General features: G+C 51.0%; 57 protein-coding genes and 2 pseudogenes (2 of these 59 cut by a window edge). 41 read left to right on the forward strand and 18 right to left on the reverse strand.

Annotated elements, in window-relative coordinates:
• The 13 genes from AC0B60_RS16990 to AC0B60_RS17050 form a co-directional block, all read left to right on the forward strand.
• A protein-coding gene (locus AC0B60_RS16990; protein WP_465087124.1) for a vWA domain-containing protein crosses the window boundary here: on the forward strand, positions 1-994 show its 3' portion. The gene continues 779 nt to the left of window position 1, outside the view; only the last 994 of its 1,773 coding nucleotides appear in the window; its start codon lies off the left edge, out of view; it ends in the stop codon at positions 992-994.
• A gap of 75 nt (positions 995-1,069) precedes the next feature.
• Positions 1,070-1,363, forward strand: a complete 294-nt coding sequence (locus AC0B60_RS16995) for a hypothetical protein (protein ID WP_041335755.1) — start codon at positions 1,070-1,072, stop codon at positions 1,361-1,363.
• 81 nt (positions 1,364-1,444) lie between these two features.
• The gene (locus AC0B60_RS17000; protein ID WP_157807854.1) at positions 1,445-1,612 is read left to right on the forward strand and encodes a hypothetical protein; all 168 of its coding nucleotides are present in this window, start codon (positions 1,445-1,447) and stop codon (positions 1,610-1,612) included.
• Between the two features lie 78 nt (positions 1,613-1,690).
• Positions 1,691-2,770 carry a DUF7146 domain-containing protein gene (locus tag AC0B60_RS17005; RefSeq protein WP_465087125.1) on the forward strand — a complete coding sequence of 360 codons (1,080 nt, stop codon included), beginning with the start codon at positions 1,691-1,693 and terminating at the stop codon, positions 2,768-2,770.
• Between the two features lie 93 nt (positions 2,771-2,863).
• Positions 2,864-3,226, forward strand: coding sequence for a hypothetical protein (locus AC0B60_RS17010; protein WP_465087126.1), 363 nt, complete (start codon positions 2,864-2,866; stop codon positions 3,224-3,226).
• A gap of 260 nt (positions 3,227-3,486) precedes the next feature.
• Entirely contained in the window at positions 3,487-4,038 is a 552-nt protein-coding gene (locus AC0B60_RS17015) for a hypothetical protein (RefSeq protein ID WP_230708275.1), read from the forward strand.
• An 83-nt stretch (positions 4,039-4,121) separates the two neighbouring features.
• Positions 4,122-4,283 (forward strand): hypothetical protein, encoded by a 162-nt coding sequence (locus tag AC0B60_RS17020; protein ID WP_164732159.1) that lies wholly within the window; start codon positions 4,122-4,124, stop codon positions 4,281-4,283.
• 12 nt (positions 4,284-4,295) lie between these two features.
• The gene (locus AC0B60_RS17025) at positions 4,296-4,571 is read left to right on the forward strand and encodes a hypothetical protein (protein ID WP_041335744.1); all 276 of its coding nucleotides are present in this window, start codon (positions 4,296-4,298) and stop codon (positions 4,569-4,571) included.
• A 3-nt stretch (positions 4,572-4,574) separates the two neighbouring features.
• Positions 4,575-4,877 (forward strand): hypothetical protein, encoded by a 303-nt coding sequence (locus tag AC0B60_RS17030; RefSeq protein ID WP_100689822.1) that lies wholly within the window; start codon positions 4,575-4,577, stop codon positions 4,875-4,877.
• 11 nt (positions 4,878-4,888) lie between these two features.
• Positions 4,889-5,308 (forward strand): hypothetical protein, encoded by a 420-nt coding sequence (locus tag AC0B60_RS17035; protein ID WP_100689823.1) that lies wholly within the window; start codon positions 4,889-4,891, stop codon positions 5,306-5,308.
• Positions 5,309-5,317: 9 nt separating this feature from the next.
• On the forward strand, positions 5,318-5,911 hold the full coding sequence (locus tag AC0B60_RS17040; RefSeq protein ID WP_053115194.1) for a hypothetical protein: 594 nt from the start codon (positions 5,318-5,320) through the stop codon (positions 5,909-5,911).
• A 2-nt stretch (positions 5,912-5,913) separates the two neighbouring features.
• Positions 5,914-6,405, forward strand: coding sequence for a hypothetical protein (locus tag AC0B60_RS17045; RefSeq protein ID WP_465087127.1), 492 nt, complete (start codon positions 5,914-5,916; stop codon positions 6,403-6,405).
• Positions 6,402-7,238 carry a hypothetical protein gene (locus AC0B60_RS17050; RefSeq protein ID WP_465087128.1) on the forward strand — a complete coding sequence of 279 codons (837 nt, stop codon included), beginning with the start codon at positions 6,402-6,404 and terminating at the stop codon, positions 7,236-7,238. The genes AC0B60_RS17045 and AC0B60_RS17050 overlap by 4 nt, the downstream gene beginning before the upstream one ends.
• Before the next feature lie 401 nt (positions 7,239-7,639).
• On the opposite strand, the gene AC0B60_RS17055 is transcribed toward AC0B60_RS17050, so the two are convergent.
• Both AC0B60_RS17055 and parS read right to left on the reverse strand, forming a co-directional pair.
• A complete protein-coding gene (locus AC0B60_RS17055) occupies positions 7,640-8,158 on the reverse strand; it encodes an RES family NAD+ phosphorylase (protein WP_465087129.1) in 519 nt (172 codons plus the stop codon).
• Positions 8,155-8,688, reverse strand: coding sequence for a type II RES/Xre toxin-antitoxin system antitoxin (parS, locus tag AC0B60_RS17060; protein ID WP_069183816.1), 534 nt, complete (start codon positions 8,686-8,688; stop codon positions 8,155-8,157). The genes AC0B60_RS17055 and parS overlap by 4 nt, the downstream gene beginning before the upstream one ends.
• 359 nt (positions 8,689-9,047) lie before the next feature.
• On the opposite strand from parS, the gene AC0B60_RS17065 reads away from it, so the two are divergent.
• From AC0B60_RS17065 to AC0B60_RS17075, 3 genes are all read left to right on the forward strand, one after another.
• Positions 9,048-9,611 carry a recombinase family protein gene (locus AC0B60_RS17065; protein ID WP_465087130.1) on the forward strand — a complete coding sequence of 188 codons (564 nt, stop codon included), beginning with the start codon at positions 9,048-9,050 and terminating at the stop codon, positions 9,609-9,611.
• 93 nt (positions 9,612-9,704) lie between these two features.
• Positions 9,705-14,675, forward strand: a complete 4,971-nt coding sequence (locus AC0B60_RS17070) for a DEAD/DEAH box helicase (protein WP_465087169.1) — start codon at positions 9,705-9,707, stop codon at positions 14,673-14,675.
• Positions 14,676-14,794: 119 nt separating this feature from the next.
• Positions 14,795-16,504 (forward strand): competence protein CoiA family protein, encoded by a 1,710-nt coding sequence (locus tag AC0B60_RS17075; protein WP_465087131.1) that lies wholly within the window; start codon positions 14,795-14,797, stop codon positions 16,502-16,504.
• 384 nt (positions 16,505-16,888) lie between these two features.
• Here AC0B60_RS17075 and AC0B60_RS17080 read toward each other — a convergent pair whose 3' ends face one another.
• A complete protein-coding gene (locus AC0B60_RS17080; RefSeq protein ID WP_465087132.1) occupies positions 16,889-17,695 on the reverse strand; it encodes a DsbA family protein in 807 nt (268 codons plus the stop codon).
• 454 nt (positions 17,696-18,149) lie between these two features.
• On the opposite strand from AC0B60_RS17080, the gene AC0B60_RS17085 reads away from it, so the two are divergent.
• The 3 genes from AC0B60_RS17085 to AC0B60_RS17095 all read left to right on the forward strand — a co-directional run bounded on the left by AC0B60_RS17085 (position 18,150) and on the right by AC0B60_RS17095 (position 20,266).
• Positions 18,150-18,446 (forward strand): hypothetical protein, encoded by a 297-nt coding sequence (locus tag AC0B60_RS17085; protein ID WP_465087133.1) that lies wholly within the window; start codon positions 18,150-18,152, stop codon positions 18,444-18,446.
• 723 nt (positions 18,447-19,169) lie between these two features.
• Positions 19,170-19,487 carry a hypothetical protein gene (locus tag AC0B60_RS17090; protein WP_206855528.1) on the forward strand — a complete coding sequence of 106 codons (318 nt, stop codon included), beginning with the start codon at positions 19,170-19,172 and terminating at the stop codon, positions 19,485-19,487.
• 53 nt (positions 19,488-19,540) lie between these two features.
• Positions 19,541-20,266, forward strand: a complete 726-nt coding sequence (locus AC0B60_RS17095; protein ID WP_465087134.1) for an HNH endonuclease family protein — start codon at positions 19,541-19,543, stop codon at positions 20,264-20,266.
• A gap of 50 nt (positions 20,267-20,316) precedes the next feature.
• Here AC0B60_RS17095 and AC0B60_RS17100 read toward each other — a convergent pair whose 3' ends face one another.
• The 3 genes from AC0B60_RS17100 to AC0B60_RS17110 form a co-directional block, all read right to left on the reverse strand.
• Positions 20,317-21,384 (reverse strand): hypothetical protein, encoded by a 1,068-nt coding sequence (locus AC0B60_RS17100; RefSeq protein WP_465087135.1) that lies wholly within the window; start codon positions 21,382-21,384, stop codon positions 20,317-20,319.
• Positions 21,385-21,709: 325 nt separating this feature from the next.
• Positions 21,710-22,174, reverse strand: coding sequence for a hypothetical protein (locus tag AC0B60_RS17105; RefSeq protein ID WP_465087170.1), 465 nt, complete (start codon positions 22,172-22,174; stop codon positions 21,710-21,712).
• Entirely contained in the window at positions 22,167-23,066 is a 900-nt protein-coding gene (locus tag AC0B60_RS17110) for a DNA replication terminus site-binding protein (RefSeq protein WP_465087136.1), read from the reverse strand. Before AC0B60_RS17110 ends, AC0B60_RS17105 begins: the two co-directional genes overlap by 8 nt.
• Positions 23,067-23,130: 64 nt before the next feature.
• Here AC0B60_RS17110 and AC0B60_RS17115 point away from each other — a divergent pair, with 64 nt between their 5' ends.
• From AC0B60_RS17115 to umuC, 6 genes are all read left to right on the forward strand, one after another.
• A complete protein-coding gene (locus tag AC0B60_RS17115) occupies positions 23,131-25,140 on the forward strand; it encodes an AAA family ATPase (RefSeq protein WP_465087137.1) in 2,010 nt (669 codons plus the stop codon).
• Positions 25,137-25,670 carry a hypothetical protein gene (locus tag AC0B60_RS17120; RefSeq protein WP_465087138.1) on the forward strand — a complete coding sequence of 178 codons (534 nt, stop codon included), beginning with the start codon at positions 25,137-25,139 and terminating at the stop codon, positions 25,668-25,670. Before AC0B60_RS17115 ends, AC0B60_RS17120 begins: the two co-directional genes overlap by 4 nt.
• Positions 25,671-25,828: 158 nt before the next feature.
• Positions 25,829-26,605, forward strand: coding sequence for a hypothetical protein (locus AC0B60_RS17125; RefSeq protein ID WP_230708253.1), 777 nt, complete (start codon positions 25,829-25,831; stop codon positions 26,603-26,605).
• Between the two features lie 28 nt (positions 26,606-26,633).
• Positions 26,634-27,866, forward strand: a complete 1,233-nt coding sequence (locus AC0B60_RS17130; protein ID WP_465087139.1) for a competence protein CoiA family protein — start codon at positions 26,634-26,636, stop codon at positions 27,864-27,866.
• A gap of 371 nt (positions 27,867-28,237) precedes the next feature.
• Positions 28,238-28,666: a translesion error-prone DNA polymerase V autoproteolytic subunit gene (gene umuD, locus AC0B60_RS17135; RefSeq protein WP_230708251.1), complete on the forward strand. Its 429-nt coding sequence runs from the start codon at positions 28,238-28,240 to the stop codon at positions 28,664-28,666.
• 1 nt (position 28,667) lies between these two features.
• Positions 28,668-29,948 carry a translesion error-prone DNA polymerase V subunit UmuC gene (umuC, locus tag AC0B60_RS17140; RefSeq protein WP_465087140.1) on the forward strand — a complete coding sequence of 427 codons (1,281 nt, stop codon included), beginning with the start codon at positions 28,668-28,670 and terminating at the stop codon, positions 29,946-29,948.
• A 106-nt stretch (positions 29,949-30,054) separates the two neighbouring features.
• Here the strand turns inward: umuC and AC0B60_RS17145 are convergent, their stop codons facing one another.
• Together AC0B60_RS17145 and AC0B60_RS17150 are read right to left on the reverse strand one after the other, a co-directional pair.
• Positions 30,055-31,539, reverse strand: a complete 1,485-nt coding sequence (locus AC0B60_RS17145; RefSeq protein WP_465087141.1) for a hybrid sensor histidine kinase/response regulator — start codon at positions 31,537-31,539, stop codon at positions 30,055-30,057.
• 260 nt (positions 31,540-31,799) lie between these two features.
• A complete protein-coding gene (locus AC0B60_RS17150; protein ID WP_465087142.1) occupies positions 31,800-32,648 on the reverse strand; it encodes a PAS domain-containing protein in 849 nt (282 codons plus the stop codon).
• Between the two features lie 476 nt (positions 32,649-33,124).
• Here AC0B60_RS17150 and AC0B60_RS17155 point away from each other — a divergent pair, with 476 nt between their 5' ends.
• From AC0B60_RS17155 to AC0B60_RS17175, 5 genes are read left to right on the forward strand one after another with little or no spacing between them, the layout of a single operon-like run.
• Entirely contained in the window at positions 33,125-33,724 is a 600-nt protein-coding gene (locus AC0B60_RS17155; RefSeq protein ID WP_083231803.1) for a hypothetical protein, read from the forward strand.
• A gap of 25 nt (positions 33,725-33,749) precedes the next feature.
• Positions 33,750-34,145, forward strand: a complete 396-nt coding sequence (locus AC0B60_RS17160) for a hypothetical protein (protein WP_069183729.1) — start codon at positions 33,750-33,752, stop codon at positions 34,143-34,145.
• A 1-nt stretch (position 34,146) separates the two neighbouring features.
• Positions 34,147-35,337, forward strand: a complete 1,191-nt coding sequence (locus AC0B60_RS17165) for a DUF1173 family protein (protein WP_465087143.1) — start codon at positions 34,147-34,149, stop codon at positions 35,335-35,337.
• 13 nt (positions 35,338-35,350) lie between these two features.
• On the forward strand, positions 35,351-35,851 hold the full coding sequence (locus AC0B60_RS17170; RefSeq protein ID WP_465087144.1) for a hypothetical protein: 501 nt from the start codon (positions 35,351-35,353) through the stop codon (positions 35,849-35,851).
• A gap of 26 nt (positions 35,852-35,877) precedes the next feature.
• The gene (locus tag AC0B60_RS17175; protein WP_342632581.1) at positions 35,878-36,132 is read left to right on the forward strand and encodes a carbon storage regulator; all 255 of its coding nucleotides are present in this window, start codon (positions 35,878-35,880) and stop codon (positions 36,130-36,132) included.
• Between the two features lie 104 nt (positions 36,133-36,236).
• Here the strand turns inward: AC0B60_RS17175 and AC0B60_RS17180 are convergent, their stop codons facing one another.
• Genes AC0B60_RS17180 through AC0B60_RS17190 form a run of 3 tightly spaced genes read right to left on the reverse strand, consistent with a single transcriptional unit; the run spans position 36,237 to position 38,284 of the window.
• Complete coding sequence (locus AC0B60_RS17180; RefSeq protein ID WP_342632580.1) at positions 36,237-37,412, reverse strand: tyrosine-type recombinase/integrase; 1,176 nt, start codon at positions 37,410-37,412, stop codon at positions 36,237-36,239.
• Positions 37,390-37,905: a hypothetical protein gene (locus tag AC0B60_RS17185; protein ID WP_465087145.1), complete on the reverse strand. Its 516-nt coding sequence runs from the start codon at positions 37,903-37,905 to the stop codon at positions 37,390-37,392. The genes AC0B60_RS17180 and AC0B60_RS17185 overlap by 23 nt, the downstream gene beginning before the upstream one ends.
• Entirely contained in the window at positions 37,898-38,284 is a 387-nt protein-coding gene (locus AC0B60_RS17190; protein ID WP_465087146.1) for a DUF4262 domain-containing protein, read from the reverse strand. The genes AC0B60_RS17185 and AC0B60_RS17190 overlap by 8 nt, the downstream gene beginning before the upstream one ends.
• A gap of 482 nt (positions 38,285-38,766) precedes the next feature.
• Here AC0B60_RS17190 and AC0B60_RS17195 point away from each other — a divergent pair, with 482 nt between their 5' ends.
• Positions 38,767-39,864 carry a DNA-binding protein gene (locus tag AC0B60_RS17195; protein ID WP_465087147.1) on the forward strand — a complete coding sequence of 366 codons (1,098 nt, stop codon included), beginning with the start codon at positions 38,767-38,769 and terminating at the stop codon, positions 39,862-39,864.
• Between the two features lie 56 nt (positions 39,865-39,920).
• On the opposite strand, the gene AC0B60_RS17200 is transcribed toward AC0B60_RS17195, so the two are convergent.
• Both AC0B60_RS17200 and mobH read right to left on the reverse strand, forming a co-directional pair.
• The gene (locus AC0B60_RS17200; protein WP_465087148.1) at positions 39,921-40,502 is read right to left on the reverse strand and encodes a hypothetical protein; all 582 of its coding nucleotides are present in this window, start codon (positions 40,500-40,502) and stop codon (positions 39,921-39,923) included.
• Positions 40,503-40,783: 281 nt separating this feature from the next.
• Entirely contained in the window at positions 40,784-42,667 is a 1,884-nt protein-coding gene (gene mobH, locus AC0B60_RS17205; RefSeq protein WP_465087149.1) for a MobH family relaxase, read from the reverse strand.
• A gap of 108 nt (positions 42,668-42,775) precedes the next feature.
• Between mobH and AC0B60_RS17210 the strand changes: the two genes are divergently transcribed.
• The 3 genes from AC0B60_RS17210 (at position 42,776) to istB (ending at position 45,742) form a co-directional block, all read left to right on the forward strand.
• Positions 42,776-43,174 carry a hypothetical protein gene (locus AC0B60_RS17210; RefSeq protein ID WP_465087150.1) on the forward strand — a complete coding sequence of 133 codons (399 nt, stop codon included), beginning with the start codon at positions 42,776-42,778 and terminating at the stop codon, positions 43,172-43,174.
• A 274-nt stretch (positions 43,175-43,448) separates the two neighbouring features.
• Positions 43,449-44,990, forward strand: a complete 1,542-nt coding sequence (gene istA / locus AC0B60_RS17215) for an IS21 family transposase (RefSeq protein WP_465087151.1) — start codon at positions 43,449-43,451, stop codon at positions 44,988-44,990.
• An 11-nt stretch (positions 44,991-45,001) separates the two neighbouring features.
• Entirely contained in the window at positions 45,002-45,742 is a 741-nt protein-coding gene (gene istB, locus AC0B60_RS17220; RefSeq protein WP_465087152.1) for an IS21-like element helper ATPase IstB, read from the forward strand.
• Positions 45,743-46,111: 369 nt separating this feature from the next.
• On the opposite strand, the pseudogene AC0B60_RS17225 reads toward istB, so the two are convergent.
• The 3 genes and pseudogenes from AC0B60_RS17225 to AC0B60_RS17235 form a co-directional block, all read right to left on the reverse strand.
• Positions 46,112-46,315 (reverse strand): annotated as a pseudogene (locus tag AC0B60_RS17225) (integrase core domain-containing protein); the annotation flags it as partial.
• 12 nt (positions 46,316-46,327) lie between these two features.
• Complete coding sequence (locus AC0B60_RS17230; RefSeq protein ID WP_417522024.1) at positions 46,328-47,386, reverse strand: IS110 family RNA-guided transposase; 1,059 nt, start codon at positions 47,384-47,386, stop codon at positions 46,328-46,330.
• A gap of 212 nt (positions 47,387-47,598) precedes the next feature.
• A pseudogene (locus AC0B60_RS17235) lies at positions 47,599-48,557 on the reverse strand (IS3 family transposase); the annotation flags it as partial.
• Positions 48,558-48,571: 14 nt separating this feature from the next.
• On the opposite strand from AC0B60_RS17235, the gene AC0B60_RS17240 reads away from it, so the two are divergent.
• Together AC0B60_RS17240 and AC0B60_RS17245 are read left to right on the forward strand one after the other, a co-directional pair.
• The gene (locus AC0B60_RS17240) at positions 48,572-49,000 is read left to right on the forward strand and encodes a hypothetical protein (protein WP_465087153.1); all 429 of its coding nucleotides are present in this window, start codon (positions 48,572-48,574) and stop codon (positions 48,998-49,000) included.
• Between the two features lie 12 nt (positions 49,001-49,012).
• Complete coding sequence (locus tag AC0B60_RS17245) at positions 49,013-49,645, forward strand: hypothetical protein (protein ID WP_465087154.1); 633 nt, start codon at positions 49,013-49,015, stop codon at positions 49,643-49,645.
• A 1,087-nt stretch (positions 49,646-50,732) separates the two neighbouring features.
• Here the strand turns inward: AC0B60_RS17245 and repC are convergent.
• Positions 50,733-51,836 carry a replication protein C, IncQ-type gene (gene repC, locus AC0B60_RS17250; protein ID WP_465087155.1) on the reverse strand — a complete coding sequence of 368 codons (1,104 nt, stop codon included), beginning with the start codon at positions 51,834-51,836 and terminating at the stop codon, positions 50,733-50,735.
• A gap of 240 nt (positions 51,837-52,076) precedes the next feature.
• Here repC and AC0B60_RS17255 point away from each other — a divergent pair, with 240 nt between their 5' ends.
• A complete protein-coding gene (locus AC0B60_RS17255; protein WP_227514524.1) occupies positions 52,077-53,456 on the forward strand; it encodes an AAA family ATPase in 1,380 nt (459 codons plus the stop codon).
• Positions 53,457-53,466: 10 nt separating this feature from the next.
• Complete coding sequence (locus AC0B60_RS17260) at positions 53,467-54,588, forward strand: ParB/RepB/Spo0J family partition protein (RefSeq protein ID WP_465087156.1); 1,122 nt, start codon at positions 53,467-53,469, stop codon at positions 54,586-54,588.
• Between the two features lie 355 nt (positions 54,589-54,943).
• Here the strand turns inward: AC0B60_RS17260 and AC0B60_RS17265 are convergent, their stop codons facing one another.
• On the reverse strand, positions 54,944-55,501 hold the full coding sequence (locus AC0B60_RS17265) for a transcriptional regulator (RefSeq protein WP_465087157.1): 558 nt from the start codon (positions 55,499-55,501) through the stop codon (positions 54,944-54,946).
• 346 nt (positions 55,502-55,847) lie between these two features.
• On the opposite strand from AC0B60_RS17265, the gene AC0B60_RS17270 reads away from it, so the two are divergent.
• The 3 genes from AC0B60_RS17270 to AC0B60_RS17280 all read left to right on the forward strand — a co-directional run.
• Entirely contained in the window at positions 55,848-56,480 is a 633-nt protein-coding gene (locus tag AC0B60_RS17270; RefSeq protein ID WP_465087158.1) for an STY4526/YPO1902 family pathogenicity island replication protein, read from the forward strand.
• A 10-nt stretch (positions 56,481-56,490) separates the two neighbouring features.
• Positions 56,491-57,294, forward strand: coding sequence for a PFL_4669 family integrating conjugative element protein (locus tag AC0B60_RS17275; protein WP_465087159.1), 804 nt, complete (start codon positions 56,491-56,493; stop codon positions 57,292-57,294).
• Between the two features lie 223 nt (positions 57,295-57,517).
• Positions 57,518-57,671: the start of a hypothetical protein gene (locus AC0B60_RS17280; RefSeq protein ID WP_465087160.1), read on the forward strand. 215 nt of this gene lie beyond the right edge of the window; the window shows 154 of its 369 coding nt (coding positions 1-154); the start codon lies at positions 57,518-57,520; the stop codon falls past the right edge of the window.

Below are 57,671 nucleotides of genomic sequence, written 5' to 3' on the forward strand. Positions count from 1 at the left end.
TCCTGAAGCCGCTGATCAGACGGATGGCCCATCGGATGCTTCCGGTGAGCAATCTATGCCTGATCAGGACTCAGCGGGTGACCAGGCAGAATCGGACTCGTCTTCGGATGATTCCAGTGACGCCGGCGCAGGAGGCACCTATGAACGGGTTATGTCGGAGCAGGATATGCCGACCAATCCCGGTCAACAGCTAAAAGAAGACTTGTGTTCACAGGCCCGGGAAGACCAATCCGGTAAATCTTTTGAGATTGATACCGGTGTGGGCCAGGACATGAGGAATGGTAACGGTGATACGAGTGAACTGCAGGCGGGCATTTTGACATCTTCAAGCATTCGTAGCCGATTGCTGGGACTTTTACAGGCTGAAACCCGACAGCGCCAGTGGTTGCATGACCGCGGGCGCCGCGTTGATGGTCGTCGTCTAAGCCGTTTGGCTGCGGGCGACACTCGAGTGTTCATCCAGCGAGACGAACACAAGAGGCCTGAAACCTCGGTTCATGTACTGCTCGATACGAGTGGTTCCATGAGCCAAAGACAGGAAATTGCCAATCAGGCCACTGTGTCGTTGGCGCTGGCTATTTCCACCATCCCGAAATGTGACATTGCAGTATCGATGTTTCCGGGTTGTGGGGGGAATGTCAGTCCAATGATCCATCGTGGACAGCCGGTGAGACCCAATCTTGGGCGCTTCCTGGTCAGTTCCGGCGGTGGCACACCTCTGGCTGAAGCAATGCTCTACGCGGCACGGGAACTCAGTGCCAGTCATAAACCACGTCAGGTCCTGATTGTGATTACCGACGGTTCTCCGAACAACGGTCACGCAGTCAACTACCTGCTAGATCTGATGAAACAGCAGATCGACACCTATGCCATCGGTATAGGCTCAAACGCTGTGAAGTCGTATTTCGGGAATTGGACAGTCATCAACGATGTGAGGGAGCTGCAATCAGCTTTGTTTCGCATCGCCGGCAACGTCCTCGATCTCGATCCTTGACTCCACAATCTTCCAACAGCCCAGGCGGGAACACATCTTCCCGTTGGGTTGGTGTGTTCTTCGCAAGGAGGACACATGGAAACCTCTCGGAAACCGGACTTCTGTGAGCCTTCTGGCCCACTGCAGGAGATCCCCGAGTCAGCCTTCGCGGATATTCGTGAACGGCTTCTTATCGAGTCAGTGAAAAGCGCCTTTGGCATCCGTCAGCACGGTGGTGTTCGAAAACCGTGTGACGAAGCCTGGGAGTGGATCCTGTCCGAAAATCGGGAAATGCCCTTTTCCTTTGCAACTTGCTGCAGGGAGTGGGGCGTAGATCCGGAAACAATGGTCGAGTGGTTACGGTATTACCGCAAGAAGATGCTCGGCTAATAAAAGACCTCAACCCTCTGAGGGACACACTTTGTCCCTTGGGGCTGGTGTGTTCCCTCAATACTCAAAAGGAAACGCACCATGTCTCAACAACCTCAACTCTCGATTGAGCAGGGCCTAACCACGCGGAACGGCAAGCCAATCCGACTCATGACGATCTATGAGCCCCGGAAAACCACCGAATTGTTTTTCCAGCAGTTCGGGAATACCTGGGTGCAATACAAAAGAGTCGTTCTGACGCTTCACTGATGAATGAAAGGGCTCCGGCCCTTTCTTACTCACTGCTCGGCAGTGTCCCTTGAAAAGTTCACTGCTTGGAGGAGAACCATGGAAAAACGAAACTCAACTGCTTTGAAACGTCGCATGGAAGGACGTTGGCTCAGTGCTTTTCTTGCACTGGCGCCAGCCCTCGAAACTGCGGTCAATAAGCTTGGCAAAAACGTGCCTTGTCCCATTGACGGTGGTACCGATGGCTTCCGGCTGTTTCGTGACGCCAACACCACCGGTGGCGGCGTAAAACAGGCTTGGCGAGTGATTCCTGAAGGCATCGATATGCTGATGTGGGTGAACGATTGGTCATTCACCAAGACCTACGACGAACTTGAAGCCTTTTTGGGCGGAAGGATCGTGGACACCAAACCCATCAGGACGCCCAAGACTCAGATCCAGGACGATTCAAAGCTTCGGCTTTGGCTTAACCAGATCTGGGGGGATGCTCTGCCACTGAACGACCTGCGCTCGTATCCGGCGAGAGCCTATTTCGAACGCAGAAGGCTAAGAACAGCAGCCATGCTCGCCGATGACCTGCGGTTCCATCCGTCGCTCAACTACGTTGGTGCCGACGGTAAAACGCTGGGCCAGTACGGCGCGATTCTTGGTCTGGTCCGCAATAACGCTGGTGAACCAGTCTCGATTCATCGGACGTTCATTACCAAAAGTGGGCTAAAGGTGGAGTTTTCCGACAGCAAGAACAAGTCGCGAAAACTTACCCCCGCGGTCAACAGAGAAAGCCGGGGTCGCCAGATTCGCGTGAATCCGGTGAAAGGAACCATTATGGGTGTCGCAGAAGGGCTGGAGACAGCTCTTGCGGTAACCCTTATGACGCAGCTGCCAGTGTGGCCAACGCTGTCGACGACCATGATGCAATCCTTTCTGCCGCCCGAATGGGTAGAAAAGGTTCTGATTTTCGTCGACAAAGACCGTAACCAAGCGGGTGAAGTCGCTGCAAACACGCTGGCCGAGAAGCTCAGCCTTCTGGGCCTCGATGTTCAGTTGATGTTGCCATCAATTCCGATGCTCGAATCGGATTCAAAAGGTGTGGACTGGGCGGACCAGTTGATGCGTGCCCCCTCTGGTTTTGGCCAGATCGGAAACGTCTTGAGGGACCGTCTACGACAGACTGCTTAAACCACAAAATGCCGACCCCGGAGAGCAAGCCAACCCTCTCCGGGGTCTGGCTTGTTTTCTCTGAGCGAGGTCTTGCCCGGAGAGAGCATACGTATGAAATTGCTGTACCAGAAACTCAACAAACTACGGACGCAGGATCTGATCATTCAGAAAATGCGCTACCGGCGAAGCACCAGGTTGGTGGGTAGTCTGAAAACGATGACCTACGCCGCCTCCGCTTTAATGGCCGGGCACCTGTTCCAAACCTTTGCCGATGGACTGGAACTCACCAGTTTTGACGCAATCGCCATGGTTCTAGTGACGTGGTTGCTCGCCATCATTCTCGTGTTAGAAGTGGAGATGGCTCGCGATCTCGCAGGGCATGAGCTGATCCAGGATCTTCTGGTGCTGCGAAGTCAGCGCCTGAACTTGACTGTCAGTAAGCGTTCCGCTCCAATGACAAGAGGTAAACAATGATGGGCAATGCCATGTCAGTTTTTCTCATGTTTGGAATCGTCCTTACCCTGGTAGGCACAGCCGGTACCGGCTTTGTGATCTATCAGCGCCGACTTCAGTGGCAAGAGATTTGTCGCCTGGCGGATCAACAAGACTGTCGAAATTCAAACTAGACCCTCAAAACCCGCTTCGGCGGGTTTTTTTGCTTCCTGCTAGTCACCTTGTCCGTGAAAAATTCCGTGAGAGAGTAAAAGCAACACACAAACAGGGACATCACGGACATGGGTTTTACATCAGAGCTGCTCAAGACAGTTACTTTTCAGGGTCTGTCCAGCACACCGGCTCGCCTGATCGCGGCTGGAGCGTCACTAGTCATCTGGGTCTTGTCAGTGCTTCTTCTGGTTGGACTGAGCTTTCGATTCGAGGCGGCCGGCATCGCGGATCAAATCGGGTTGGCAGCGGTCTCAATCATCCTCGTACACTACTCACTGTCAGGGCGATTCTTGCTGGCGGATATTGCTATCTGGCTGGCTCTGCGCACACCGGTGGGTGTTTTGTACCGGAATGATCGCAAGATCCTGGGTAGAGCACGCAGAGTGATCCTTAGACTGGCCCGGCAGCATTCTTTTGCCAGTTTCCTGCCCTACAGCAACATCAATCCCGCGGTTGCGCGCGCTGACAGTTTTGAAGTCTTCAAGCAGCAGGAAGCTGGAACACTCCAGTCGTGGTTGGATGACACGAAGAATCTCAATACAGCGGCACACCTGGTATTTCAGATCGCGCTTGTTGAGCAGGCTCTGGCTGCCGGGGACTACCCGAGACCCGAATTTTAAAAGGTCACACTCCGCTGACCTTTTGATCCCCAATTCGCCGAGTGCCCTCAATAAACTGGCCAGAAGCTCAGGAGGGCGCCTTCATGTTCATCACCACACCGTTAATACGATGGGTCGTTAACCGGCTCTTTCAGTCTGGGAAGATAGACGGCCAACAGCGTGACCAGCTTCTGTCTCAGGATCGGCAGATCAATGTGGTCATCACCGGCGCCGCGCTGGTTCTCTTCGCTTCACTTTTCTTCTAATGGGGTGACCCTTTGACCAATATCGTTCACGCGAATTTCGGCGGCCGGCTTTGTGATGGGCAATTTTTCAATGCCGACGTGTACACGGAAAACCGGACCAAATACCAGTTTGAGGCAACGGCCGAATCCGCCACTGCGGCATATTTCCGAATTATCGCTCTCGCAGTAAAAGAGGGGATCTCAGTGATTCGGCTGGTGGCGATGTTTGATGGGGTTTTGGCAGACAGGAAAGCTGATCACCCGCCCATCAAAGTGTGGTCACGTCCGAAAATCGCGTCTGGGTTGTAAAAGATGTTTTCTCGCTGGCTTCGCTCGCCCCGGTCATACCCGATCCTCGTCGTCGTGGCTGCTGCGATTGCAATGTTTGTCATCATTCAGATGGGTGACCCCGTCAGCATGACGTTTCCGTTGCTGCTCTTCATCTCCGCCAAAATGGGAATTCTCTTTGCCTGCGTAGAAATCGGGCTCTCTGTGACGGGGCTTTATAAGGAAAAAGAGCGGGTGTATCGCAGCATGAGTCGGGCGATAACCGCACTGGGCATGTCGATCAGCTTCATGCTGTTGCTTGGTGCGTTTGAGCAGGCCTTAAGGTGAGGGCGGGAACAATGAACGTCATGCGAGTTACCGAATTCCGTTCTGCCGACGCGGCCATCGACCGTAGTTTATTCCAGTTGCTCGAACACTTTTCTACGTTTTGTCTGATTGAGTGCAGGCGGCAGAACGTGATTCAGATTCCCTCAGAATGCCCGGTCCTGGTTTTGAACAATCTGGACCTGGCAAGAGACCCGGAAACCATATTGGGAAGCGTGATCGCCCAATCACGCCCGCAAGATGTTCTGATCGTTGTGGACCATCAGCCAGACAATTGGCTTTTGGCCTCCGCCGGACTTAGACCAGTGGTTCACCTCGTTCTGGGCTCATCAGACCACCTCCACCACAAACTCAGCAAACACCAGCCCCACGTTCCGGCAACTGCTTCGATTTCGACGGCACTGGCTTGCCTGGAACATGCTCGAGCTGCATAGGACGAAATCATGAGCGAGACCAATAAAATCGAGGCTGAAGCAAATCCGAAAACGGATCCTTTGGACGCCAGCACCCCCGTCTCTTACGACAACGAAGAAGTTGTTTGGGAGGGCAGTCCATCGCAGATAGTAAATCTTGGTGGCTTTATCTTTTGGGGCCTCGTTTTCGCGGCGGCCGGCGTTGGCCTGGTGTTATGGAACGCAGGGCTGAAAGAGCAATACACACCACTGATCGATCAAGTGGTCCGGTATTCAATCTACGGGCTTCTCATTGTTGGCGTCCTGAACGTTCTCATGTCCTATCTCACGGTGAAGTGTGAGCGGACCGTTATCACCCGCAACAAGATCAAAGAAGCGAAGGGCATCACCTCAATCTTCCGCCAGGAATTGTTCTGCGAAATGTCAGAGGTCTCGGACATCAAGAGTCCGCCGGCAGGACTCATGGGGTTGTTCGGTCTGTCCACACTGGTTCTTGAAACAAAAGATGCGGATCAACCGATCATTCGAATTCGAGCTATTAGAAATCGCGATGAGCTGGTGCAGAAGATTCTGCCGATCTGGCGGAAGCTCAAAATGGACCGCAAAGGCTACTTTGGAGATTAGCGATGAAAACACTGACCCTGTTGCTGCTTTCGGCTGCCCTGAGCACATTGGCGCTCGCCGATCCCCCTGAGTACGACCGAAAATCTTTGCGTTTGGCAACGGAAGCGAACGCCAGAGAATTGGTTGAAATCTATTACGACAAGGCTGCTGTCGGTTTGTCTGATCGAGATTTGAATGTCTTCTACAGCCAAAAATACCGCCGCTTTCTGAGCGAATTGGTCGCCCAATTGGCCCAAACAACCGGCCAGGGTACAGACATTGAGCAGCATCGCGTTCTCGAACTCGAGCGAATGAATGCAAAGTGTGAGAGCCTCACGTTCCAGAACGCCAAAACCTATGGCTCTCAGCCCCGGCAATCTGAACTGCATTACCTCGTGACCAATAGCTGTGTCGATTACCTTCCGACAATTGCACGCACCATCGAGCTTCGCTACTCAACCGACATCGACAGCTGGCAGATCGATGAAGTGAGGGACCGGGAGCTCGTAGAATGAACCGGTTAGTCGGATCTCTCTGTCTGGTGGGTGCCTTGATAACCGCTGCATCGGTCTCGGCCTCCACTGACGCCCACTCTGGAAAGCCGTTTCCAGAGGTTACCTTTGATCGGGTCTCCAAGATTTTCGGGCACAACCTCGACACCAGCGAAGAGCGCCTGCAAACGCTGCTGTTGGCAATCGGCATGGACCACACAACGCCAACGTCGCCGCATTTTCAGGAAGAGGTTGGTATCCCTTTCATTGTTCATTACGGACCGAATCACTGGGTCAACCGGCTGACCAGCGGAGACATGAGTGTCGATGTCCTGGTTAACAATGCTCTTCTCTTGCTTTTCGCCGAGGCGGATATTCCCAACCGGGAGCAAGCCGCCTTCGATCTCATGAAATTGGCGTCGGACAAAGGATACTGGCCTGCTGATTACTTCGTGGCGGAAACCAATCTGCTGAACCATCTGGTTCGCGGGCCAGAGGTTGCCATTCCTATGGCACCAACTATTGAGGCCAGTGGACTCAAACAGCTGGCCCGAGACACGATGGATGCATTTAGCCGCTGTGCTGAAATTGGTTTCGCACCTTGTCGATATCGGATCGGCTTCTGGCTTTCGAACTCCCAGCAAACCCTGCAAGACGGGCTGAAGGTCCTGCAGGCCGCCATTGATGTAAATTTAAAAGACACCCGTTACGAAGACAAACTGGATGGCGCTTTGGTTGCTGCAGCTCAGGAGCTTGCAGAGCGGGGTGGGGCAATTGGCTTAGACTCTGACACGGTCGATCAGTACAGCAAATTGATTGACCAATACAGCAGGAGTGCAGGCCGCCCAGTGAACTGAGGTGGCAATACCAAGGCAGGTAGCAGATGAAAGAATCAGAATTTTACTGTGGTTATTTTACGGCTGATAGGGCCGATCAACACGGATTTGCATCATTGCATGATGCTGAACAAAAGGCGAGGGCGCTTGCCGCAGAATCGGAAGACCCCGCGATTGCTGTGTGGGATCGCTCAGGCAAGCCCTGTGTCCTGATCTGGGGATCCCAGGAAATTCGGCGGGTGGGCGATGCACCCTAAGCGAGCTAGGCGATTGTCCTTAATGGCTGAGGGCCAGATGGGATGGTGGGATAATGATGGTTGCAGTATCCGTATATGGCTCAAAGTCGCCGGTTTCCATTTCAACTTCTTGAGAATCTGCCCCAGTCTTCAGGAGCACGTAAAAGCTGACTTGGATGGCTGAGTTCAGTCGTTTTCTTCATCATCGACAACCGATGATAAGCGCTTTTTCATAAGTCCCGTAAGCCGAGTGTCATAACGAAAATCTTCAATCTCGCCCGCCCGCACTTTGTCAAAATCGGGGTGATCCCGAAGCAGCATTACGTTTCGTTCTCCAGGAATTAGGGCGCTGGGTACTGACAGGCCCAGAGACTGTTCGCTGGCAATCCAGTCATCACCGATCGCTACCAAGTCAGGGTGGCCGGGTTCTTGCCAATCATCTGGAAGCACAGAATCATCCAGAGTCATGATTAGCTTCTCCGGCACCTCAACCTTGATCCGTTTGTAGGGAGCAATAACCTGGTCAGGAACATGCACGAGCAACTCATAGGCAGCCAGCGACAGGGATTCCGCTAAATAGACAACTCGACTCCCAGGAGTATTCCAACGCCCCCCATATCGAAAAGCCCCCTCTCCAGAAAGCATCTGATCAGGCGTCTCGGCGTATTGTGGGTCGCATATCCTGAATAATTTCAACTCACTCATGAAGGAATTCCATGTCGAATCCGTCCGATCAGATTCTCCACCTCACGAGCACCGTATTCAGTTTGAGCATGTTCCAGCGGCGTTTCACCTTTGAATGCGTAAGCAGGACTCTTGAGCCAGTGCCGGGCTGCCTCTCCATCCCCATGAAACATATCCGTTGCTAATGCAGCCAAACGCGTATACCGATAGACCCTATCGGACTCGACAGACTCGAGCTTACCGTCTTTCCTGCGCCGACTGAAAGTTGCCGATGTAATATGCAGAAGCTTTAGCATCTCATTCTGACGGATGTTGAGGTACTCAACGAGCCGAGATACTGCGGCCGCGGGAAACCCTTCCATGATGGAATGAACGATGTCCGAATTTCCCTTTCGGTAAGTAGAATTTCTGTTAAAGATGATCTTCACAACCAGCTCTTTTTGGGCGCGTAGCTCATCATCGGTAAGCGTCCGCTTTTCAAGCTGAGGCTTAAACACCTTCATGGCTTCGCTGCGGGATTTGTCTTTTCCGCCGGACTCAATAGTTATCATTTGATAACCTCCAAAATTCCATATGATAATAGTATAGGGCCGAACATGGTCGGAAACAACAACCCTCCCTTGTCTCTCCAACGAAGGTGGCCCCATTTAATCCCTTTATCTCCTAGCATTTTGCCAATGAAATCTAGGCGCCGAGTGCATTGTATTTTCCGGCCGTTACGGGGACCACGCTGCAGCGGTGCTAAACTCCTCTAAATCTCGAATACATCCAAATCCAGCATGCACTTCGTGATAGCTGGAAAACGGTCGTTTGTTGGACGCTCCTACTTTCTCCTCAAAGCCCCCATTTTTACCTTGTTTTGTGTTCAACAATCACGTACAACAATCTATGACAAGAAAAGGCTCCTTTTATGATCATAGGTTATGCGCGCGTCAGCACCCAAGACCAAAATCCAGAACTCCAAGTGGACGCCCTGGAGATGGCTGGGGCCGAACAGGTCTTTCAGGAAAAGTTTACCGGAACCCTACGTGAGCGACCCGAGTTGTCGCAGTGTCTCCGTATGCTTCGGCAAGGCGATGTTCTGGTTGTGTGGAAATTGGACCGCCTCGCTCGATCTCTGAAGGACCTGGTGGCGATTGTTCATGACCTCAATGATCGGGGGGTTGGCTTTAAGTCTCTGACGGAATCCATCGACACCACCAGTTCCGGAGGTCGTCTAGTGTTCCATATCTTCGGCGCTCTGGCTGAATTTGAGCATGACCTGATCCGGGAGAGGACAATCGCAGGGTTACAAGCGGCCCGGGCCCGTGGCCGAAAAGGGGGACGAAAACCAGCCATGTCTGCATCGGATGTAAAAAAGGCCGCTGCAATGCTTTCTGACCCGACAATGACCAAGATGGAAGTGGCCGAACATTTTTCTGTTAGCCGGACGACCCTCAACGCTTCACTTCGGCGTAATGGGCATTCTATTTAGGTTGAGAGCTAACTAACTGGTAGTTTTACCGAAACGATTAAATCAACAGGTAGTCCTGGACTGCTCATGAGAACAATGGACCAAGGAATGATGATGACAGCCCTCCAAAGAATACTGTCGCAGTTCAGAGAAATGACGCTGACAGAGCGTGACAAGGGAACCAGCTTCGAGAACCTGATGGTTCAATTCTTCAAAACGGAGCCCTTCTATAAAGAGCAATATTCTGAGGTGCTGTCCTACTCCGACTGGGTTGACCGATACGGCGCAGACCTTAGCATCAGCACAAAGAAAGATACCGGCATCGATCTAGTAGCCATCACCGCAGATGGCGAGTTCCATGCGATCCAGTGCAAGAACTATTCGCCAGACCACACGATCGGCAAAAGCGACATCGACAGCTTCTTTACCGCATCCGGGAAAAGCTACTTTAGTCACCGGATTATTGTCACAACGACGGATAAGTGGACTGGAAATGCCCAGGACTCCCTGGAGAATCAGCATCCCCCCGTATCCCGAATTGACCTTCATAACCTGGAAAACAGCGTCATAGATTGGTCGCAGTATCATGACGATATAAAGCCAGTCCTAAAGGCTCAGAAGCAACTCCGTGAACACCAGATTGATGCTCTCAACGCTACGGTGAATGGACTCAAGACAGCCGACCGCGGCAAGCTGATTATGGCCTGTGGCACAGGCAAGACGTTCACTTCGTTGAAGATAGCCGAAACAATGGCTGGCAAAGGTAAACGGGTACTTTTCCTTGTCCCCAGCCTCTCTCTACTTGGCCAGACACTCACCGAGTGGACTCAGGAATCTGCGATCCCCCTGAAAAGCTTTGCGGTCTGCTCAGATAGCGATGTCGGGAAGCGGCGCGGTAAAGATGATGACCGAGTGATTGCCGGAATCAGTGACCTGCAATATCCAGCCACCACCAACGCGGCCTCCCTGCAGAAACACATGGCAGATCACCACAGCGGTGACGCTATGACTGTTGTGTTCTCCACCTATCACTCCATTGGGGTTCTGAACGAGGCTCAGACCACTGGAGCCAACCCGATCCCGGCCTTTGACCTAATCGTCTGCGACGAGGCGCACCGAACCACCGGTGCAACTTTTGATGGTGAGGAGGAGTCAGCTTTTGTTCGAGTCCATGACAACAGCTACATCCAAGGCAACAAACGCCTCTACATGACAGCAACCCCCCGCATCTATGGAGATGATGCCAAGAGTACCGAGAACGTCACACTATGCTCAATGGATGACAAGTCGCTATACGGAGAGGAACTGTATGTCATCACATTCTCCGAGGCCGTGGCCCGCAAGCTGCTTGTCGATTACAAGGTGATTGTCCTCGCTGTTGAGGAAACCCACGTCAACCGGCGCCTGCAGAGCCTTCTGAAAGACGCCGACAACTCACTAAAAGTGGATGATGCCGCAAAGATCGTGGGTTGCTGGAAAGCCTTGTCGAAACAGGGCTTGGTTGAAACCATGGGGCAAGAGCCCGATCCTATGAAGCGAGCGGTCGCTTTTTGCCAGGTCATCGAAAAGGAGTACAAGGGCAAAAACCACAAGGTCAGCTCGAAGCTGATCTCTGAGATGTTTGGTGCGGTAGTGTCGCAGTACCAGGAAGCCGAAATAGCAGCGCTCCGCGACAAAGATCCTGATGCCACGCTTGATCAGGCTCTGACCATGACCTGCGATGCCGAACATGTCGACGGTGGCATGAACGCCAGTGAAAAGGAAGCCAAGCTGGAGTGGTTGAAGGCCACTACGGAGGACAATACCTGCCGTATTCTCTCGAATGTGCGCTGCTTGTCTGAAGGGGTTGATGTCCCCGCACTGGATGCCGTGCTGTTCCTGACACCACGATCTTCTCAAGTGGATGTGGTGCAGTCCGTTGGCCGGGTGATGCGCCTGGCTCCGGAAAAAGACCTGGGGTACGTCATTCTACCCGTCGTTATTCCCGCGGGCGTTGAGCCCGAAGAAGCCCTCAATAATAACGACACCTACCGCGTGGTTTGGCAGGTCCTAAACGCCCTTCGGTCACACGATGACCGCTTTGACGCGATGATCAACAAGCTGGAATTCAACGGCAGTATGCCCAGCAAGATGGAGGTCGTGGCGGTCGCAGACAAGGTGACGCCAAAAGCCACTAAAAAATCGGCCAAAGAGCGTAAAGCCAGTCGTGCCAGGGGTGGACGTTCGATTGGGTCTAACGACCCGAACCCAAATCATCAGCAGGCAGAGCTGGTGTTCGAGGTCGGCGATATTGAGCGTGCGCTTTATGCCAAAATCGTTAAGAAATGTGGCAACCGGCACCACTGGGAAGACTGGGCAAATGATATTGCCAAGATCGCCAACACCCACATCGACCGGATCAGAGCGATATTGGAGGATGCGAGCCACGTTGAGGAAATTGCAGCGTTCAATGCATTCGCAAATGAGCTACGCGACGATCTGAACAACAGCATTCCAGATGAGGAAATCATCGAAATGCTGGCTCAGCACCTGATCACCAAGCCGGTTTTTGATGCGTTGTTCGAAGAATATAGTTTTGCCAAAAATAACCCCATGTCCCAGGCGATGCAGCAGGTGTTGGATAAGCTGCATGAACATAGCCTGGACAAGGAGCGCAGTACACTGGAGTCTTTCTACGAATCCGTAAAGCTTAGGGCCGAAGGCATCAACAGCGCTGAAGGCAAGCAACGAATCATCGTGGAGCTCTACGATAAGTTCTTCCGAAACGCCTTTCCTCGGATGACGGATCGCCTGGGTATCGTGTACACCCCCATCGAGGTTGTGGACTTTATCCTCTACTCAGTGGAAGACGTTCTGAAAAACGAGTTCAACACCAGTATGGCCGACAAGAATGTCCACATTCTGGACCCGTTCACCGGCACCGGTACGTTTATCACTCGTTTGCTGCAAAGCAGAATCATCCCGGCCGATCGCCTGCCTGAAAAATACAAGAACGAGATCCATGCCAACGAGCTGGTTCTGCTGGCCTACTACATTGCGGCAATCAACATTGAGGCAACCTACCACGGCATTCTGACGGGCAACCTGAGTGGCGAAAATGATGACCTGATCTTCGAGCCAGAGTATGAGCCATTCACTGGGATCTGTCTGACCGACACATTCCAGATGGGGGAAAAAGCTGACCTGGTTGATGAGCTTCTGGAAGAGAACAGCGCTCGGCGTAAACGCCAACAGGAACTTGATATTCGCGTGATCATTGGCAATCCACCCTATTCATCAGGGCAAGAGTCAGCCAACGATAACAATGCCAATGTTCAGTATCCAAAACTCGATGAACGAATTCGCAGCACCTATGCCGCCAGATCATCCGCCACGAACAAGAATGCGCTATATGACTCGTACATTCGGGCTATCAGATGGTCATCTGACCGCATCAAAGATCGTGGCGTGATCGGGTTTGTGACCAATGCTGGGTTCATCGAGGCCAACACGGCTGCTGGGCTCCGTAAGTGTCTGGTAGAAGAGTTTAGTAACCTTTATGTCTTCCATTTGCGAGGCAATCAGCGCACCTCTGGTGAGCGCTCACGCAGAGAAGGGGGCAAAATATTTGGTTCCGGTAGTCGCGCCCCAATTGCTATTTCGATTCTCGTGAAGAATCCGCAATCTGAAGAACACGGCAAGATCTACTTCCATGATATTGGTGATTACCTGACCCGCGAACAGAAACTAGAAACCGTTGCTGAGCTGAACAGCATTAATGGTATCAGCAAGCAAGTAGGTTGGCAGGCGATTGAGCCTGACACGTTTGGGGACTGGTTGAATCAGCGTGATCCGTTCTTTGATACCTACATCAAAATGGGTGATAAAAAAGACAAAACATCCTCAGCACTTTTCGATACATTTTCCAGTGGCCTTCAAGCCAGAGGCGATGCTTGGTACTACAATTCAAGCAAATCCATTCTGGAAAAGAATATAAAAAAATCAGTCAGTTTCTTTAACTCTGAGGTGGATAGGTATGCTTCAGAATACGATGGAAGCATACCACTCAAGGACTTTGTAAAAGTCGATACTTCGAGATTCTCGTGGTACGGCGACAACTACAAAGATGTTGCCAAAGGTATTCGTTTTAGTTTTTCTGACCAGTACCTACGAAAGTCGCTATATAGACCGTTTACTAAAATGATGGTGTATTTCGACCCGAAGATGATGCACAGGCCGGGGAAGTTCGCTCAAATTAAACCAGAAGAAAATACGGAAAACCGAGTGATCTGTCTATCGCTTGCGGGGTCAAAAGATTTCTCAATCCTGATTAGTGATGTAATTCCAGATCTTCACTTAATTGGTGATTCTCAGTGCTTTCCGCTTTATATCTATGATTTTTCGGAGGAGAAGGCAGATCTTCTCAATCAAGAAGAGGAGGCATGTGGCCAACAGAGAGATGCCATAACAAATTACGCACTGGACCATTTCCAATCCGCTTACCCTGGCTCCAGCATCACCAAGGAAGACATCTTCTATTATATATACGGCTTGCTGCACAGCGAGGAGTACCGCGAACGCTATGCCGACAACCTCATAAAGCAGCTGCCACACATTCCGCGCATGAAGCAGTACGCAGACTTCATTTCCTTTGCCCAAGCAGGACGGGACCTGGCGGATCTACATCTGAACTACGAAAGCGTAGACCTGAACACCCGGGTCAAACTTTCTGGTCCGCTGGGGTTGCGAGTAACGGCTCAAGGCGTCAACGGTGGCCAGGATGCCGACTTCACTGTGACCAAAATGAAATTCGCCAAGCGAGGTGACAAATCCAAGGTCATCTACAACGGCAACATCACCGTCGAGAACATTCCGAAAGAAGCCTACGACTATGTCGTAAACGGCAAGCCAGCCCTGGAATGGGTAATAGAGCGCCAGGCGCTCACCACCGACAAGAAGTCGGGCATCGTCAATGATGCAAACGACTGGGCGATCGAAACCATGGGAAATCCACGGTATCCGCTTGAGCTGTTCCTGCGCGTGATTACGGTCAGCCTCAGAACCCAAGAGATCGTCAGGAATCTGCCTAAGCTGGATATCCTGTAGAAGCCATTTTCAATCAGATTGGGGTGCTCCTTGAGGCGTTCATGGAAGATCATGAATGCTTGGAACATCGCCTAGCGAAAAAAAGGCTAGACTCATTTATTGCGGAATTTGTCTGTCACGTGAGTTCAGAAACCAATAATAGCTCTGCCCTGAGCAAGCTTCGGGTACCATTCGGTGAAAAGGATGGCCGCTTGTACCGTCCCGAGACTGTGGACCGGGGAAAGAAGTGTGACTGTCACTGCCCCGAGTGCAAGGTCTCCCTGATTGCCAAATGCAGTGTCGCTGGTCGCTTCTATTTTGCCCATCATCGAGGCGGCGAGTGCCCTGGTGGGTACGAAACCGCTCTGCACAAGATGGCCAAGCAGATCCTGCTGGATGCTGGCCGAGTGTGGCTGCCGGAGCGGGATGTGTTGCTTTCTTTCCCCTTGGTGTTCGGTGAAACACTATCCAAAACACTGCACTTCGAAACGCGGGAGGTCCATTTTGTATCGGTCGTATCTGAGAGGCGGTTGGAGAATGGTCTGACGCCTGACGTGACTGCCCTTCTGAAGAACGATGCCGAGTTGCATATTGAGATCCTGGTTACGCACGCCGTCGAGGAAAACAAAAGCCTGGCGATTGATAACGTCATGGAGATTGACTTGAGTTGGTTGTCGGAGGAAACCGTGCTGGATCCGGTCGCGCTGGAAGCTGAGGTGCTGAAGTCAGCCCCTCGTTGGTGGCACCGGTGCTCTTTGATCGATGAGCTTCCGAAGGTGCATGCCGCACGGCAAGCGTTGGAAGCCAGAGTGCCGGGCGAGATTAAACGCTTCGAAAGGCAGCGGGAACGGGAGGAAGCGGCCAAACGTAAGAAGGAGCGTGCGGCGCAGCAGAAGGAGGAGCGCAGACAGGCCCAGATTCGCAAGAAAGCAGAAGCTAGGGAGCCGTTTGAGGTTGCGTTACGGAGACTGGAGCATATGGAGTCTATGGGCTGGTTGACTCTGGGAGATCGGTTAGCCGAACGTGCAAAGCCCCAGATGGAGGTGATTGCTCGGCGCCTGAAATTCGAGACAGGGAAATGGCCAACGTTCATGGATACCAGTGTTCACCAGGAATGGGTGTTCAAGGAAGATCGGCGGCTTTGGCAAAGTGCTGTGTTTGAGTCTCTGATTCTAGAGAAACAACCGGGGTATATTTTCTCGGTGGCTCAGGCACTGGGCTATGCTGAAAAGGCCGCCGGCGTTCGTGAATGGGCTTTGAAACTCAGCCAACTCAAGCAAGCTCATCTGAAGCAGCCGTACAATCAACGCAAAGACTACGAACTCCGTGGAGTATGGTTTCTGACGCCCGCTGAGAATAATGCCATCCGGTCGCCCTACGCCGTGGTTCTGTCGTATCTCAAGAAACTGTGTAGGCGTGGCGTACTTGCCGAAGAGCGCCCGGCCAAGACATTTCGGGTTCTGGCTTCAGCGGCAGATGTCTGGACCGCTCACGAAAAGGAGCAAAGACAGGTAAGGGCTAAGGCCGTCCGGGCAGAAAGAGGGCGAGCGACCTTGCAGGCGTTGCTGGGTGATGTGTTCCCGGAGGAAGAGAAGTATGAAAAGGTTGAACAGGAATGGCAGGAGCGCAGGAAGGTGGTTACTCAGCGGCTCGATTATTCGGTCAACGATGCCAACGCCATTGCCGCTGCCGGTCACAAGACCGCTTTGTTCTGTCTCAGCTGCAAGCGGCACCAGTTACCGACTCCCGTTAACGAGTGCCCTGTTTGTCACAGTCATCGGGTTCGGGTGGTAGAGCTGACGGCGGGCTATCTTCGCACCTTGCTGCACCGCCTAAAGTGCATGCCTTGATTGGACTTCTGCTGCGCGCCTCCGTGATTCAGTACCCGGGCACCGGCTCCAGAAAACGCCATACGAATCTGGGCATTTCCACTGCGCATAATCTCAGATTATGGAAAATCGAACGCTGCCAAGGCTTCAACGGCTGGACCCGATTACTCTCAAATCTCTGTCGACCCCACCCATGTATCTCCGAGATAAGCATCCAGCACAGGCAAAGTGAGATGTGCTGTCACAGATCCCAGCATCCGTTGTGACCAACCGGATTCAGGCGCCGGCATTTCAAAAACAAGATTCCGGTCTGCGTCCAGGACAGACAGAGTATGGTGGGCAACAGGAGTGAGAATGTCGGGCTCATAGGGGGCCTCTCGCCCGACAATAAAGCAAATTGCCATATCAGCTCCCGAGAATCTGCTGAAGGGCCTGGGTCAGCTGCTCTGGCGTTTTATAGCCTTTGATGAGGTAATCACGACCGGTTTTGTGATCAAGAATCCTCAGAGCCGGTGTTCCGGTAATACCCAGCTTGGATCCCTCACGATAATCCCCGGAGATTCGGTCTTCGTGGGCATCAGAGTCCAGGCAGAGCTCTATCGCTTTGCCACTCAAGCCCATCGATCTGGCAAACGTCGGCAGATCACCGACCCCCTGACCATTGCTTCGAGTCTTCTCAAAAAATTGGTCAAGGGCAGCCCAGGCAACCTGATTGCCATAGGACTCTCGCACACACTCGACGGCTTTGGCTTGCATGGCGGCCGCCGGGTTATGACCGCTTAAAGGGAAATGCTTGAATTCCCAGTTTACGACGCCGCTGGAGTTATCAACGACCGATTTCAATCCACCATGCATTTTGCGGCAAAACGGACACTCAATGTCGCTAAATTCCTGCATGGTAAGCCGAGCGTTCAGGTTGCCGTATACGAGCCGGTCATCCGGTGTTCGAGGGGAGGCCAATTCATATTCTCCGATGAGAGTTTGAAAGGCGTGCTTTGCCAGCCTTTGTTCTGCTAGATCCAACCTCTGATCCACGATGGACACGACTTCATTGCTTGTAAGCGTCTGCGTGACCTGTGATTGCCCTTGTTTGAGTGCTTTTATCTCTGAAAACTGGTGGGCGTGGCTCAGCGAGAGAACGCCAAGAGCCGCGAAGACAGCTACTTGCGAGAGTTTGGGCATGACAAAAGGTCCGGAATAAATTTTCACCATCCTATCGGCTCCGGACCGATTAATAAGGTTCAAACGGTCAGGTGGGCATGACCTTTTGTTTTCTGCCAGCCATTGTTCCTACCAATAGAATTCCAGCACTTATTTCTAAACAGAAATGGCTGGTGATTTGACTGGCCCGCTAAGAGGCAGACCCTGACTTTGAAGACCCAAAGTAGTGGAACCGTGATCGCACAGGTCGCCGATCAAATTGGCGGCGAGGCGGCAACCAGTTACCTGCCCGCCGGGTACACAGGTCACTGTGCCATTGTTGCGGAATCTAACTCGGATGTGATTGCCGTTCTATCGTCAGGAATCGAGGCATTTAGAGTGGCGGCCTACGCAATCACTCCTGATGGTGGGTACGGATCGGTGAGCATCCACCCAACTCAGCTGGATGAAACTCATGAGTCTCTCCTAGACTGGATAGACGTCGGCAGAAAGATTAGGAGTGCCGTTGAAGATTGAACTGCTGTTCCTGACTTTTGCCGCCTACGCCATTCTCCAGCTTTTCAGCTTGAGATTCTTTCGCGGCCATTTGAAGTCCGCTGCGGTCGTTTCAGCGGTCATTGGCGCCCTCATCACCGCGTACACAACCATCGCATTCCTTCTGGCTAGCAACCTGTGGCCACTGACGCTTCTGTTGCCGGCTCCTTGGATGTTGCTTTTTTTCGTCTTGCTACTGATCCTGAATGCCCTGGTTAACGCAACATCATTCGGTAATCGACATCGTTGGTCGCAATCAAAGCCATGAAGAAAGCTGTGCTGAAATTTCTGGGGTGGGCTGAGTTTCGGGCTCGAATGAAACATCGCTTTAATCCTGAGCCCGTTGATACAAGTCAGTATGCGGACCAGCTTGCCAGCAAAGTCTCATGGTCTCCGATGGTCACGTAAAGCGTGCTGTTACGCCGAAGACTCGTTTCCCTCGGGCCTCTCGCTCTGTCATTTGCGTTGCCATCGTCGCTGAAGATCCTGATGGCTGTAATGCCTGTTTTGATTACCCTTCCGATGATTCCGGTCGTCGACACTTGGCACAAGTTTCAGTTTATCGCACCGTTCATCCTGATTCCCGGGTACCTCACAATTGGCTACGTCTTCTATCGCTCGGCGGGTCGGCCCGTGTTTGATCGCAAATCAGGGACCTTTTGGAAAGGCTCAAACGAATCTCGGCACACGGGGGTAGTTGAGCTGGCCGACATTCATGCACTCCAGCTGATCTCTTACTTATACTCGGACGGCGATCCGAAATCAGCCGGCGTTGTTTACCAGCTGAACGCTGTTTTGAGCGACAAATCAAGGCGCGAAGTATTCACCCAACGCCGACCGTTGACCTCCGCTGGCAGAAGGGCGCTTATCGGAGATTGTGAACGCCTGGCTCGATGGCTTGGAGTACGTCTCTGGGACTCGATACATGAATTTGATCGATAAGCTACAGACGATTAAGGTTTGAGCATTTGAATAAACCAGGATCTCTTTAATGGAGCAACGTAAGGCGCGCGTGATCATTCCGGATCATCTATCTTTCGCAGATCTCGGGCTGAAACGCCTTGAGACAGGCAAAATTGAATTCGACTGGGACGTAATCAAGCAAATCTGTGAGCGCAGTGAGGGGCTTCCTTTAGATCACCTCGAAGAAGGCCCCGATGATAATGTCGTCGGGTTGATTCTTGGCTGGTATATGGTGATTCGAGAGAATGGTGGGGAGAGCGATCCTGTAGCCGAACAACTCGTTGCTGAACTTATGGAAAAAGAGCCTGAGGGCGACTCCACTGATGATGAATCTGGACGTGCTTGAGCGGCCCAGCACCTCAAATTGAGCCATTCCGCATTTCTAAGGAATCAAAAAACTTGATCAATGCAGTATTGAAGATCGTATTTCTTTCCTTTCTGGCCTCCGCCAACCCAGCTTTCGCTTCAGTCGTTAAAATGTCGAACAGCGGTATCTGCCATCCACCGCAAAGCAGCTGGTATGAGCGAACCAAAACCTTTCAGCCATTTGATTCAGTTAAAGAATTTCTTGCCTCGGGCGGTCGCCTGCCGAAGGGGATGGCTCGTCCTTCTGTAAATGATCGGAGAGTGATCAAGTCGTCTGATTCAGAAAGCTACTCCAGGTCAGCCTTTGGCCACGGATGGGATGATGCAGATGGTGATTGCCAGGACAGTAGGGCAGAAGCGCTTATTCAGATGTCATCAACACCGGTCAGATTTGCAACAGATCGACGCTGCCGAGTCGTGACGGGCAGGTGGATAAGCCCTTTCTCGGGAAATGTCATTCAGAATGCGTCTGAAGCGGACATCGATCATGTCGTTCCATTGAAATGGGCCTGGGATCGGGGGGCCAATCACTGGAGTGACGCAAATCGAGAACGGTTTGCCAATGACCCTGTAAATCTTCTGCCGGTCGAGGCATCGCTGAATCGCAGTAAGGGCGCAAGAGGCCCGATGGAATGGTTGCCGCCCTCTGGGCAATGTGCGTACGTGGCGAGGTTTTCCAGAATAACGAAGAAATACGGGTTAGAACCTCAACCAACGGAATCTAAGTGGATCAGAGATTTTCTGTGGCGATGTCGCTAATGAGGGGCAACGGACAGCCTGCTTTGCAGGCCGGTTTTTGCGCACCCCTTCTAGGTTTCTACCTGGTAAGTATGTGGGCCGGACCGTTTCAGTAGACCAAATGCAACAAGGGCATCAAGATAGCTTCGAACGATGCTTGACGGGGTTCGTATCAGGGCATTCTCCTCGCTGGTAAGAAACCATACATTTTTTTCGGCAACCGGGGTCTTGCGATTACTCGTTGCAAACAGGGCTTCAAGCTTGAGATCGCTTAGACGCTTAGCCCAGTCGACAACGCCGAAATGACGAACAATACTGTCAGTGAGCGGCTTGACTGAAACCTGATGCCCCTTCTGAACGTCAGCGATTGCCCGCTCGTAAATGTAGGTTTGCCATACCCGCCGGTCTATGTTGAACAACCAGTCTCCAGCGACTCGTACCGATAGATACTTGGGCCAGCGACCACTGGCAAACTCCCTGGGAAAGCGCTGTGGAATGTCGAGTAAAAGCTTGCTCGAATTCGCAGCGAGGAGCTTTTCTCTCGCTTCCTGACCAGCGACCGTGTTGAGCTCGATGAGTTTTTTCAGATCTTCCTGATAGTTGGCTCTTGCGGCTTCACGCTGCCTTTGATGTTCGCGAGCAGCATCACGCTCTTTATCTTCACGTCGGCGCCGGCGATCGAGCACCTCAAATACCTTGGCCTCCAGTTCCGCTTGTTTCTGTCGAACTTTTTTTAAATTGGAATACAGTGAACAGCGGTACCAGCGACGAGCAGCCACTCTCAGCACCGCGCGCTCTAGCACTTCGGTATCCGCCAAGGCATCAATCTCCCAGTCGCCCAGGTCTATCTCCATGAGGTTATCCAATGCCTCGGCTTTAGGTTGCTCCACACCATGAGTAACCTTGATCTCAATGTAGAGCTTGGCATTGTTCTTAAGGGTTGCGGTAACGTCCGGTATCCAACGACCAGGTTCTTCTGCCTGCTTTTCTGACACGGCCGACACCAGCTGAACGAGACGCTCGGGGTAAAGAACGCTGCCAGTTAGAACATCGTCCTCAGAAGTAACGGGAACCGTTATCTCCACGGAGTGAGCGGGAAGCATTACGGTTAAGTGATCCAAGATGATTTGCTTGGCCATCTTGTGAACGGCTGTTTCGAAGCCGCCGACACACTCGGGACCGCGGTCATGAGAAAAATAGGGCCGGGTTTGCCCCCCCTGATTGGCAATAAGGGGCCAATCGCAATTTGGACACCGGCAATTACAGTCTCGTCCGCGAGCCACATTTTCTGGAGCGACGAGTCTGCCATCGAGGGAGCCGAAAGGAATTTTTAAGGACCGTTTTTTCATCAAAGTCGGCTAAAGTTATAGTCAAACATGGCAGCGAGAATGGCTCGGCATTGGGGATTATCAGGGATGGAATTGCCCAGAGTGTCTGCTTTGGGACCGCCACTCATGTTCGTATTCAACACTGATATAGTGCTGCAGCTCCTCTCAACGAAGCAAGAAGCAAGTTATCATCGTCCATCCCAGACTGCTTCTTGAGCTGCGCCATTGCCAAGGCTCCAAAGTGGAATGTCTGAGCTATTGGCAAGGGCAGGGCATAACAGTTCCCTGAGCCCTGAGTCGCAGAAATGAATAACCGATTGGGTTGGCGTTCTACGACAATGCCCTTTGTTGGTCGCTTGAATTCCGCTTTGGGCAAAAAACCCAGGCACACGCAGCATAGGAGTGGCAGATCATCCTCTCCGAGCTGAAGAACGATCTTGCTCTTCCAGTTGATGCGTTCGCCGTCACGAGGGGCGACCTCAAGATTCAAAGCCGCAAGGGGCTCCTCGCCATCTTTTAGCAAGACGGTCGCTTCGGCCGTAAGCCCAGCTTTTGAGCCGAAACACCGTACTTTCATCTGATTAGCCGGATGATTACGCATGTCCACGAACGTACCTATGGATGCTCAGCGACTGGATAACAGGTTCTGGTTCTATTTTTGATTCCCGCTGGAGTCGAATGGGCACCTCTTTGCGGGAAACAGGATTCTCCCGCCACGCCATCCGAGGGAGCATTTTTTGTTGAGCAATGACGACCCCCGAGATTGGACAGCTTTTCCGCTGAATCTCCCCTTTTTCGAGGTATGAGTAATTCGCCCTCAACTGATTTGGCAGGGTAATCCGGCGCACCAGGATTTCGTCCGGGGCACATTTACGCCTCAGGATATCCAAAGCGGTTTCCGCCAAATCCTCATCGCGATCTCTCAGGCCTTCCGCCATTGCGACAGCCTCATCGAAGGTTAGCTTCTGAATACGTGCGTGACTGGTGGCCCAGGTCCACGAGATTGATTCAAGCGCTGGCGGCATCACCCGAATTTGCCGGTAGCACTCACGCAAGTCCAATGTCTGAATGCCCGCACTTTTAAGCGCTTTCTTAAGTACCGTTTCGCGCGAACCGGCCACCTTACCCGAGGCGAGACTGCGGATCTTCAGGATTGTTTCCTTGAAATGTGCTTTGGTCTCATTGATCTGTTCGACAACCGACACTGTTTCGCCAGAGGCGCATACAATGCCTGCGTCGCACTGCCGACTCTGAGTGTCGTCAATGGTCAGGCCAACGGCGTCCACAATCGCCTGCTTGCGGGCGTGTGCAGAGTATCGCTCATTTTCAGTGCTACTGAACGGTGGCACGTAAACTTCGAAATCTGCCCTGTGATCATCGTCTGAAAGCATTTTCAGTTGCTCGCAGTTATCCACCAGAGCCTGGTATGCCCGAGAAAGTTGATCGATCAACTCTCCCGGGACTGAGACAGTCTCGGTAACAGAGTTCTGCATTTTGTGAGCCCTCGATTTCTGAGTACAGCACGGACAGCGTCAAAGCATAATCAATGCTAATTATATGCACTATTATACCATATACTGCTATATTGCGAAGTCTTTGATTGGCCATGCGCAGCTCGTGTCAGTATCTTTGTTCCAACTGCTTACAGAACCCAGTGAAAAAGCCTTTAACTACGAACCGGACAACATGACGAAACTTGCGATTCCCATTAGCCGTGAGACCTTGATCGCGCTCGATAAAGACAGGACGAAAATTGCCGGTTTGACCAACCCTGAGCTCGCTGGATTGTTCACTCTCTTCAAATTGGCCAACACCTCAAAGCCCTTTAATGGCCCTGCAAGTGAAAGGCTTCTGGCGGACTGCTTGCGGCTGATTGCTGAGTCTGAGGAAACGAAGTCAGAAATCCAGGACCTCCTTCAAGAGCGCACTGAGGGTTTCATGGACCTGGCGCCAGGCAATAGCGATGGTTTTTTTCTCATGTCTGTCTCGGATGTGGCCAATAAAAGTTACCTGGAAAAGCCAAACGGCTGGCGCTTTGGCTGTTCGAGTGAATTCAATCAGGTTTTTATCAAGAGGGGCATTTTAGGTCAGCAGCGATCTGTTTCACTTTCCGTAGAGCATGACCGTCTAATTCGGGCAATTGAGGCTGAGCCCGAAGAACCTATGGCTGTTCAAGGTTTTGCCGGTGTAGGCAAAACGTATCTGATAACCACCTTAGCGGCATCGCTCAGCGCAAAAGGACTCTCTGTTGTTGCACTGGCACATACTCGGCAGCAACTTGCGGCACTTATGGATCGTACCCAGGCCGCCCGCGGGCTGACGTTGGGAGAATTGACCAAGGAACTTGTGTATCCCGGGGAGGACGCACCCAGACCTTCGCGTGGTTCGCGCTACCGGATGGGGCAGAGGTTTAATCGTACCTATGAGCAGATGGCCCAGATCCTGGAAGTTCAGCCGCTTCAGCGAGCGCGGGCAGCGGAGATCGCAAAAATAGCCTGGAAAACCGTAACTTCATTCTGCCACAGTGCAAGTAATGAGATTTCGGAAGAGCATCTCCCCTCTACGATGAGGTTTCACTGGTCCGCGTCCGAGAAAGCAATTCTGGTAGAAATTGCACGGAGGATGTGGGCCTTCATCGCCGATCCGCCCAACCAGGAGTCCGAACTTCCGACGCGGATCTACCACCAAATCAAACTTGCGGATGTTCAAGGGAAGGTGCTTCCACCGACGATCCGTATCGCTCTGGTTGATGAGGCTCATGATTTGCCTGTGCCTATCATCAACATCTTGGAGAGGACACCTCCGCCGCAGGCAACCTTTACCTTTGGGGATCGCTATCAGCACCTCTTCGGTGCCGGCGGCACGGCGCGACCAAGGCGATCACGAGGTCGGGAGCTGGGAGTTTCAGTAAGGGCGGGGGAGAGCACAACCGATCTCTTCAATCAGGTCCTAGCGGCACACCCGATTACTCCTGAAATGGAGTTTGTCGGAATCCGGCCGGAGAACACCCAGGTTCTGTCTTATCAGAGTCTTCCAACACCAAGCGGTAATTGCGCCATCATTTTTCGCTCTTACTGGGCTTTGTTCGAGCAATTCCAGCGATGTGCGCATGATAAAGCGACTTTTAGATTGATGCCTGGCTCAGAGAAAGCCTTACAGTGGTTTATGGGTGATGTGATTGAACTTTTTAACCACGGTACTCGCCCGAGCTTCCCGAGCTTGTTCCGGTACGGAACTTTCGACGAACTGACAAAGCGAGAATCAGAGTTCGCTGACATAACCCGGGTTGTCGACCTGCTCACCCGTGGATATAGGCTTCAAAATTTTGATGAGTCACTCTCTCGCCAAGTCCGCGACAGATCCAATGTTTTGTGGCTGGGGATGCCCGAACACACCAAAAATATGGAGTTCGACAAGGTCGTCATCGCCGATGACTTCTTCAGTCAGACCAACATGATCAAAAAAGATGCTCTAGTCTCGAGCATTTACACATCAATTTCAAGGGTGAAATCCGAGCTTTACCTGCCCTCGGAATTCGATAATTGGGTTAGGAGTCTTGCGAGTTGATTAATGAAACGCTTTTCCACGGTTCCAAGAGAGCCGGCCTTCTGACGTTAAACGCTGCGGCCAGTCAGAACACTGTATTTGGACCCGCCATATACTGCACCGCGGATCGGTCGGTCGCAGCCGCACAATCTGGGGCCAACGTCATTTATAAAGTACGTATCGAAGGGCCAGAAGAGGGGATTATTGAGTTTGACCGGCCTTTGTTGGACGCATCACCGAGAGCGAGAGCTGCCATACAAACCTTCTTGCGACGCTACAAACTAATGTCGATCCTAGACACGGAAGATGACCGTGTGGATTTTCTCCAGGAAAGAGCAGCGGCTGAGCTCGTCAGGAGGGGAGTTGAGTACCCGCCCAAAACTTTATTTAACCGTATTATCGCGGAGGAAGGCGTTTGGCTCATGCGCGGTGAGATGCACGGCTTGGCCAAGTCCGGGATGGTGGACAGAGGCATACAGTGGGTGGTCATAGACGACCGGTATCTATCCATCCTCGAACAGCAACCTCTTTATTTTGAAAGGACTGGGTAGCTTCTGACACCTTGCCATTATCCATCTGTAGCGGTACTTTAAGCTCGGCTTTAGGATGGCCTGCGCCGCTGCAGCGTGAACAACTCCCTCTACAATTCGACCTGATTTACTCTTGGCTCAGACTAAAACGCAGCCAAACGAGCCATGGAGTGACAGTCATGGTTGATAGCCATTTTGATGTTCTCAAAAACACCGTGAGAGCTGCTCGCAAATCCAGTTCCGGCATGGATTTCTCCCGAATCGGATACAACACTCATTTGGAACTTACCGTTCGCTTGGTCACCGGGGCCCCATCCGTCAATCACTTCTCAGCTCAGGTGGATTCCTATCCCCTGCGTGAGATTCCTGTTCTCGGCCAGATCATCGATACACTCAGGGATAGCGAACACCTAATTGAGCCTGGCGTTTCTGCCGGCGAACCGCCGGAATACGAAAGGTATGAGCGTTGGCAGCTATTAGCCGCGATTTGGTTGTCCGGCCTTTCCCGAAATATCAACACTATCCAGGCTTCGTCACCGCTCCACGAACTGTTTTGTCTTTCCGCTGACCTAGACGGGCTGCGGATTCCACGGATGCTTGGTGAAGGAGCAGAAACAACTGTCGCTCAATCAGCCGCCCAACTGCCAAACGAGGCCTGGATTCTTTCAGCTTGGCTTTTTGAGAAAGAGGGACTATGCATAGAGCACTGGGACCGTTTGCGTCTCGCTGCTGAAAAGTTCGGATACGGTAAATCGGCGGCCGCTCATTTCCGGGCCGCGTGCCGCGAATCAGTGAATCACAACTGGGATCCGAGATCAGCCATTGCCCTAGGCGTATATGACCTTCCGGTAACGACACCATCATTTTTTCGAGACGGCGAATCTGATGAACAGTTCAGGTCCCGCATAGACACAATTTGGCGTTGGGAAGAACCAGAAGCCTTTGACTTTGCCTAGGAACACGCGGAGCACATGGAGGTGGTAATTGGCTGAACAAGCATCCGGTAATCTCAAGGTTCCGTTCGGTTTAAGGGAAGGGCGCCTCTTTCGGCCCAATGATGTGTCCTCGGGTAAAGCGTGTGGTTGCATCTGTCCAGCGTGCGAGGCGACACTGATCGCAAATCAGGGCAAGCAAAAGCGAGCCTATTTTTCACACTTCCGGACTGAGAGTTGTGCTGGCGGATACGAAACCGCCGTCCACCTCATGGCCAAGCAGGTCATTCTCGATGAACGACGTCTACGAATCCCTCCATTAACGATTCCTTTCGAACTCATTCCGATAGAGGATGAACCCCCCATTCGAACCTCTGTTCACTACCCAGAACGAGATGTTCCGTTGGTTGAAGTAGAGGCCGAAAGACAGCAAGGCCGATGGCGGCCCGATCTTACAGCATTTCTGAAAAATGGCTCTCTGCTACACATTGAGATTCGCGTTACGCATGGGGTTGATGACGAAAAAGCCGAATCTCTGGATAACCTGGTCGAGATCAATCTGAGTCAACTTCATACAGAGATCGTGTATGACGAGGAGGCCTTCGTTGACGAGGTTCTCCTGAATGCCGAACGTTGTTGGTACCGCTGCTCCCTGTACGACGATCTGAAGCGCACCGTCGACGCTCGCCAAGAGCTGCAAGCGAGGGCTGAGCGGATGGCCAGAGAGCATGCTGAGCGAAAAGCGGCTGAAGAGAAGCGTGCCTATCACGCCGAAATGGCCCGAATGCGAGATGAGGCCCGCCGCCGTGCTTCCAATAAGCTGAAATCCAAGGATTCATTTAAAAGCGACGCTCTGGCCCATCAAAAATACAAAAGCCAGTTGTTTCGCCTGGAGGCAAGGCAGTCCTCTTACGTCATTCCACCGGCTGACGGCAGCAAAAGCGTTCCAGTCGATGGAGAATGGATCTTCTTTGTACCTCGCTCTGCTTGGCAAGGATTCATAATGGAGCAATGTCTGCCCAAGATGCCGATCGACCGGGAATTCACGGCGCGGGAAATTCTGATCGAAGTTCTTCGCCAGTTCCCTTGGCCAACCGAGGTGGCAGAAATCATGAAGTCCCGCAATAAACTGTCTGAGGCAGACGCCAGAAAGGTTCCTGATCCGGAAAAGGTCGTCGCCGGCTATCTTAAAGTCCTGGCCGCAAACGCTGTCCTGGCTTTTGGCAACCATTCTGGGGTGTTCAAGCGATTCGAAGGCGATCGATGGAGCAGGCGAATAATCTGAGACTACCCTCTTTGAAACGAAGCCGTTGCTTTAGCTGGAGATGATTTCTTATACCAGATCAGCATTATGATTCGTACAAACTGGAGTCCGGCGCCAACCTCTCGTTAATCGCATCTTTGGTCATCAGCCTGTCTTTTCCTTCCGTTTCCTATCATAACCTTACATAACCTGGGCACGGCTTCGCCGCGCGTTGCTCGGGATGGAAAAGCCCTCTATCGGGTTGCGTCATTCTCCGGAGTCGCGGGCTGGAATAGGGCGATGCCCAATGCGGATCTGGTATAACAGTGCATAATCTAAATACAGGAGTCGCCTCTGGCACTCTGAATAAATATACTGTTCATCTATACAGTACGTCAGATCGGAACGCCAAGATGTTGATCACAGAAATTTTCCGTCCCGCCGAACAGTTCCAACGTTCAATTGCACTCTACGCCGATACCGTTAAAGCGGGTTTTCCATCGCCGGCCCAAGACTACATTGAAAAAACGCTGTCCTTGGATGACCTCTGCATTCGCACACCGGCCGCCACCTTTTTTGTCCGCGCTTCTGGCTCATCGATGGAAAAAGCCGGCATTCATGACGGGGATGTTCTGGTCGTTGATCGCAGCCTCCCTCCCGGACATCGGAAGATCGTCATTGCCTCTGTCGACGGGGAGTTTGTATGCAAACGACTCGATTTGAGCGACCCCAGCAAACCTGTCCTCCGAGCGGAGAGCGACGATTACCCGGACATCACGCTTCGCGATGAAGATGAACTCGAAATTTTCGGGGTCGTAACCACCGTCGTGCATGCACTCTGAAATGAAACAGATATTCGCCCTGTGCGATGTGAACGCGATGTACGCGGCCTGTGAAACCGTGTTCGATCCCTCACTGGTCGGCCGTCCAGTTGTCGTGGCTTCGAATAATGACGGATGCGCGGTGGCGCGCAATACCGAAGCAAAGGCCCTGGGTATCAAGATGGGGCAGCCGATCTTCGAGCTGAAGGGGCACGTCGAGAAGAACGGCCTGGTGGTGTGCTCTTCAAACTATGCGCTCTACGGCGACATGAGTTTTCGCTTTATCCAGACGCTGACAACCTTTTCGCCCGGAGTCATGCCGTACAGCATCGATGAAGCGTTTCTCGATCTGACCGGCATTGAATCGGTCGTGTCCTATGAGGATTTTGGGCATCAACTCAAAAACGTGGTGAAGCAGTGGACCGGCCTGCCGATTTGCGTCGGCGTAGCACCCAGTCCCACGCTGGCAAAACTGGCCAATCACGGCGCCAAAAAGTATCCGGCAACCGGAGGCGTCGTGGACTTGACCGATCGCGACCGGCAGCGCCGTCTGCTGAAGCTGGTCTCGGCCAGCGAGATCTGGGGGATCGGCTCCAAACTGAGTAAAAGGTTGGCGGATCTTGGGATTGAAACCGGGCTCCAATTAGCGGATGCCGATCCCAAATGGATTCGAAAGCATTTTTCGGTCATTGTCGAGCGCACCGTTAGAGAGCTGAACGGAGTTCCGTGCCACACCGACCTTCTGGAAGTGGCCCCGGCCAAAAAACAAATCCTCTGTTCGAAATCGTTCGGAACACCGGTGACCGACCTGGACTCCATGCTCGCGGCCGTGTCGCACCATGCAGCCCGGGCCACCGAGAAACTGCGCAAGGAAAATCGTGAATGCGGGTATCTGGCAACTTTCATGTCAACCAGCCGGTACCGGTCGAGCGAGCACTATGCGAACCAGAGGGGCATTGCTTTGCCGTATCCAACCGCGGACACCCGCGAGATATGCAAACAGGCTGTGACTCTGGCTAGGGCGCTCTGGCGCGATGGATTTAAGTACAACAAGGCAGGCATCGTGCTTTCCGACTTTCGAGTGCCTGGTGCATGCCAGTCAGATTTTTTCAGTCGAATTGAGGACGACAAGCGAGATCAGGAGCTGATGCGGACCCTGGATAAGATCAACAGCATTTCGGGTAAAAACACGGTCCGCTTTGGGCGTCAGATCCACAAAAATACGGACTGGCAGATGCGCCGGGAAAATTTATCCCCAGCTTACACCACCCGTTGGTCCGATATCCCCGTCGTCCGAACTTAGGCTGTCCGATTGCCCATAGGCGCAGAGGTACTCATCCGGCATGCAGCCCATTGAGAGATAACTTCGATTTCAACTGCAATAAGTGAGCAACATCAGTAGGAAAGCGTCAGCTAGCTGATCGGCTGTAATCCTGTGGATTGAACTTCTGACGAATAGCCTCCAAGACCAACATCCGCAAGTCCTCGATAGACATACCTTTCGACACGATACGAGCGCCGGCCTTTACAATGGCTCCGCGCGTTGACTGTGGGATGTTCGGATCCGCCGTCACCATGATTTTGGTTATATCCTGGTTCGGATGAGCTTCATCATTTTCCAGCCACTCAAGTAGCTTGAGCCCGTCAATTTGCGGCATGTGATAATCAACCAGCAGCAGGTCGTAACGTTCTTCCTCTAAACGCGAGATGCCCAGGATCGGGTCATTACAGGTGACCAGCTGAACCTGGCTGGTTTCAAGAATTTTCGGCGCAAACATTCGGTGCATCTGTTGCAGGTATGTCTCATTGTCGTCGATGAGCAATACCCTCAGTTTATTGTCACGTTGACCAACAGCTGAGAAATCGAGATTTGGATGAAAGTCCACCTCATCAGATTCCCGCTTGGAGCCAAGTGTCCCCGTTGCTCCTTGCCGATAGCTTATTGGTAATCTGAGGCTCAGTTTGGTGCCAAAACCTTCCTTCGAATCAATAGCAATAGTTCCACCAAGAAATTCCGTGAAAGCTTTCATGACAGGGATCCCGATGCCCCACCCATCCTTACCTCGCCGAATGCCATGGGTGAGTGCGTCTCCGTGCCAATGCAGAGCTTTCATTTCTTCTGTCGACATCCCACTGCCAGTGTCCTGCACCGTGACCTCGACATAATCCTCCTCAAGCGTCATGGACAGACGAACGAAACCATCCTCGGTGTGCTTCAGAGCGTTCTCGATGGCGTTGCGTAACACCACCTTGATGAGATCATAGTCAGTATAAAGTTCCGTAACCCTTAGCTTCTCATCTTTGCAGCACTCCCAGATCAGTGCCACGTTGGCCTTGCCCGCAAACTGGCTGTTCAGATCCAGCACGATTTTGCTGACAGGAAACCATTCTTTATGTGTGGCCAGTGTTCCGTTTTCCAGGGCGGCCAGGGCAAGAATCGCCTTAACGTGATGGTCCAGAGTGTCAAGGTCGTCCAACGACATTTGCAGAATGCTCTCAGCATCACTCAGGGCTTTCTGACCGACGTAATTGACCGCCAGATCCGCCTGAGAGCGCAGGTTTGTAATTGGAGTTCGAAGCTCATGGGCCGCGATAGCCAGCAAATTCTGCTTCATCGCAATAGCCTTCGTCTGACTGCGATATTTCCGTTTCAGGCTAGAAATCCAAATTACGAGAGCCAGGTTCCCGAACAAGGCAATTGTGAGAGCAATAATCATCAGCTCGTCGACGTATTGATATATTGGAAAATGACCAGCCACTGCCAGGTACAGTCCCAATAGAAGACCCGCGACGACCCAATTAAAGACCATGGACCAGAAAGATCCCTGAACCGCACGGAAAGAGGTGATGGTGATACCGATAATGAGAAGTGATGTAAATACTGCGAACAACATAGGCCTATCCTTGGCTCAAAATCTCGGGGCTTCCTGGGAAGCGTTTTTATTTCCAGGTTAAATTTTTACACACATTGCTTGAACGCATCAGCGCCCTGCTGTCCGACACAGACACCCGTTCCTTCGGCTGCTGATTCGACGGCTACAATGTTGGCCACCACCATATCATCCGAGGAAACCCTTGCTTCCATTCAGTGTGAGCTGGGGTTTAGTCCGCTCGAGGCAGATGTTAACGGTATTCACTATCGCCGTCCTCGTGGTCAGCCATTCCGTTTCGAGTGATCGATCAGCTCATTGATCTTTGTGTTTTCATTAACCGCCGCAAAATTCTCAAGAAATGACAGAGCGGCCTGTGACTGTGGTTCATCGAGCTTGGAAACGTCTATGTTCATGCAAATGAAGCCAATGAGCCCGAAACGTGGGTCGTAGATAGGGATCGTGCTTGACTTAACGTCTCGACCATCCGCGAGCGTAAGCCCATAGCTGATGAAACTCACGCCACGGCTCTTACCGACTGCGTACTCACGAATAAGCTCCAAACCAAAATTAGTCGTCGAATCGCCCAGTCGGCGCCCGGAAATGGGGTTCTGGATGGCAATAATTGAGGCCAGCGGATTTCGCGTGTCATGGAGCACGATTTCAACGCCCGTGCCGGCAAATGTCCGACCGATCCCATTCACAATGTCCGTATACACGCTGAACACCGCATCCTTGTGCTTCCGGATTTCCAATATGTCTTCGTATTGGTACTTCTCAACCAGCTCGAAAAAGCGAACTTTGTTGTCGTGATCTAGCATCAACAGGGTGTTGTTCGCCTGGACGATGTAGATGAGATCTGCCGCAGCCTGCGGATTGTTCTGACTTAGCAGGTGCATTAACGCCTGGTTCAATTTGTCGATGTCCAGGTTCAAAACACCGTTAGTGCTTTTGACAGGGTAGAGGTCTGGAAGCGCGCTCAGAGGCGTCCCGGACAAGGGGGTGAGTGGATCATGGGAACGTGAAAGTTGGTTCCCCTGGAATTGCTGGACAATGAGCAGGGCCAGCAAAATGACTACTAAAATCGCAGGGATAATTGCTGAAATGACGGTTCGAAGTGCAAACGGCTGCATCGAGATACTTCCTTGTTACATCGCCAGAACTTTTTTAAGCACCTGCCTTGGCGCTTACAATATGTTACAAATTAGACATTATTTTGGATGAAAATTAAACGCAAAAACATGGTCTATGCCACATTTACCCTCAGAGTTTCACGCTTGAAGCCCTCGAAATATTGCCACGGCCCCCTTTGCGATGCACTATCTCCTTGAATCCCTGCATTGCATGGAAGCGCCGTACTCCAGTGGTTCGGGCAAGAATCAAGGATGAGATCTCCCCTGGTTGCCATGATCGTGGCAACTTCTTTGCGGCACCAGACTTAAAAGGTCGTTAAGTCGTGACCTTTTGATTGCTGGTTTCTCGCACCAGCGGCGGCACAATCGATGTCAGCTTCATGGGCGGTCGCAAACAGGTTTCCTGTCCTCTGGCTTCACGCCGTCTGCCCTGATCCTGGTGTGCAAACACAGTTACGATCTTGTGGAGAAACCTCGTGAAATTAAAGTGCCTTGCTCTGTCACTGGGATTGGCAGCGACCTTAACTGGCTGCTCAACAACTGAGCACGTATTAATTGGCGGTAAATGCGTCACCTGCATCAATAACCCTCTGACGGGTGAACCCCTGAACCACGACGGGTCGATTCCAGGCAGCACCTACAAACCGTCTGATCAGGCGACTGCTAAATCCGACTCTTCAGAATCGGCTGCTTCGTCTTCCGGCAGAAAGACCTTTACTGAATCCACGACCTCTTTTTCTGCACCAGTAAACGTCGATGTGGCGTTTATCAGAATCAAAAAGGAATACGAGTACCATTCCGAGCAGGAAATCCGCCAGGAATGGGGATCATTGGCCGAAACGAAAATGAAGACCTTTGCCTGGGCCTACGACTCAGAGCCATCTGTTTACTACCGCATGCGGGCCCACCGGCAGCATGGCGATGCGCTTTATGTCATTGATCACAACATAACAAAGCAAACTGCTGATACCAGTGAGATAACAATAACCGTGTGGGTGAACGATCAGTCACCAATCTCACCGGCCGACGTGGCGGAAAGCCTCGCCGGGCGCACCAAAACCGCATTGAAGATCTGACAGGCAAAGGAAGAGGCCTCACGCAATGATTAGACTGCTTTTTGGTTTCATTCTTGGTGTGGTGGCCTCGTATTTCACCTTCCCGATGTTTTACTCCACACCGGGCCCCTTGCCTAAGTTCAGCCTGGAGAACCTGTTATCAGAAGAACAGACGTTGAGCTCCAACACGATCAACCCCAACCCGCCCGCGCATTTCCAACAGATCAAAGCCGATGCATTGGCTGAAAAGATCAGCGTGGCGCGTTCTCTGGCTCAACTGAATCCGCCGCAGTCTGCAACAACTCCAGAAGTTTTGAATGTTATCTACAGTGCGGCTCGCAAGGATCCTGTCGTAAACAGCCTGTTTCTTGATAGAGCCAGTAATGGGCTAACCAATCAAGAAGCGCTGATCATTCTGTCCGCATACGGGAAGCGAGGCTGATATGGCACAGGTGGCATTCATCCTGAACGACCAGCTGGTGCCGACGGACCATCCCGAGCGACAAGCGCTTCTTGCCTCTGCCTATCGCACACGGACCAGGCCTCTTTGTGGTTGCAAAGATCCGGGACTTCCCCTCTATGTGTCCAAGGTGGACGATGGCTCTTTCTTGGTGAAGCGGATGCCGTTTACCGGGCCACAACACGATCCGAAATGTGACTGTTACGAGATTCCACCCGAGCTATCGGGCCGCGGCGCACTGGGTCAGAAAGCAATTGAAGAAGATCAGGATGGCGGCATTACCAAGCTTCGGCTGGACTTCAGTTTGAGCAAGCGCGGAACAGCCCCAATCGCCTCGCCAATAAAGGGCCAATCTACCCAGGCGCCAACTACGAAATCCGACCCGGCTAAATTATCAGTACGATCGCTTTTGCACCTTCTCTATGAGGACGCCGGGTTGAACCGCTGGTCTCCCCGAATGGCGGGTAAGAGAAATTGGTTTGTGGTTCGCAAATATCTGCTCGAGGCCGCCGAAGGGAAAATTTCGGGCCGGAAGGCTATCGTCGATTCCCTGCTCATTCCTGAGCCGTTTTCAGTGGAGCATAAAGACGACATCCTTCGCCGGCGAGCACGATTTTTTTCTGATCTCAAGGCCACTGCCAACAACCAGCCCATGGGTTTGATGATAGGTGAGGTAAAAGCGTTCGAACCAGCCCGGTTTGGACATCGGATGATCATCAAACACATGCCGGACGTCCCCATTTACCTTGCCGACGACATTTACCGGCGCATGGGAAAAAACTACGGGACCGAATTGGCGTTCTTTGCTGAGGATGCCCAAATCCACTTGCTTTGCATCACCACATTCACCCGATCCGCTACAGGCAACCTTCAAGCTGACACACTGTCCTTGATGGCGGTCGATGCTCAGTGGCTGCCTTTCGAAAACCGTGAAGAGTTGGACCTGGTTGAGAAGTACCGCGCAACGGGCCGCTACTTCACCAAATGCCTTCGCTACAACCTTAAAAGCACCGAAGTCCTTGCGTCGATCCTTCTCACCGACACAGAGACCCCGACGGCGGTCTATCTGTACCCAGACGTCTGCGACCCGGCCTATCAAGAGAAGCTGGACTGGGTTCTCACAAACAGCGAGTTGCCCTACGAGCTTATCAATTCAAACGCATCCAGCGCATGAGTGAACCTTCCTGATGACCGTTTTAAATCAACAACAGACCAATGACTTGTTTTGCGACATCGAGAGTCGCTTGCTCGGCGCCAGCTCAGTGATACTGGAGTATTTGAACAACCTCAAGCCCGCATGCTCGGAACTGGGCCAGATTGAGTGGCGCTACCGGCTTTCCGGATTCCTCGAAGGTCTTAGCCTGACCGGCCACATAGATAGCCTTTATCTTGAAAGCCTTGCCAGCATGCTTTTTGCCCGTGACGTAAAAAGCCGCGAGGTGCGGCCTGGTCGGGCCCATGCGTTCAGCATCGACATCATTACTGACCAATCCAAGGTTTACCGCTTTGATGTTCCTTCAACTAATCCACTGGATGCTTACGCGCAGCTCACAAAGAGAACAGCCTATAACTCAATACCTGGTATAGAGGCCATCGAAGTCTATGCCGGATTCAGGAAAGACAGAGTTAAGGAAGCTCAACCTTTACGAGTCTTCGCCAAGAGCGAACTCATTTACAGTAACCGCTGATTCATCTCACAAGGACGTCATTCGCCATGGCACTGACATTAGAAAGGATGCTGTTCGAGAGCATCATTATCAACGACAACATCAAAATCACCGTTACGCGACTGGACAGTTCAAGGGTAAAGCTTTCAATTGATGCCCCGCCCGAGGTTGCGATCAATAGGGAAGAAGTTTTCAACAGAATCACCGACCAAAAGCGGCAACTAGAACAGCCGGCCGCACAGCGCTCCATCGTCAGAAGGCTGTTATCCAGAAAACAGGTCGGCAAGGTCTTTCAAGACTGACCGCCTGGCAAATGAGTGGCCGATCATTCTGGCCAAGCTTGAAGCGACCATTAACACCGTGGATCTATGGATGTAGAACTGGGCCCCCTCTGCATAAATAATGATTAGGACCCGTCAGATTCGTCTTTCCGTCCTTTTGCTAGCTTTGCCTTGGTCAGGGCAGTCGGCGAGCTATGTCTGGCGTCCAGGTATCTCAAGGCTGTTCGTGGATCACGCCAACCGATCCATTCCATTATATCCTTTTGATTTCCATCCTCTTGGTCCATCCAGTTTGCCAATCCCCGACGCATAGAGTGGCTGGTGTATCGATCGTGAGCGGCCTGGGTATCAACTGTGAACAACTTCTCTATCAGAGTATTCATCGAATTTGCGTTGATATTTTTTGTCCATACGTTGCCCCAACGATCTACTTTTGAGAACAACGGCAAAAGCCCATCCGTACTTCGCTCGTCACTGACCCCTTGAAATCGGTCCTCCTTCCATTGCCGGATCGCATAAATCGGGCAGAGATGTTTAGTCGGGTACGCTTCAAAAAGCTTTTTTTGCCCTCTTCCTTCTCTGTCGGTCTTGGACCTTCGAATGGTAACTCGCATCCAAGGTGGGTCTTCATCCCAGAACATTTCCACATCCTTGATACGCAAATTAACCAATTCGGACGCGCGCAATCCGAACCAGAAAGCCGTCAGCAAAAGAGCCCGGTTTCGAGAGAATTTGAGCATTGATTGCCGGTCATCATGTTCCAATGCGATCTGTCGGTTTCGACGCAGCTTTTCCTCTGCGTTCTTTAAAATCCTCATGGGTAGGGCATTCGCCTGTTCCTGAGGTTCACCACAAGACACTCTAATGGACCGCATGGTTGCCCGCACGGCATCTGAATTGTTTGGATTATCCCCAAAAGTGCGCTTGTGCCAGCTCCCGAATAGACTGCGTCGCTGTTCCAGCGTGGCGATCGAAAAACCCTTGAGGTTTTTATTTCTCCGCTTGTCCAGCACCGCGCTTTCCGGGCTTTCTTCATCGGAGGGCCTTCTGGCGTATTCATTGAGATAAAAAGACAGGTCAGTTGGCGTGCAGGGCAGAGGACCGTTCCAAACCTCAACGTAGTGCCGGACAGCCTGCGCAGTGGCTTTTTTCGTATTCTTCGATTCAGCCGACTGGATAAGCTCCAGAAGCGCTACTTGCGCTTCAACCGGATACTGAGCAAGAACCTTCGAATCGAAAGCCTCGGCATATGTTGGGCGAGGTTGTGTCGTCAGCTTTTTACTGGTCACTTTCTTTTCCACACTTTTTTCTCACGATCGCTTCTATTCGGTGCCTCGGCAGCACCAGACTCTCAGCTTCTAACTGATATAGATCCCGCAAACCCGACTTAGAAGACAGGTCCATGATGGCAAGTATGTGTCGCCGCAGTTCGGCTTTCACGCTTCCAAGGGAAAGCTCAGCATTCAACGAAGTTGCAGCAATCGCCTCGCTCTGCAGGATGTGCGTTTTGTCCACATACACTTTTGGATCTGCAATTACCTCAAAGGAGAGATTTAGAAGCTCCCAAGGCAGCGATTCCGCCGGAATTTCTATAGAAACTTTCTCCGGCGCCCAGGGGAACACATGAATAGTGTTGATATCTATGTCCACCACGTACACCGTTGCAAGCCCTATGTCTCTCCAGCTTTCTTCAACAAAAATAAAACCGTTTTGGCTGTTAAAAGCGATGATTTCCCGGAGACGCTCTCTGGCCTCTTTCGCAGATTGAAAATCCACTAATCGCTCTTCAGTCACGAGGAACTCCCGGCACCAATACTTTCACTGCAGAAATCTTCCAATGCCCATAGTGGGTTCTCGCATCAAACAACCGCGTCTTAACCTGATCAACCGAAAGTGACTCAAAACCTGGCTTTGGAGTGACCACAGCGACCTCGTCCCATGACTTAGCCGGGGTGTCCCGCCGTTCAGCCGCGAGAAACAAAAGCCTCAACAGTTCATCACTTTGCTCGCGCGGCATCTTTTCGACCAGTAGTTCTGGCAATCCTATATCTGAGCACCCCACCGTGTAGGCGTAGCCTGGTACATGCCGAACATGGATACCATGATTTTCAATCGCATCCGCCACTGCGTTCTTATGGGCCGCGATTCCATTCTCAAATTTTCCCAGAGCCATCAGTACATCTCCAATCAGTCATTTACGAACACAGTACACTGGAAATCATGGCCGCCAAGGTCTGGTTGCTTTTTAACCAAATAATGCAGGCTATTTTTTTTCGAAAACATTGCGGATTGGTGTCTTCAGACCCCATCACTATACTGGCTGGGCCTGATACTTCCTCCAAGCCTGGTGTGAAGAAATTGGCCCCGCACGAGCAGACCGTTGAGATTACTCCTGGTCGAGCCTGACGATCTTATTTGCATTTCTTCAGTCTTACCCTCCAGAAAGCCTCAAAAACGCCCTTCCCCACCATTATATACTCATAAGATGGGATAATGCCTATTATCGCGCTTTTGTTCTTCCTCGTTTTCTTTTGTGTTTCTTTTGTTTCGTTAGCGTATAATCAATAAAATGAAACTCAGAAACTGACCAAGACAGCTCGCCGTCCGCGCTTAGTTGTCTAAGTTATTGTTTTTAATAGATAGGAAGGTGCACGTATGGGTAGGCCAGCCAGTATCAGCGAAGCAGACATCATCAGAGCCGTTGAGGAGCTGCAGGAAAGCCGGAAACCAGTAAACCCATACCAGGTCCGCCAAATTCTTGGTAAGGGCTCCACCGCAAAGATTGCTCACTACCTTCACGGGCTGAACATCGACTCCACCTACGAAGACTCAGACTTCCAGGCAGCTATTGACCTGAACGCTGAGCGATCGGAGTACCTGGCAAAGCTCGTGCGGCCATTGATTTTTCAGCTGGAGGAAGAACAGCAGTCATCGATTAATGAAGCGAAAGCCAAGTTCGAAACCCAACGGCAAGAACTCGAAGAGCTGGCCAGAGGCCTTGAAGAAAAGCTATCCGGTAAACAGTCAGAGGTTGAGACGCTGGAGACCAAACTGGCGAACCTGGAGAGCGAGAGAGACAGTCTCAAGGTCGACAATCAGAAACTCAGAATTGCCGCGGCCGCTAACCACGAGAAGCAAATCGCGTTGCAGGAAAAAATTCATACTCAGGGCGAAGAAATAACTGAACGTAAAAAACAGCTCGAACAAGCCACTTCCGAGAAAGCGGCCCTCGAACACCGTCACGATCAGCAACTATCCCGTTTAAGAGACGAGTTTGACGAACTCAAGGAGGAATTTGCCAGCTACAGGAACAAGGCCGAAGATCAATTTGCTGAGCATAGAACCGAGAAGGCAAGACTTCTGGAGCAAGTGGAAGAGCAGCGTGACATTGCCAACCTGGAAGCAGTTGAGCGTCAGCGCCTTGAACAGGAGTTGTCTCACACCCGGGCGGGTGCAAAGAGCCTTCAGGAGTCTTTGTCCAATCAGAGCTCTATTATTGAGGACTTGGAGAGGCGTCTCACAGATTCAGAATCAACAGCCCAACGCGTTGCAGAGTCCCTCAGCGAATTAAAATCCTCTTTTGAGGATGTGCAGCGGTCGAAGCAGTCGTTAGAGAACGCGAATCAAAGCCTTGCCGCAGAGGTAGAGTTTTTAAAGGACATCTTGAGGAAATTCCAAAGCATCCGAGATGAAATGGATTGGGAGGGAACCAATACCCAGAGAAATGAGGACAATTCTAACGAATCGAAATAACGCCGTGCACGGAGACGGGTGAAGCGCGTCCGCCTTACGCAACTTGTATTAATCAACTAGGATTCGATGTCCGCATGCCTGGCGATTTGGTCACGAATTATTGCGCGGAGATAGTGCTGTGGCGCTGAGGTTTGTTTTGGGTCTGCAAAGTCCCGGGCAAAATCTGTTGTTGCTCCAAGTACAGATAGAATTTCCTCCTGGGTCAGGCTGTGCTGAAGACTACCATCCTCTTCGGAAATCAATCGCATAATTTGATAGAGCAGCTTGTTCTGCGTCTCTTTGCTCTCAAGCTCGAGAGTTTTCAGTTCTTCGCCACTGTTCGCTTCGGGCAGGTAAAACGGATAAATGCCACCGAGTTTCCACCAGGTCTTCAGGTGTTTCTCATCGCACGGAATCCTGTAGTTCTGTTTGAGGGCATCTACTATGAAGGCGATTTTCTTGATGGAAGGCGAATATAAAGAAAACCAACCACGGACGGTGCTGTAGCTTAGATCTCCGAAATTTTCCGGATCTTTATCTCGAAGGTATTGATAAAAACCCTGCATCTTTCCTCGCTGCTCTTTGAATCCAATCCGATCCAACAGATGGGATAGACGCGAGCCGGGAGAATCGAAGCTCTGAACTTCGTCCTGTTGCATAGCTACCATTTTTGCGACGCTGATCTCGCCGTCTCCGGCCAAGTGGAGTGAGTTAGATCGACAAACGTTTATTGTCTCTGGTTCCATCACTTGCAAGATACGCCGGAATATAACAAGCGTCCACGGCGGACACCACTTAACGATTGCCGTTCTATGTGGTCAGGAAGCAGCAGCAGCTCGTTGGACTCCATGTAAGTCGAAGAAAATTGTCATCTATTTTCCGTGAAAATAGCAGTTGGGACGTGGGGTATCAGGTTCTCAGCTTCGCTAAGCGGATGGGTTCAGAGATGAATTTTTATTGCTGGGTTGGCGTTGAAGTTGTTCAACGATGGGAAGCAGTCGCGGTTTAGCAGGTAAACGCGAAGCTCACTCCTTGACCGGACGCCCTCAACACTGACTGATACGATGTTCTTTCCGTTCATGCCTTTTTGGTGAATATCGAGGGCTTCAATTTCTTTCTGAAGCAGTGTGAAAACTCGTTTGTCCCCTGCCCTTCGCTCGTAGATCTGCTTTTTAAGGCGATTTTTATCAAGGAAATCATTGAAGATTGCTGGTGTCACAAGAGCAATGTGATTCTCAAGCACATGGACAGGCGCCTTGGGTTCATTCACGCGAATACGTTTGGTCGCAATGCCGCGAAGTAACCAGGAGATAAAGTCATTTTGACGGAGCACTTCTTCCTGGATCTGTCGGCGAGTTTTCCATTTGTCGGCAGCATCTTTCGATGTAAGCCCTATTTCTGGGACCAACTTGCCCTCATCATTATTGGTAGTACTTTTGGATTTCGGATCAACCGTTTCGTTCCGGGATTTTGTTACCTGCCCTTCCCTATTTCCATCTGGTTTGCAGGTTTTCGTGGGCTTTTTAGGGACGGTGGTTGGTTCAGGGCATGGCAGAGAGACAGCTGACTCCAAGCTTGTATCGGCGGCGACTTGCGATTCTATGGCCTCTTTTACCTGCGGCTGATCTTCAGCCAAAGGATTTCCCTTTCGGTCTATCGGAGTCACGGTGCCATCAAACAAATCCGGTTGTGACGTTGGCCAGATGATCTCATTTTTAAAGCACAGAAAGGTCAACTTTTGACGCCAGTTTTTAGCGGGGTCATCTATCTCTGCATACCAGACGCTATCACCTTCTGGTGTCGCCACGATGCATTCATGATCTTTGAGGATCCCAAAGATAGTCACGACTGATTTTGGTATACCACTGTGGCCCTCGTTGAGCAGCTGGGCCCGGACTGCTTCTATTGTTGCCTTCGAAACAACCCAGGTACACTTATCGGTGACCCAGAGTGCCGCGCCAGGCTTGTTTCGGATCAGGTCCCCATCGGCCACCAGTTTTCTTAACGAAACAACCAATTTTTCGTGCAAAGGTACTGCCAATGAGTGGTCCGCTTTCTTGCCTGTATTTGCTCCGAGATTCTTTGACACACTTGCGCCATCGGCTGTTCTCACAATTTCAGCTATTACGTGACCACCAAAGGTTGAATGCGACACTGTACTGAACAGTTGGGAGACCAGTTCCATATCTGAAAACAGCCATTTGGTCGCTTCCGGTGTCAGCAATCTCGGCAACAATGACATTCCTGACTTTTCGTGGAGCGTCTTTGCGAGGCGGGTATTTTCTATTTTCTTGCGAAATCGATATTGATATTCAACGCCAGCCGGCAGATTTCCATACCAAGGGAACCACTGTTGGAACGTCGAGTTAGGGGCTCTGTAAACAACCTCTAAATCGGTAACGATCTTGCCTAAATCATGAGCTAAAATCGCGATGAACGCTCCGAATCTCCAGCGATCTGCACCAGGACCAATGTTCTCAGGTTCAGCGTTTGGAGGCAGGATATATCCATGAGAAATTCTGACCCCTGCATGCAAAGCTTCCAGGGTGTGGTCAATCAAGCCACCCTGCTCCGAATGATGATGAATCTCGGACGCGGGCAGGTTCTGAGCTAGTTCTGCGAACTGTTGAATGGCATAAAGATAATGTCTGTTCCACACAACATCGGTTGCTGAAACTAATCGTTTGATCTTTGAGATCAATGATTGCCGGGATGGCGTGTTTAAAAGGTTTGCACCACTTAGAGCAACTGGGTGCATCGGTCTGAGAGTGGGCACTCCTGTGTCCCGGGTGGGCTCATTTTTTTTTAGAAATCTGCCAATCACGTCGGGCTCCTCAATCAAAGCCCAGACGATAGCTCAAAGGAATTGCCAACAGATTATTCAAAAGGTCAGTGCTCAGTGACCGTTTAAACACTGCGAAAAGGAGTTTGGTTGGACAAAATGCCAATAACTTCCACTTACCTTTTAAAGGCTAATCTACCGGTGACCGTTCAACAGCCAAAGCTTGTGCCATTTACTCTGCGCCTTAAAGAAGATGATCACACGCTGATGAAATTGCTTACGGCCATCGATGACACGATTGAATTTCAATACGAGTTGCTAGACGCCGCAGTTGCCTGGGCTCATGCAAATAGAATGACGTTGCATCCGGTTGCGGTACAAAAGGGTGGTGTCAAAAAATCATTCTATGTCTGCAACTCTGCATCATTGCTTGCTGACCTTGAACGATCCTGGAATTGCAATCCGACGCGTGCAGTCCATACCGCCCTATTCCACTATCTTCGTTATCAGTCTCAGGAACGAAATTTACTACCTGCCACTGCTGGGTAACCCCCCGTACTGAACGCCTCGTATTGTTTGCATATTCCGGCCCATCATGAACACCCATTCCGGGCGAACGTGAACACCTATTCTGGTTTAACGTGAACAGCTATTCCGGCTGAAGATGAACACTTTTCGATGATTTTCCGGAATCGGTGTTCACCATGCCGGAATCCGCGTTCACATTCCCGGAACCGGTGTTCACGTTAAACCGGAATCTTTCTTAACGCATTGTTTATTCAACCGTTTGCTACTCTGGTTCCTTTTTTTGGGGTCCGGAGTCATGGCAGCAAAGAGAATTCCAATGCGCAAAATCAGAGAAGTCCTTCGCCTGAGGCTGGAAGCCGGGCTTTCGATCCGGCAGATCAGCGCTGGCACCAAGACCAGTGTCGGAGCCATACAGAAGCTCCTTTCTCAGGCTAATGCCTTAGAGATTACTTGGCCGTTGCCGGAGGATCTGGACGATGGCCGCTTGGCGGCCATGTTCTATCCGGGCTCAGATCCCACCTCATCGTCACGTTATCAAGTGCCTGACTGGACAACGGTTTATCAGGAACTCAAGCGTAAAACTGTCACCAAGCAGTTGCTGTGGGAGGAGTACACTGCCCGGTACCCCAACCGGTGTTACAGCTACTCACAATACTGCGATCGCTACCGCCACTGGCTGAAGCAGCAAAAGCGCTCCATGCGCCAGACTCACAAGGCCGGTGAAAAATGCTTCATTGATTACTGTGGCCGCACGGTCCCCATCATCAACCCACAAACCGGCGAGATCCGCACGGCTCAAGTCTTTGTCGCCGTACTGGGTGCATCCAATTACACCTATGCAGAAGCCACCTGGACTCAGGAGTTGCAGAACTGGCTGTTGAGTCACGTGCGCACGTTTGAGTTTTTTGGAGGTTGTCCGGAGATGGTGGTACCGGACAATCTTCGCAGCGGTGTCAACAAAGCCTGTCGGTACGATCCGGACCTGAACCCCAGTTACCAGCAACTGGCGGCGCACTATCAGGTCGCGGTGATGCCAGCGCGGCCCTACAAGCCCAAAGACAAATCCAAGGCGGAAGTGGGCGTGCAGATCGTTGAGCGCTGGATACTGGCCCGGTTGCGTCACCACACCTTCTTCACTCTGGCAGATCTGAATCAGTGCATCCGATCACTGTTGGAAGACCTGAACAGCCGACCGTTCAAGCGTCTACCAGGCAGTCGTCAGGACGCCTTCAAGGCGTTGGACCAGCCTGCTCTGAGGGCGTTACCGAAACACCCCTATGAGTACGTGGACATCCGACGCTGCCGGGTCAATATCGATTACCACATCGAGTTCAGCCAACACCATTACTCGGTACCGCACCAGTATGTGGGGGAGCGAGTGGAGATCCATGCCAGTGAGCGTCTGGTGCAGGTCTACTTCCGGCAACGGCAGATCGCCAGCCATCCTCGCAGCCATCAATTCGGCATCACCACCGAGCCTGGACACATGCCTACACGCCACCTAAAACAACAACAGTGGACACCTGGGCGTCTCAAGAACTGGGCCCGTGACATCGGGCCAGACACCCTGATCTGGGTCAGTGATCGGTTGGATGAGCGGGAGCATCCGGAACAGGCCTACCGGGTCTGTCTCGGGCTGCTCAATCTGAGTAAGGCCTACCCCGGTTCACGCCTGAACGCCAGTTGCCGTATCGCCAACCGCGAAGGCCTGAACCGCCTGAAACACATCAAAGCCATTCTCCAGAGCAACCGCGACAAACTGCCGGAACAATTGCCCCTGCATACAGAGCTGCCCCAGCACCACGAGAACATCCGTGGCCCGAAAAGCTTCCACTAGGAGACACCACCATGAGTACGATCAAGACCCTGACAAAACTAAGAGACTTGAAACTGGGCGGCATGGCTGCCGCCCTGGAACATCAACAAAACCAGCCGGGTACTTATGACGAGCTGTCGTTCACTGAACGGCTGGAGCTGTTGCTCGACCGGGAGTGCCAGACCCGGGAGCACCGGAAACAGGATCGCCTGGTTCGCCAGGCTCGCTTCAAGCTCCGGGCTTCGGTTCAGGACATCGACTACCAGCACCGACGCAATCTCAAGAAGGCCCAAGTGGCGCAGTTGGCCCAGACCGACTGGCTGGAACGAGGACAGAACCTGCTGATCACCGGCCCCTGCGGCAGCGGCAAAACGTATCTGGGCTGTGCCATTGGCCATCAGGCCTGCCTGAACGGTCTCAGTGCCCGCTACTACCGAATCTCCCGATTAATGCTGGAGCTGACGCAGGCCAAAGCGGACGGTACTTACCAGAAAACTCTGAACCAGCTGAGCAAAATAAACCTGCTGATCCTGGATGACTGGGGGCTGGAAGCGCTGAGCCCGGCGCACCGAAATGATCTGATGGAAATCATGGATGACCGGCACGGCACCCAGTCGACCATGATCATCAGCCAATTGCCCACCGATCAGTGGTACGCCGCCATCGGTGACAACACCTTGGCCGATGCCATTCTGGATCGGCTGATGCACAACGCCCATCGCTGGGCCCTGAACGGAGAATCCATGAGAAAACGACTTCAGGAAATTGACTGAACGTGAACACCCGGGGTACAAACCTCGGTGGGTAATGCGTTAAGAGAAAAGGTGTTCACGTTCAGCCGGAATGAGTGTTCACGTTCGCCGGAATACGCAATTGTTTTTTTCTTCATCAAGAGCGGCCACATTTCACAGCTTTCCACCTGGCGACCTCTTAGGCTTTCTGTGATCAGTATTCACTTCGATCATTTACCAATAAATCTGAAAGGATTCTTATGCCCCATCTGAAACTACCGGCAATTGGCCTCATCAGCGTTTTTATTCTTGGTTGTTCAGCAGAAGTCGAACCAGGAAATTCTTCCACTGCCCAAACTTCATCGTCCTCTGAACCCACCGTTTCTTCAGATCAGAAGCACGGTGTAGTGGTCAACTAATCCCGGACAGTATTTTAAGTTTTTCTTCGGCGACCACAGGTGGCATGCCGTCATTGAATGTATGAGGGCGCTGCCGGTTGTAGTAGTCCATCAGGTAGTCACCAATATCCTTTCTTGCATCAGGAATCGAGCGGTATCCAAGTGATGGGATCCATTCGCTCTTCAGGCTCCGGAAGACCCGTTCCATCGGGGCATTGACGCTCCTATGTCAAGGAATAGCATTCATTGTCCCAAGGTCTCCCATGATTAACGGGTACAATTCTCGGGCAATGTATCGCTTGAGACACCTGTGAATTTCCTTCGTGCTCAGACCTTCATTGGTTCGCCGTTCGACGTAGACCCTGGTGCGAGGATCACTCCGCATTCGCACCATAGCGATGGTCCATAAAGCATTATTGGCAGCTCTACTACCACCTCGATTCAAGCGATGTCTTGTGGTTTTGCCAGATGACGCTGGCAGAGGGTTTGCACCACATAGTGATGCCAAGGCCGCTTCACTTTTCAGGCGATTCGGATTATCGCCAGCGACAGATAGAAGGGTTGCAGCGGTTTGGGGCCCAACTCCGAATCGACTCCGTAGCTGCTGAGCATGCTTCTGGGTCAAGGTTTCCAGTTGCTTGTCATAGTCTTTAAGTTCTTCTGTAAGCGCCAGCCATCGCTTTGCCAGCGATTTAAGGGTCGTTGACAGTGCCCTTAAAACCGCCGTGTCGCCCAGGCTTCTTACCGCCGCGCAAGCTTTGGCACAGTCGGTTGCTTTTATTCTCCAGAGCTTTTCACGAACATCCTGCGGAGCGCTAACGAGCATCGCTCGAATTTGATTGATTGTCTGCGTTTTCGCTTTCACGGCACTGCGCCTGGCAACCGAGACAATCCGCATTGCTTCACAGGCACCAGACTGCTGCTTCGGTATAGCTTGGGAAATGCCGGACAACACTGATCTGGCAGCGTTTTCGGCATCAATTGGATCAGACTTGCCGTTTAGCCGTCTTCGCGAACGATCGGGCCGGTTCACCTCTAAAACCGCTACTCCTTTATCACTCAAAAAGCGGCAAAGGGCTGATCCATATGTACCTGTGCCCTCAACACCAGCACGTTTTAGCGCACCAAAAGAAGACGCCCATTGGAATAATTGAAAGTAACCTGCTGTATTTGTAGAAACGGACTGGGTGCCAAGTAACTGACCAGACTGATTAATAACTGCGGCTACATGAATATCCCTGTGTGTATCTACACCAAGGATCGATTCTTGCTGCAATGCGTGCTTCATGGCTATGACTCCTCTGCGAGGCTCAATTACCAACCCCAGTCGCAGGACAGGACACTCACGGTGCAGTACAAAGCTCCTATTAGGTCACAGACGCTAGGCCCGGTAACTCTCGGGGAACACCAGTATTGGCCGACAGGTCAATGCAAAGGCAATTACGCCAATCCCAGCACGGGTCAGGCCAACACGATGTTCATAAGCATAGTAGATTGAGTGTCCCAGCAATTTCCCCGGCGACTCATGCTTTGCTCCATGCGGTAACGCCAAAGCCTCTGACGGAATAATCGACTGGCATACTGACTGCCTTGGTCGGAGTGGAATAGAACCCCAGTCGGTTTTCCTCGTTGCTCATACGCATGATCCAGTGCTTTTACCACCAACTCACCATCAGGCCGATCTGACAGCGCCCAGCCAACTACCCGGCGGGCATAGAGATCCAGAACAACCGCAAGATAGCTCCATCGCTGACCAGCCCACACATAGGTGATGTCACCGCACCACGCCTGATCTGGGTGGCTGACGCTGAACTCACGGTTCAGCCGGTTTGGAATGTCTGGCCTTTCCACAGTGGCCTGCTTGTAAGCGTGTGGGCCAGGTTGTTTGCAGATCAGTCCCAGCTCACTCATGAGGCGGCGAACCTTGAAGCGTCCGATCACAACGCCTTCTTCATTAAGCATGGTGGTGATCATACGGCTTCCCGCTGAGCTTCGGCTCTTGCGAAAGATCCTGTTCACATCGGCTCGCAGAACCACTCGCTTGGCATCCACTACGGACCGCCTGCGGCGATAGTCGTAATAGCTGGATCTCGATACTTCAAACGCTTTACAGACCATCTCAACCGGCTCCTGCTCACTCAACTGGTCTATCAGCGCGTACGATTCATCTCGTCCGACATCAAGAGAGCGGTAGCCTTTTTTAGTATCGATTTCTCCCGTTCCAGCCTCTCACAACGGGCTTCCAATTCTTGGATCCGCTGCTGCTCCGGGGTCATCGCTTTGGACTTGGGTGTAACACCACCACGTTCCTCGGAAAGCTGTTTTACCCATCGCCTGAGGGCGTTCTCACCGACATTCAAAGAGCGGCTGGCTTCGGCAACACTGTAGCCCTGGTCAAGCACCAGACAGGCAGCTTCCTGTTTGAACTCAGGCGTAAAAGATCGTCGTTTCCTGGTCATCAGACACCTCGCTTATGGTGGCGATATTACCACCTACGTTGGTGTCCGGAATCATTGAACCACTACACGGAGCCCCGATTACTGGAAAAATTCGGGGTGCTGAATTCAATCTTGATCAAGCAATCATGAGTGCAGGAACTTTGGAACTGCGCCAGGGAGAGGAATTCTTTCCTGATCTAGCTGTTGAGGTGGTTATTTTCGATGACACCCCTGGAGGGAAAACTTTCACTATGCCACCTGCCGGCCAGGGCATTTCTCCCCAGCTGCGGTTGAAGCAAAAGGCTGAGGATCAGAACGTTCCGGACACTGAGATGGTTCTTCAGGATTACCAATTAGAGCTGTCATTTGGTCAAAGCCAGGAACTCGGTTTGCCAGTCTCTATTCATCTTGTTGTTGACCAGTTTGAGACTTCGTTGGTTGGTGAAGGTTTTGCGACGTATTGAGACATTAAGGTAGTGGATGGTGCCTTAGACACGCATTATGAAAGTCTCGATACCCTAAAGATTCTTGCCAGGCGTCATGTAAGTGCGGGCTACCCTAACCTTCACGTTGTGAAGGATTTTGGGACCACGATCAATGTGCATGGTGAGTCTACTCCGTCCACTGGTTTTGTCGGTCTTGAGGCCCGTGATAGCAACGGGGAAATAGCGATCCTCAAATTGCAGTTTCGAAAGGACAGTTCTGGCTGGGAGATGATTAACCATTTGGACAGCGATCAAATCCACCAGGCTCATCAGATGATTACAGATATTGAAGGAGGTATTCGAACTGTCGAAGGAGTTAGAGCCCGCTTAGTTGCAGGTAAAGCTTTTGAGGCCGCCCTCAACGCTGAAGAGCTGATAAGCCAGGTACGTGGAACGTCCGTTGACTGCTACCTGACTGAATCTGCCGACAAGGCTAGTTGTGGAGGTGCAGCCAATCTTGTTGATGGAGACAGTTCTGAATGTTACCGGCGGTTCTATCTTTTAGAGAACACACCGTCTGGTTGGCAATTTCAAAGTGAGTTAGATCCTGGACAGAAGGTTGATTATAAAAGCGGTGAGATCGTTGAAGGTCGCATTCCTTCTAAATATAGTTGCTTGGCCTGACGTTTGTTTCCGAGCGCTGGGTTGAGGAATGGCGGTTGTTTTTATCTCAGGAGAAAAAATTGCAGCTTGTTGCGCGCTGGCGTTCTCGCCAGTGCATTTCTGCTCTAATGAAAAATTGTAGCAGGCAATTTCTGATTATTATTTTTAAAGACGGATTAAAAACGGGGTGATAACTGTAGGTTTCATGGCTAATTAGCTTTGAAACCTTTACTGGCAGGGATTGAGGTCTTGTGAGTAATCCGATTAACCACGCTCATACGGTCCGATTAACCAATCTGAAATAATCCCATAAACCGCATCCAAATAATCCCATAAACCACATATCCCCATCTAATCCACAGGATATTAACAAGTTATCCAAAGAAGTATCCACAGAATCAGTGTGTTATGACGACGTTATCCGATAAACCTCAGTAAAAATACAGCCCATTTCATTCTCTATCCCATTAACCTTAGGAAAAGATCCCACAAACCCCACTAATGTGAAATTCTCCAAAACACAGTATTGTTGACTGTGTCGGTGATTAGTAACCGCTTGCTCGCGCTAACGACTAGTGATTCAGTGTTCGTTCAAGTGCTCTGGCCTTTCTTGGCGTTCCCTGCCCTGCACCGCCCTGCCCTTCCCTCTTGGCCCGCTGGTGTTCCGCGTCCCAGCTGATCATTCACTAAAAAATGGCAAACTTTGGTGAACATAATTATTGGTGTGGTTTAAGGGATGTTTTGGAGTCTTTGGCGTATACGCTCAAGCAAATTTCACTTGGCTGTCGTGAAAAAAAGATTATAAAACAGTGCCATAAAGCTGTTTGTTGGATTTTTAGATGTTGCTGGATAGCAGTCTGACAGCTGCAACTCCCCTCTCCTTCTTTGCATCCCAAGATCGTAGCAAGACGTTGTATTTAGCTATTTCTCTGACGCTTTAGAGATCGAAGATCCTTTTGCTGTCCAAATATGTCAATTCTTTGTTCAAAAATGGCTTTTATTGATGATGTTTCCCGGGGAGCTGATAAAAATTGGTGTGGTTTGGGGGATTTTTTGGAGCGCAGAAAATTTTTTGGTGGGGTTTTAGGGATAAAATTCTGGCTAGACCTTAAAAAGGTATCTGTGATGACTTGCCTTCACTATTGTCATGCTCGTTGTCTTGCGATTGGCCTTCGTCTGACATCAATGCACGACCCTCAGCTTTAGCCGTGATTTGATTGAACACCTTCTGGGCAGCGGCTTGCTGCTTTGCAAACGAGTTGCTCGCATGCAATGTGAACAACCAATCGTAGATCTTCCCTTTATTTTTCTTAGGCTCCGCTTCGTACTTTTCTATGATGTCGCGCTCTACCAGCTCGTTGAGTGCTTCAATGATGATCTCCTTATCTTTAGCGAGCCGGTTTGCCGGATCCTTCCATGCGGCAATGAGCGTTGTAAGCAATATGTTGTATGGGCGACCTGGTCCGGCTTGAATCCAGCTGCAGCATAGCCGATCGTAAAACAAACGCGCGCGCTGACTCTGGAATTCAAAGAGTTTGCTGTATTTCGATCTGCGATATTTAGTGTTGGTGATGAGATCCGTAACGAGCGGATGAAAGCAGACGAACGCTTGGGCATCGCCTTTCTTCGGGGCGTCAGCAAAAAATAGAACTGGGAAAAAGTTGGCGTTGGCGAGTGTGCTTCCATCTTCCGATACGAAACTCAGCCCTGCTTTGGAGAGAATTTCGAGCCCTTCCCTGATCTCGACGTAGTTATAGCTCTTCCCTTGCCTCTCCAACTCCTGGTGAATTTCGTACAGGGAAAACTGGAGTCCGATTAGATGAAATTTTTTCTTTTTGTTTGGCAGCTGGGTCTCGTAGGTTTCAGCTCTTCTTTCCGTGGCGAGTTTTCGTAGTACATCTTCAATCGCTTGTTCACGAGTTCCGGGAAATGCGAAGACACTTTCTTTCTCACCATTCTTGCCGATGCGTTCAATGTTGGCGGCTGTGACTGTTGCTGTAATTTCGGCGTTACCGTGAATGATCTTTCGCTGGAATTTTGCATCTGCCGCTGACGTAACGCCTGTGAGGATTTTGCTCCGTCTGTCATAGATGTATTTCCCTATAACGTCATACAGCGACAGTGTATGAGTAAAATCCCTGTCGATAAGGGGGTCGAGACCAAACAGGTCAAGTGCCAGCTGGACGTCATTTTGAACCTTGTTAGCATTCATTGCCATTTTGTCCTTCCAATCATCCTGTTGGGATAGTCGCAACCTTTGTCTTTGGTATCGGCGCTATCTGTCGTTAGATGTTTCGTATCCAGCTGGCCAAAACTCGTCGCGTTTTCACCAATTGACCAAAAGTATCATCCTTTGAAATGAAAATAGCTTTTTCTGGTGCAATTGGTAACATTACCAGTGATTATCCTAGCAATCGTACCGTTGTCAACTGGCAAATTTGAAGGAATTATAATGTCTATCAACGATGATTCACGCTTTGACAAGTTAAAGGCGGCAATTTCTAAGATGCATAAAGTGGTCAAGCGCGGTTTTAGCGTTATGGACCAGATGCCCGAGCTTGTTAAGGACGCACAAAAAGATAAGTACGATCCCGAGTGGGTTGAAACCTCTGAGGTGGACTCCCGGATTCAGCAACGTCGATACGGCACTACTCAAGCAGCAGAGATGGTCGGCATCAGTGTAGGCACGTTGTATGCGGCTGAGCAAGACGGCCGACTTCCTCCCCCCGAGTATCGTACTGATACAGCAAAAAAGGTTCGGGCGGGCTACACCGTGAACCATATCAACCACATGCAGAGAGTGCTTGGCACGTCGCCATCGAAGCCTGAAAATTTGCCCGCGGCAATATGCGGGGTTCTAAATTTGAAAGGTGGCAGTCACAAAACCACAACTTGTCATCTGTTTTCACAATACCTGGCGATGCGTGGCTATAAGTGTCTGGTGCTTGACACTGATCCTCAAGGTTCGCTGTCTTTCTATTTTGGCAAACGCCCGGATTACGACATTAAGTATGAGAACACCTTTGCGCCATTTATTCTTGAGGATGATGCTGCCCTTCGGGATGTGGGGCATCCAAGGGGGGCCTCCAAGAACCTAAGATACGCTATCCAAAAAACATATTGGGACAACATTGATATTATTCCGTCGTGTTTGGAGAACCTGGCGATTGACCTGTTGCTTCCCCAGTTGATGGAAGCCAGTCGTAAGCCCAAAATTGAATTCATCGCCAAGCTAAGAGAAGGCTTACGTGAAGTCGGTAAAGATTATGACTTTATAATTATCGATGGTACGCCTTCGCTTAACATGACCACTTTGAATGTCGTCAGTGCCTGTGACGTCGTCTTTGTTCCAACCCCGGCCGCCTTGTTGGATTTCGCATCGACATTACAGTTTTCGAAGCTGATTTCGGACACTGCCCGTTCTTACATTGATATGGGTGTGGCACCTCACCTGCCTGATCTTCGTTACTTTATAACGAAGTTCAGTGGATCCTCTTATGCCCAATTCTTTGGCCAGATCATCCGAAAGGTATTTACCGTTGAGCGTGGTGATGTTTTGACTGCTGAAGCACACGCATCTGATGAAATTGGAAAAGCTAATGCATCCACATACTCGATTTACGAAAAAAACCCCTCAGATGCTGATAATCGGAAAAAGCTAAAATCTACTATTGAAATGTACGATCGACTTTTTGCAGAAATGCACGACGCTCTTACTGAGACGGTTTTTGGGGATGCGATGAGAGGCTCACACCTGGATAAGATCGATGAAATTGTTGCTAAGGCAGGTGAAGCAAGGAAAGAAATTCGTGACGCCGGACACGCGGAATAGGAGGTGAAAAATGGCTAACAAAGATAAATATGGTGCGTCAAAGCTATCTATTCTCGACGACGAATCTGAGACGGCAGATCCAGTCGATGAGAGTTACTTTGAGGGTTCAAGAAGTCCGGCATTGAATTCCTTTAGTAATGAGCCGGCCCGGAAGAAAACCTATACCGATGAACTTGAGGAGCAGGTTGCACATCTTGAAAGTGAGTACGAGTCAGTCAACGAGAAATTGAAGGCCGCTCTTGCTGGTGCGTCAACTACAGGTAGCTCAGTTGTTCTTGATATGCCGGTCAGCAAGGAGAATGTCAGCTTTGAACTTCAGGACATTGATCCTTCACTCATCGATGTCTCGCCTGAAAATGAGCGGAAGCAGGAATTTCTTGATGAGATTTCTTTGTCGGATATTTTACCGACAATTCGCTCTGGTGGTGGCAACCAGTACCCTGGGATGGTGCGTCCGAAAGCCAATGGACGGTTTGAGCTACTTTATGGGTCGCGACGCAGGGCCGCATGTCGTATCGCCGGCGTTAACTTCAAAACATTTGTAGGCGATGTTCCTAACGTAGATGTTAGAGCTTTGAGTCTGCTTGAAAATGACAGTAAGGATGTCTCTTTCTTTGAAAAGGCTCAGGCTTATGAGCGTTTGATTGAACTTGGTGAATACAGAAGCTGGAATGAACTGAGTAAGGCCAAAGGATTTTCTCAGTCGACTTCTTCACGTTACAAACTGCTTTGCGAACTTGAAGAGATCTTTGTTCGAATTCTCCCGGCGCCAAGTGATATGGCCCAGAGCTACGGCGAGATCATTTCGAAACTTAAGAAGAAAAATCCTGAGAAGCTTTTTGCCAGGGCGGAGGCACTTCTTGAGGATCGCAAAGAATCGCTGAAAGAGGGTCGCGAATTACTTAACTATGATCAGGTAGTTGCTGCTCTCAAAAGCGCGGTCAGGGCTCCATCAACACCCAGTTCGTCAATTCCGTCAAAAGTTTATGCAAGCAAAGATGGGAAAAGGGTTCTCAAGCGAACTGTTTCAGCTGACGGTGTTTGCAAGATTCAAATTGAGGGTCTTTCAGAATCTGATATCGAAGCCGCCGTCGAACTCCTTAATAAGAAATTTAAGATGAATGAATCATGATAATCTCCGGTTGATAGGAGAGGGCGGCATGCTGCTGCCCCTTTCTTATTAGCGGAGGTGGTGACTCGATCTTACCCGTGGCGGGTAACCTCTCAGAATTCAGACTTACCCGTGGCGGGTAACCTCCCAAAAACCAGACTTACCCGTGGCGGGTAACCTTCGAGAAATCAGACTTACCCGTGGCGGGTAACCCCTCAGAATCCAGGCTTACCCGTGGCGGGTAGCACCCACATAGATCAGTGATTCTGCTCAGGTAAATAGATACTTTGTTAGGGTGGAATTAGCGGTATCGGGATACGATAGATTAGAGTTCAGTCGCAGGGTATTAGGGTTGCTGGTTCCACATGCTGTGATCTTAAAAGTCATCAGAGGGTTTGTAGCCAAGCTTTTCACACAGGAAATCAAATTCATCCAGGCTAAAGAAATCGACAGTTATCGATCCTGATTTTTTCTTATGGTTGAAGCGGATCCTGGTCGGCTGGCCAGTATGGTCTGAGATGTCACTTTCAAGCTTTCGAATATCTGTCTCATTATCCAGCTTTTTGCCTCGGGCAATTTTTTCTAGTTGAGATACCGTTGTCTTGGTTTTAAGCAAAAGTTTTAACAAGTCTCGCCGCGTAGGGTAGGGCAGTGAAGCTATTGCCCGCATGTGCCCAAATGTGATGCTTAAAGGGTACTGGGCCCAAAGCTGGAACTCTTCTAGTGATAACGATTTGCCAACACGAATAAGGTGTGTGACAACATACTTTTTCCGAATTTTCAGAGCATCCCTAATATCAGCATTCGCATAGCCGTCTTCAACGAGATGCCGAACAACCCACGCCTTCATCAGATTGCTAGACCAGGAAGTAGGAGTTGCTTCGAAGAACTCTATCGCTTCAGTGGCATCAGTAAATATTGGGAGCCTTTCCACGCATTAACCTCAAGTATCTTGGTATGCAATGCCGTTGCCTGCGAAAGCGCATGGTTAATTGCTGAAAGTTATTCGTGCTCGAATTGTATCGTAGTCATATGACTACAGCATAAAGTATTGCGTCTGAAATTGCAGACAAAATAAATTTTTTTGCATTAATTACTGACTAAAAATTTGACAGACGGTTACATTTTGTAAATGATTGTCTGAAAATTCAGACAGCCAAAGTGTTAATGGACACGTGTGGACGCAGAACGGGCAGGGACTGTACGGACTGAGTTGTTCCGCAAAGAGGCGCCAAAGGCAGCCTCAGGCTATAAACCAGGTTCAGCAAGGAGAATAAGCTGTGTCAGCCTGCGAAAACTTCCGATATGAAAGCGCCCAATTCATCTCAGCACTGCTAGTAAAGACCTTAAGCAATGCCAGAGTCGGCTTTTTCGACTCCGTCGAAGACATTGGCTTGTCCATCGACTCCCTGAGAATCCTTGAATCCCTTAAACCTGACCAAATCACACGCGTCGCAGCGAATTACTGTGCAATGGGGAAATCGCTGGAGGATTGGTTTCCTATCAATGCAGCCAGGATTTCAAAGCTGCTCGAAGTAGAGGCTTCCGAGTCCGAACAGCATGCGATGATTGATGAGATGTTGATGCGTGGAGCGTGTCTTAATCTCATGAAGGAATTTTTCGGGTTGAGGACAACCCACGTCTCGACCAGAAAACGGATCTTGGGTATTCCAACTGTTCGTGGACGGTTGGTAGTTCCAACACATGAAGAACAATGCCGGATCTATGAAGAATGGCTGAATCTCATTGAGGTTACCGATATTCGTCGCCGCCTACTTGAGGTCGCCCGCCGCACGAACCTGCCTCTTTCGATGATCTATCGGGAAATCAAAGAAATTGAGCAGGTAATGAATCAGTCAAAAAACAACGGCTCGATGTCAGTTCAAACTCGTAACCTACAAGTCGCATTCTAAGGAGCAGAAAATGACTGATAAAACATCAAAAATGGCATCAATTGCTCCTACACAGGACATTGAGATCGAATTGGCAACACGACCTGCGCTAAGGCTTTGGCAAGGTCGGGAAAAAACTGAAAAGAAGCATGGCATTCTTGGGCTTCCTGGATTCTGTTCACGAGTACGTTCGCTCGAACAGGCAATACGAGAAGACGATCCCTACGCGGACTTCCACTTTGCTCAAATTGAAGAGGGCATTGAGCATTTGTCTGAGGATCTCGATGCTGAATTGGCTGATATCGAAGAGTTCATCAAGGAAAACGTCCCATCAGCGATGAGGCTTCCAAATGTGGCTTCGAAAAATCCTGTGGTAGTTCCAGTCCGTTTTGCTTCACGTCTCGGTTTTCAGCTTGTTTACCAGCTCTTAAAGGTGGATCAGATTGTTCTGAAGATTTTGCTGGCTAGTCACATCGGCCTTATTGAGACTAAAACCAAGTTTCAGACTTTGGCTCGAGTAGAGAAACGTGTCAGAGGAGTTCTGCACCTGGTTTACAAGTACCGACACACCGGGGTCAGCCGTGACGACATGGCGGCCAACAATCAGCGAGCTCAGAAAGCAAAAGAGCTTATGGGTGAATTGGAGCAGGGTTATTTGGAAGGCACAACTAGATCATCTAACGCACCATCCCTTCCACAAACGCGACTGAATACTCTGGGCGCCTATCTTACAAAATCAGAGAAAAAGACCGGTTCGTCAAATCAGGTGAACGCAGAGTTGGAATCCAAATTGGACAGTGTCCTCGCAAAAGCAGAGGCGGAAACAGAAGCCTGATTTCCCGGGTAGGGTTAGGCGACATCATTGGGTGCCCAAGGTGGCGCCCTTTTTTTGTTTCACGCATGGATCATAACCGGCCGAAACTTGGATCGAAACCAGCAGCAGTGCTGGATCAGAACCGATTATCAGTGCTTGGATCAGGAGAGGAATTTCGGTGACTATCCCTTTAAATATAAATTTACTAATACCTTTTAAGGATAATGAGGGCGCGAGGCGAAGCTTGTACCGCAAGGATATCGAACGATTTCGCGATCGGCTCGATGCCAGAGCGGTTGAACTCAGGGACGATTTGATTTCAAATTTCGGGAAGGATTTCGAGCTGACTATTGCTGGTAGATCGGATGGAACCACTACCAAATATTTCTGGCGATTTC

It is taken from the genome of Marinobacter sp. V34 (genome assembly GCF_055524115.1).

Bases quoted from the DNA above. Each gene is read 5' to 3' on its own strand.
- AC0B60_RS16995 (WP_041335755.1), top strand. From the start codon at position 1,070: ATGGAAACCTCTCGGAAACCGGACTTCTGTGAGCCTTCTGGCCCACTG.
- AC0B60_RS17000 (WP_157807854.1), top strand. From the start codon at position 1,445: ATGTCTCAACAACCTCAACTCTCGATTGAGCAGGGCCTAACCACGCGG.
- AC0B60_RS17005 (WP_465087125.1), top strand. From the start codon at position 1,691: ATGGAAAAACGAAACTCAACTGCTTTGAAACGTCGCATGGAAGGACGT.
- AC0B60_RS17010 (WP_465087126.1), top strand. From the start codon at position 2,864: ATGAAATTGCTGTACCAGAAACTCAACAAACTACGGACGCAGGATCTG.
- AC0B60_RS17015 (WP_230708275.1), top strand. From the start codon at position 3,487: ATGGGTTTTACATCAGAGCTGCTCAAGACAGTTACTTTTCAGGGTCTG.
- AC0B60_RS17020 (WP_164732159.1), top strand. From the start codon at position 4,122: ATGTTCATCACCACACCGTTAATACGATGGGTCGTTAACCGGCTCTTT.
- AC0B60_RS17030 (WP_100689822.1), top strand. From the start codon at position 4,575: ATGTTTTCTCGCTGGCTTCGCTCGCCCCGGTCATACCCGATCCTCGTC.
- AC0B60_RS17035 (WP_100689823.1), top strand. From the start codon at position 4,889: ATGAACGTCATGCGAGTTACCGAATTCCGTTCTGCCGACGCGGCCATC.
- AC0B60_RS17040 (WP_053115194.1), top strand. From the start codon at position 5,318: ATGAGCGAGACCAATAAAATCGAGGCTGAAGCAAATCCGAAAACGGAT.
- AC0B60_RS17045 (WP_465087127.1), top strand. From the start codon at position 5,914: ATGAAAACACTGACCCTGTTGCTGCTTTCGGCTGCCCTGAGCACATTG.
- AC0B60_RS17050 (WP_465087128.1), top strand. From the start codon at position 6,402: ATGAACCGGTTAGTCGGATCTCTCTGTCTGGTGGGTGCCTTGATAACC.
- AC0B60_RS17055 (WP_465087129.1), bottom strand. From the start codon at position 8,158: ATGAGTGAGTTGAAATTATTCAGGATATGCGACCCACAATACGCCGAG.
- parS (WP_069183816.1), bottom strand. From the start codon at position 8,688: ATGATAACTATTGAGTCCGGCGGAAAAGACAAATCCCGCAGCGAAGCC.
- AC0B60_RS17065 (WP_465087130.1), top strand. From the start codon at position 9,048: ATGATCATAGGTTATGCGCGCGTCAGCACCCAAGACCAAAATCCAGAA.
- AC0B60_RS17070 (WP_465087169.1), top strand. From the start codon at position 9,705: ATGACAGCCCTCCAAAGAATACTGTCGCAGTTCAGAGAAATGACGCTG.
- AC0B60_RS17080 (WP_465087132.1), bottom strand. From the start codon at position 17,695: ATGGTGAAAATTTATTCCGGACCTTTTGTCATGCCCAAACTCTCGCAA.
- AC0B60_RS17090 (WP_206855528.1), top strand. From the start codon at position 19,170: ATGGAGCAACGTAAGGCGCGCGTGATCATTCCGGATCATCTATCTTTC.
- AC0B60_RS17100 (WP_465087135.1), bottom strand. From the start codon at position 21,384: ATGGCCAAGCAAATCATCTTGGATCACTTAACCGTAATGCTTCCCGCT.
- AC0B60_RS17105 (WP_465087170.1), bottom strand. From the start codon at position 22,174: ATGCGTAATCATCCGGCTAATCAGATGAAAGTACGGTGTTTCGGCTCA.
- AC0B60_RS17110 (WP_465087136.1), bottom strand. From the start codon at position 23,066: ATGCAGAACTCTGTTACCGAGACTGTCTCAGTCCCGGGAGAGTTGATC.
- AC0B60_RS17115 (WP_465087137.1), top strand. From the start codon at position 23,131: ATGCACTATTATACCATATACTGCTATATTGCGAAGTCTTTGATTGGC.
- AC0B60_RS17125 (WP_230708253.1), top strand. From the start codon at position 25,829: ATGGTTGATAGCCATTTTGATGTTCTCAAAAACACCGTGAGAGCTGCT.
- umuD (WP_230708251.1), top strand. From the start codon at position 28,238: ATGTTGATCACAGAAATTTTCCGTCCCGCCGAACAGTTCCAACGTTCA.
- umuC (WP_465087140.1), top strand. From the start codon at position 28,668: ATGAAACAGATATTCGCCCTGTGCGATGTGAACGCGATGTACGCGGCC.
- AC0B60_RS17145 (WP_465087141.1), bottom strand. From the start codon at position 31,539: ATGTTGTTCGCAGTATTTACATCACTTCTCATTATCGGTATCACCATC.
- AC0B60_RS17150 (WP_465087142.1), bottom strand. From the start codon at position 32,648: ATGCAGCCGTTTGCACTTCGAACCGTCATTTCAGCAATTATCCCTGCG.
- AC0B60_RS17160 (WP_069183729.1), top strand. From the start codon at position 33,750: ATGATTAGACTGCTTTTTGGTTTCATTCTTGGTGTGGTGGCCTCGTAT.
- AC0B60_RS17165 (WP_465087143.1), top strand. From the start codon at position 34,147: ATGGCACAGGTGGCATTCATCCTGAACGACCAGCTGGTGCCGACGGAC.
- AC0B60_RS17170 (WP_465087144.1), top strand. From the start codon at position 35,351: ATGACCGTTTTAAATCAACAACAGACCAATGACTTGTTTTGCGACATC.
- AC0B60_RS17175 (WP_342632581.1), top strand. From the start codon at position 35,878: ATGGCACTGACATTAGAAAGGATGCTGTTCGAGAGCATCATTATCAAC.
- AC0B60_RS17190 (WP_465087146.1), bottom strand. From the start codon at position 38,284: ATGGCTCTGGGAAAATTTGAGAATGGAATCGCGGCCCATAAGAACGCA.
- AC0B60_RS17195 (WP_465087147.1), top strand. From the start codon at position 38,767: ATGGGTAGGCCAGCCAGTATCAGCGAAGCAGACATCATCAGAGCCGTT.
- AC0B60_RS17200 (WP_465087148.1), bottom strand. From the start codon at position 40,502: ATGCAACAGGACGAAGTTCAGAGCTTCGATTCTCCCGGCTCGCGTCTA.
- istA (WP_465087151.1), top strand. From the start codon at position 43,449: ATGGCAGCAAAGAGAATTCCAATGCGCAAAATCAGAGAAGTCCTTCGC.
- istB (WP_465087152.1), top strand. From the start codon at position 45,002: ATGAGTACGATCAAGACCCTGACAAAACTAAGAGACTTGAAACTGGGC.
- AC0B60_RS17230 (WP_417522024.1), bottom strand. From the start codon at position 47,386: ATGAAGCACGCATTGCAGCAAGAATCGATCCTTGGTGTAGATACACAC.
- AC0B60_RS17240 (WP_465087153.1), top strand. From the start codon at position 48,572: ATGGTGGCGATATTACCACCTACGTTGGTGTCCGGAATCATTGAACCA.
- repC (WP_465087155.1), bottom strand. From the start codon at position 51,836: ATGAATGCTAACAAGGTTCAAAATGACGTCCAGCTGGCACTTGACCTG.
- AC0B60_RS17255 (WP_227514524.1), top strand. From the start codon at position 52,077: ATGTCTATCAACGATGATTCACGCTTTGACAAGTTAAAGGCGGCAATT.
- AC0B60_RS17260 (WP_465087156.1), top strand. From the start codon at position 53,467: ATGGCTAACAAAGATAAATATGGTGCGTCAAAGCTATCTATTCTCGAC.
- AC0B60_RS17275 (WP_465087159.1), top strand. From the start codon at position 56,491: ATGACTGATAAAACATCAAAAATGGCATCAATTGCTCCTACACAGGAC.